Source organism: Chromobacterium vaccinii (assembly GCF_000971335.1).
GTDB lineage: Bacteria > Pseudomonadota > Gammaproteobacteria > Burkholderiales > Chromobacteriaceae > Chromobacterium > Chromobacterium vaccinii.
The window spans coordinates 1-44,213 of the sequence record NZ_JZJL01000043.1 but is presented as its reverse complement, the minus strand read 5'-3'; the positions used below and the strand labels follow the sequence as shown (position 1 = coordinate 44,213).

35 protein-coding genes and 4 tRNA genes are annotated in these 44,213 nt (G+C 65.0%); 21 read left to right on the top strand and 18 right to left on the bottom strand.

From position 1 onward, the window contains the following. Window positions 1-146: 146 nt before the first annotated feature. From VL52_RS18215 to VL52_RS18190, 6 genes are read right to left on the bottom strand one after another with little or no spacing between them, the layout of a single operon-like run. Window positions 147-1,547 (bottom strand): amidase, encoded by a 1,401-nt coding sequence (locus VL52_RS18215; protein WP_046158361.1) that lies wholly within the window; start codon window positions 1,545-1,547, stop codon window positions 147-149. Window positions 1,548-1,555: 8 nt separating this feature from the next. Further along, on the bottom strand, window positions 1,556-2,884 hold the full coding sequence (locus tag VL52_RS18210; protein WP_046158360.1) for an aspartate aminotransferase family protein: 1,329 nt from the start codon (window positions 2,882-2,884) through the stop codon (window positions 1,556-1,558). Beyond that, window positions 2,865-4,010 carry an aminotransferase class III-fold pyridoxal phosphate-dependent enzyme gene (locus VL52_RS18205; protein ID WP_046158359.1) on the bottom strand — a complete coding sequence of 382 codons (1,146 nt, stop codon included), beginning with the start codon at window positions 4,008-4,010 and terminating at the stop codon, window positions 2,865-2,867. The genes VL52_RS18210 and VL52_RS18205 overlap by 20 nt, the downstream gene beginning before the upstream one ends. Window positions 4,011-4,020: 10 nt before the next feature. Beyond that, complete coding sequence (locus VL52_RS18200) at window positions 4,021-4,905, bottom strand: TauD/TfdA family dioxygenase (RefSeq protein WP_046158358.1); 885 nt, start codon at window positions 4,903-4,905, stop codon at window positions 4,021-4,023. Beyond that, window positions 4,877-6,463: an AMP-binding protein gene (locus VL52_RS18195; RefSeq protein WP_052729392.1), complete on the bottom strand. Its 1,587-nt coding sequence runs from the start codon at window positions 6,461-6,463 to the stop codon at window positions 4,877-4,879. The genes VL52_RS18200 and VL52_RS18195 overlap by 29 nt, the downstream gene beginning before the upstream one ends. Next, entirely contained in the window at window positions 6,460-7,074 is a 615-nt protein-coding gene (locus VL52_RS18190; RefSeq protein ID WP_046158357.1) for a thermostable hemolysin, read from the bottom strand. The genes VL52_RS18195 and VL52_RS18190 overlap by 4 nt, the downstream gene beginning before the upstream one ends. A 519-nt stretch (window positions 7,075-7,593) precedes the next feature. On the opposite strand from VL52_RS18190, the gene VL52_RS18185 reads away from it, so the two are divergent. Next, window positions 7,594-8,793, top strand: coding sequence for a cyanate transporter (locus tag VL52_RS18185; protein ID WP_046158356.1), 1,200 nt, complete (start codon window positions 7,594-7,596; stop codon window positions 8,791-8,793). Between the two features lie 12 nt (window positions 8,794-8,805). Here the strand turns inward: VL52_RS18185 and VL52_RS18180 are convergent, their stop codons facing one another. Next, window positions 8,806-9,729, bottom strand: a complete 924-nt coding sequence (locus VL52_RS18180) for a LysR family transcriptional regulator (protein WP_046158364.1) — start codon at window positions 9,727-9,729, stop codon at window positions 8,806-8,808. A gap of 851 nt (window positions 9,730-10,580) precedes the next feature. Then, entirely contained in the window at window positions 10,581-11,414 is an 834-nt protein-coding gene (locus VL52_RS24755) for an SPOR domain-containing protein (RefSeq protein WP_046158355.1), read from the bottom strand. A gap of 132 nt (window positions 11,415-11,546) precedes the next feature. Between VL52_RS24755 and ndk the strand changes: the two genes are divergently transcribed. From ndk to VL52_RS18095, 15 genes are all read left to right on the top strand, one after another. Further along, window positions 11,547-11,972 (top strand): nucleoside-diphosphate kinase, encoded by a 426-nt coding sequence (ndk, locus tag VL52_RS18165; protein WP_011137089.1) that lies wholly within the window; start codon window positions 11,547-11,549, stop codon window positions 11,970-11,972. A 66-nt stretch (window positions 11,973-12,038) separates the two neighbouring features. Beyond that, window positions 12,039-13,133 carry a dual-specificity RNA methyltransferase RlmN gene (rlmN, locus tag VL52_RS18160; RefSeq protein WP_021475000.1) on the top strand — a complete coding sequence of 365 codons (1,095 nt, stop codon included), beginning with the start codon at window positions 12,039-12,041 and terminating at the stop codon, window positions 13,131-13,133. Window positions 13,134-13,165: 32 nt separating this feature from the next. Beyond that, window positions 13,166-13,879: a type IV pilus biogenesis/stability protein PilW gene (pilW, locus tag VL52_RS18155; protein ID WP_235429327.1), complete on the top strand. Its 714-nt coding sequence runs from the start codon at window positions 13,166-13,168 to the stop codon at window positions 13,877-13,879. Window positions 13,880-13,881: 2 nt separating this feature from the next. Further along, complete coding sequence (locus VL52_RS18150; protein ID WP_046158353.1) at window positions 13,882-14,820, top strand: RodZ domain-containing protein; 939 nt, start codon at window positions 13,882-13,884, stop codon at window positions 14,818-14,820. Window positions 14,821-14,833: 13 nt separating this feature from the next. Then, the gene (gene ispG, locus VL52_RS18145; RefSeq protein WP_046158352.1) at window positions 14,834-16,117 is read left to right on the top strand and encodes a flavodoxin-dependent (E)-4-hydroxy-3-methylbut-2-enyl-diphosphate synthase; all 1,284 of its coding nucleotides are present in this window, start codon (window positions 14,834-14,836) and stop codon (window positions 16,115-16,117) included. A gap of 35 nt (window positions 16,118-16,152) precedes the next feature. Next, window positions 16,153-17,424 (top strand): histidine--tRNA ligase, encoded by a 1,272-nt coding sequence (gene hisS / locus VL52_RS18140; protein ID WP_046158351.1) that lies wholly within the window; start codon window positions 16,153-16,155, stop codon window positions 17,422-17,424. A gap of 17 nt (window positions 17,425-17,441) precedes the next feature. Beyond that, window positions 17,442-18,071 carry a YfgM family protein gene (locus tag VL52_RS18135; protein ID WP_046158350.1) on the top strand — a complete coding sequence of 210 codons (630 nt, stop codon included), beginning with the start codon at window positions 17,442-17,444 and terminating at the stop codon, window positions 18,069-18,071. Between the two features lie 4 nt (window positions 18,072-18,075). After that, window positions 18,076-19,215: an outer membrane protein assembly factor BamB gene (bamB, locus tag VL52_RS18130; RefSeq protein WP_046158349.1), complete on the top strand. Its 1,140-nt coding sequence runs from the start codon at window positions 18,076-18,078 to the stop codon at window positions 19,213-19,215. 10 nt (window positions 19,216-19,225) lie between these two features. Beyond that, entirely contained in the window at window positions 19,226-20,635 is a 1,410-nt protein-coding gene (der, locus tag VL52_RS18125) for a ribosome biogenesis GTPase Der (protein ID WP_046158348.1), read from the top strand. A 91-nt stretch (window positions 20,636-20,726) separates the two neighbouring features. Beyond that, window positions 20,727-20,987: an RNA chaperone Hfq gene (gene hfq, locus VL52_RS18120; RefSeq protein WP_011137080.1), complete on the top strand. Its 261-nt coding sequence runs from the start codon at window positions 20,727-20,729 to the stop codon at window positions 20,985-20,987. Between the two features lie 99 nt (window positions 20,988-21,086). Beyond that, window positions 21,087-22,217 (top strand): ribosome rescue GTPase HflX, encoded by a 1,131-nt coding sequence (hflX, locus tag VL52_RS18115; protein WP_046158347.1) that lies wholly within the window; start codon window positions 21,087-21,089, stop codon window positions 22,215-22,217. Then, a complete protein-coding gene (gene hflK, locus VL52_RS18110) occupies window positions 22,204-23,430 on the top strand; it encodes an FtsH protease activity modulator HflK (protein WP_046158346.1) in 1,227 nt (408 codons plus the stop codon). Before hflX ends, hflK begins: the two co-directional genes overlap by 14 nt. Next, the gene (gene hflC, locus VL52_RS18105; RefSeq protein ID WP_046158345.1) at window positions 23,427-24,311 is read left to right on the top strand and encodes a protease modulator HflC; all 885 of its coding nucleotides are present in this window, start codon (window positions 23,427-23,429) and stop codon (window positions 24,309-24,311) included. The genes hflK and hflC overlap by 4 nt, the downstream gene beginning before the upstream one ends. A gap of 97 nt (window positions 24,312-24,408) precedes the next feature. Continuing rightward, entirely contained in the window at window positions 24,409-25,560 is a 1,152-nt protein-coding gene (locus VL52_RS18100) for an ATP phosphoribosyltransferase regulatory subunit (RefSeq protein ID WP_046158344.1), read from the top strand. A gap of 39 nt (window positions 25,561-25,599) precedes the next feature. Further along, window positions 25,600-26,895, top strand: coding sequence for an adenylosuccinate synthase (locus tag VL52_RS18095; protein ID WP_046158343.1), 1,296 nt, complete (start codon window positions 25,600-25,602; stop codon window positions 26,893-26,895). A gap of 72 nt (window positions 26,896-26,967) precedes the next feature. On the opposite strand, the gene VL52_RS18090 is transcribed toward VL52_RS18095, so the two are convergent. The 3 genes from VL52_RS18090 to VL52_RS18080 form a co-directional block, all read right to left on the bottom strand. After that, the gene (locus tag VL52_RS18090; RefSeq protein WP_046158342.1) at window positions 26,968-28,665 is read right to left on the bottom strand and encodes an alkaline phosphatase D family protein; all 1,698 of its coding nucleotides are present in this window, start codon (window positions 28,663-28,665) and stop codon (window positions 26,968-26,970) included. A 188-nt stretch (window positions 28,666-28,853) separates the two neighbouring features. After that, window positions 28,854-29,207 carry a VOC family protein gene (locus VL52_RS18085; protein WP_046158341.1) on the bottom strand — a complete coding sequence of 118 codons (354 nt, stop codon included), beginning with the start codon at window positions 29,205-29,207 and terminating at the stop codon, window positions 28,854-28,856. 60 nt (window positions 29,208-29,267) lie between these two features. Further along, window positions 29,268-30,509, bottom strand: a complete 1,242-nt coding sequence (locus VL52_RS18080; protein WP_046158363.1) for a cytochrome-c peroxidase — start codon at window positions 30,507-30,509, stop codon at window positions 29,268-29,270. Window positions 30,510-30,678: 169 nt separating this feature from the next. Between VL52_RS18080 and VL52_RS18075 the strand changes: the two genes are divergently transcribed. Together VL52_RS18075 and VL52_RS18070 are read left to right on the top strand one after the other, a co-directional pair. Next, on the top strand, window positions 30,679-32,781 hold the full coding sequence (locus tag VL52_RS18075; RefSeq protein ID WP_046158340.1) for an acid phosphatase: 2,103 nt from the start codon (window positions 30,679-30,681) through the stop codon (window positions 32,779-32,781). A 130-nt stretch (window positions 32,782-32,911) separates the two neighbouring features. Further along, window positions 32,912-34,309, top strand: a complete 1,398-nt coding sequence (locus tag VL52_RS18070; protein ID WP_046158339.1) for a DHA2 family efflux MFS transporter permease subunit — start codon at window positions 32,912-32,914, stop codon at window positions 34,307-34,309. Between the two features lie 43 nt (window positions 34,310-34,352). On the opposite strand, the gene VL52_RS18065 is transcribed toward VL52_RS18070, so the two are convergent. The 3 genes from VL52_RS18065 to VL52_RS18055 form a co-directional block, all read right to left on the bottom strand. Continuing rightward, window positions 34,353-35,432 carry an ABC transporter ATP-binding protein gene (locus tag VL52_RS18065; RefSeq protein ID WP_046158338.1) on the bottom strand — a complete coding sequence of 360 codons (1,080 nt, stop codon included), beginning with the start codon at window positions 35,430-35,432 and terminating at the stop codon, window positions 34,353-34,355. Then, a complete protein-coding gene (locus VL52_RS18060; RefSeq protein ID WP_046158337.1) occupies window positions 35,425-37,167 on the bottom strand; it encodes an ABC transporter permease in 1,743 nt (580 codons plus the stop codon). The genes VL52_RS18065 and VL52_RS18060 overlap by 8 nt, the downstream gene beginning before the upstream one ends. 67 nt (window positions 37,168-37,234) lie before the next feature. Then, window positions 37,235-38,320 carry an ABC transporter substrate-binding protein gene (locus tag VL52_RS18055; protein ID WP_046158336.1) on the bottom strand — a complete coding sequence of 362 codons (1,086 nt, stop codon included), beginning with the start codon at window positions 38,318-38,320 and terminating at the stop codon, window positions 37,235-37,237. 120 nt (window positions 38,321-38,440) lie between these two features. On the opposite strand from VL52_RS18055, the gene VL52_RS18050 reads away from it, so the two are divergent. After that, window positions 38,441-39,121 (top strand): response regulator, encoded by a 681-nt coding sequence (locus tag VL52_RS18050; protein WP_046158335.1) that lies wholly within the window; start codon window positions 38,441-38,443, stop codon window positions 39,119-39,121. Then, the gene (locus tag VL52_RS18045) at window positions 39,114-40,514 is read left to right on the top strand and encodes a sensor histidine kinase (RefSeq protein WP_046158362.1); all 1,401 of its coding nucleotides are present in this window, start codon (window positions 39,114-39,116) and stop codon (window positions 40,512-40,514) included. Before VL52_RS18050 ends, VL52_RS18045 begins: the two co-directional genes overlap by 8 nt. Window positions 40,515-40,559: 45 nt before the next feature. Here VL52_RS18045 and VL52_RS18040 read toward each other — a convergent pair. The 4 genes from VL52_RS18040 to VL52_RS18025 all read right to left on the bottom strand — a co-directional run bounded on the left by VL52_RS18040 (window position 40,560) and on the right by VL52_RS18025 (window position 41,055). Further along, window positions 40,560-40,646, bottom strand: a tRNA-Leu gene (locus tag VL52_RS18040). Between the two features lie 62 nt (window positions 40,647-40,708). Continuing rightward, window positions 40,709-40,795: transfer RNA gene (locus VL52_RS18035), tRNA-Leu, on the bottom strand. Window positions 40,796-40,830: 35 nt separating this feature from the next. Continuing rightward, window positions 40,831-40,917: transfer RNA gene (locus tag VL52_RS18030), tRNA-Leu, on the bottom strand. A 51-nt stretch (window positions 40,918-40,968) separates the two neighbouring features. Further along, window positions 40,969-41,055, bottom strand: a tRNA-Leu gene (locus VL52_RS18025). A 73-nt stretch (window positions 41,056-41,128) separates the two neighbouring features. Between VL52_RS18025 and rnr the strand changes: the two genes are divergently transcribed. Beyond that, window positions 41,129-44,026 (top strand): ribonuclease R, encoded by a 2,898-nt coding sequence (gene rnr / locus VL52_RS18020; RefSeq protein WP_046158334.1) that lies wholly within the window; start codon window positions 41,129-41,131, stop codon window positions 44,024-44,026. Window positions 44,027-44,213: the final 187 nt, after the last annotated feature.

The following is a 44,213-nucleotide window of genomic DNA, read 5'->3' as shown; positions in this document are numbered from 1 at the left end:
AAGATCAAGGGCTTAGTCGCGAGACTAAGCCCTTTCTTTATTGCCCGCTTTTTTGCCCAAATATAAACAGGGCCCATTTTGAATCGCCGGATATTGGATCTGGAATTCAAAATGGGCCCGTTGTTTTATTGTCGGGAATGATTTGCCTAAACCGGATGCCAGGCCGGCAGCAATCGCTCCAGGTGCGCGGCCGCGGCCAGCAGCTGGTGTTCGTCCCAATGGCGGCCCACCAGTTGCAGCCCGATCGGCATGCCGCTATCCGGGCAGCGGCCGGCCGGAATCACCGCGGCCGGCGAGCCTGTGAGGCTGAACGGGAACACGTAGCGGTAGGCGCCCGGTTCGCGCAGCGATTCGCCGTGACGGAAGGCGACGTCCGGATAGACCGGGCAGATCAGCACGTCGATGTCGCGGAACATCATGGCCAGCCGGTGGCGGACCGTGTCCCGCGTCACCAGCGCCGCGCGCAGCTCGTCCACGCTCATTTCCAGTTCGGCGCTCCACTCCAGCAACTGGGCGATGGGCGCCGAGAAGGTTTCCTTCCCCATCCGGCTGAACAACTGCGTCCAGCCGCGGCCGCCGTCGCCGCCCAGCACCAGCACTTTCCATAAAACATCGAAAGCCTCGTCCACCATCGGCGGGACGACTTCCGTCACCGACGCGGCGGCGCCGTCCAGCAGCGCCGCCGCATGCCGCAGCAGCGCGCCGGTGGCCGGGGAGGGGCGGGCGGGCCCCATGTTTTCCTGCCAGATACCGATGCGCAGCGAGGACAGCGGCTGCTCGCGGTAGTCGCGGAACGGCGCGGGCACGGTGTCCGGGTCCTGCCCGTCCGGGCCGCTGATCAGCTCCCCCAGCAGCGCGATGTCGTCGACGCCGCGCCCCATCACCGCGAACGAGGAGCTGAGGTGGAACAGGCCGGAGCGGTCGTGCGGGAACTGGCCGGTCAGCGGCGCGCGCCATTGCGTCAGCTTCAGCCCGCACACGCCGTTGAAGTGGGCGGGCACGCGCACGCTGCCGCAGGCGTCGGACGCCAGCCCGCCGGGGCTCATGCCGGCGGCGATGGCCGAGGCCTCGCCGCCGCTGCTGCCGCCGGCGGAGCGCTCGGGATCGTGCGGATTGAGCGTGCGGCCGTAGAGCAGGTTGTCGGTGTCGAAGGCCATGCACATTTCCGGCACATTGCTGAGGCCGAGCGCGACGGCGCCGGCGTCGAACAATCGCTGGACCACGGTGGCGTTGGCTCCGCTGGCCGCGCCGTGGAGCTCGCGCACGCCGCGGCTGGGGTGGAAGCCGCGGACGTGGCAGGCGTCCTTCAGGCTCAGCGGCACGCCGTGCAGCGGCCCCAGGAGGCGGCCGCGCCGCAGCGCGGCGTCGGCGGCCTCGGCCTCGGCCAGCAGGCGCTCGGGCGGCGTCTGCTCGACGATGGCGTTCAGCCGCGGGTTGCGCTCGGCGATGCGCGCCAGGTAGTGCTCGGCCAGGTCGCGGCTGGCCAGGCGGCCGCGCCGCTGCAGGTCCGCCATCTCCCGCAGGCTCAGGGCGTCGATATCGTGCATGGGCATCCTCACATCTTGCGCAGCAGCGCGTTGGGCAGGCGGTACATGGAGCGGGTGACGCGGCGCATCACCGAGATTTTCCACGCCGGCAGCGCGGCCACGGCCTCCAGCGCCTCGCGGGTGCGCTTCAGCGCCTCGTCTATGGTGTCGGCTCTGACGCTCAGCGGCGGGTAGTAGCGCAGCACCGGGCGCTCGGCGCGCTCGTTCATCGAATGGCCGGTGTGCACGTTGCGCTTGCCCAGCTCCATCGACAGCAGCGATTCGTACACCGCGCCCTTCAGCCGCAGGCCGGTCATCAGTCCGATGCCGGGCACGTCTTCTATGATGTCCGGAAAGCGGCGGGCCAGCTGCATCAGGCCCTGGCGCAGCTGCTGGCCGCGCTCCACCGACGCCTGCAGCAGGTTTTCCTCCTCGATCACGTCCAGCGCGGCCAGCGCGGCGGCGCAGGCGAAGGGGTGGCCGCCGCAGCTGTCGTGGTCGTCCGCCGGGGCGGGCAGCCGCTCCAGCGTTTGCTTGCGGTACATCGCGCAGGCGATGGACGCGTAGCCGCCGGTCAGTCCCTTGGACAGGATCAGGATGTCGGGCTCGATGTTGGCGTATTCCACCGCGAACATCTTGCCGCAGCGGCCGAAGGCGGTCTGGATCTCGTCGGCCACCAGCAGGGTGCCGGTGCGGTCGCACAGCGCGCGGATGTCCTCCATATAGCCCAGCGGCGGCATGCGCAGGTGGGCGCCGCCCAGTATCGGCTCCAGGTAGACGGCGCAGGCGCCGTCGCCGACGGCCTCGCGCATCGCGGCCATGTCGCCGTAGGGCACGATGACCACGTCGGCCGACAGCTTGCCGAAGCTGGCCTCGTGCTGGCGCTGGCCGAGTATGCTCATCGCCGCCAGCGTCTTGCCGTGATAGGCGCCGGCGGTGATGACGATGCGCCGGCGCGGCGCGTTGGCGGCCAGCGCGTAGCGCAGCGAATGCTCCACCGCCTCGGCGCCGGACAGCATGTAGCGGACGTCGCCCCAGTCGCCGGGCGCCAGCGCTTTCAGGCGCTCGGTCAGCTCCTGCTGGACCGGGTGGGCCGCGCCGCGCGGCGTCCAGGCCAGCTGCGCCAGTTGCGCGTCGACGCGGCGCTGCACGGCCGGGTGGCGGTGGCCGACGATGAAGACGCCGTAGCTGCAGGCGAAGTCCAGGTAGCGGCGGCCGGTATGGTCGCGCACTTCGCAGCCGGAGGCTTCCGCCTCCACCTGGCTGCCGGCGATCCGGTACAGCTTGGCGGCGGACGCGCCCCAGTGTTTTTCGCAGTCGTCCAGCAATTGCCGGCGGTCAATGGCGGCGGTGGTCATCGAATGTCCTCCTGATGATGTCGAGAGCGGCGTCCAGCGCCTGGGGGCGGGTGGCGGCCGAGGGGTGCAGGGTGAGCGTGCGGCCGCGGGGTGGGCGGGTCAGCACGCCGGCGGCCAGCAGCCGGCCGGGCAGTCCGGCGGCGTCCAGTCCGTCCGGCAGGCGCAGGTTGGCGATGCCGCCTACCACGCCGGACACGTACTCCGGCAGCGCGCCGGCGATCTGTTTGCCCAGCGCCTGGAAGCGCTCCGGCGCCTTCTGCCGCGCGGCGTGCTCCAGCGCCGCCAGCGCGGCGGTGCAGGACAGCGGATTGCCGCCGGTGGTGCTGCCGTGCTTGGCGGGGGAGCTGCAGCCGTACACTTGGTAGGCGCGCTCGGCCGAGGTGAAATAGCAGCCTATCGGCACCGCGCCGCCGCCCAATGCGCCGCCCAGCACCAGGATGTCGGGCACCACGCCGGAGAGTTCGTGGCCGAACATCGTTCCGGCGGCGCCCAGGCATGTTTCGCTGGCCTGGCAGACCAGGGGCACGCCGGCGGAGCGGGCCAGCGCCGCGATGGCGAGCAGGCGCTCCGGCGGCAGGGCGGCCAGCGAGCCGTCGCTCTGGCGGACCAGCGGCGAGTAGCACAGCGCATAGCACTGGGACAGCTCGGCGATGGAGGGCAGCGCGCCGTCGCGCTCCACCGTCAGCGTCTCCAGCCCGAGGAAGCGGCGCAGCTGGCCGTAGCCTTCCGGCTCCTCCAGGCAGCGGCCGTAACTGAGCGAGCCGAATTCGCTGCCGCGGATGTGGGCCAGCCGCCGCAGCTGCGGCCGCAGGCCCTTGCACAGCTTCAGCGCGCCTTCGAAGGCTTCGTCGCCGGAGCTGCAGACATAGGCGTTGGACAATGCGGGCGGCAGCATGCCGGCCAGTTCGCGGCATAGCGTGAGCAGCGGCGCGGACATCATCACCCGGTTGGACAGGCCCATCACGGCGGCCTGTTCGCGGACCTTGCCGATGATGTCCGGCAGGCCGAAGCCCAGGCCGCCGCTGGCCAGGTCGGTGATGCGGCGGCCGCCGGCGTCGGTCAGGATCGCTCCCTCCGCGCTCAGTATCTGCCCAAGTACGGCGGGCAGGGCGTCGCGTGCTGTCATGGCGTTCTCCTTACAGATAGCTGAGGGCGTTGAAGATCTTGCGCCGGGTGTCGATGATGGCGCGCCGGCCATGCATCACGCGGCGGTTGTCTATCATCACGAAGTCGTTGTCGTCCCAGTTGACCGGGATGGTGGCGGCGTCGCTGACGCGGATGATCTCGTCCATCATCGAGGCCGGAATCGGCAGGCCGCTGGCCGCCACGGTGATGCGCGGCTTCTCGTAGTTGTACGAGGGGCCGAGGATGCTGTTGGCGAAGGCCGGCTGGCGGCTGATGGCCGAGACCAGGACCGCCGACACGGTGAAGTCGTAGCCTATGGATTCGTCCGCCGGGTTGTAGGTGATCTGGGTGTTCGGATCGTCGCCGATGATGCGCTGCAAGTGCTCGAAGCTCACCTCGTCCGGGTGGCTGACGCCCGAGGTGTAGTGCATCGCCAGCCGCTTCCATTTGTCGGCCTGAACGTTGCGCGAATAGCGGATCTCGTTCTGCAGGAAGAAGTCGCGGGCGCGGGGCGACAGTTGTTCCAGCACCACCGCGCCGTCGCACACCGTGGTCTGCGAGCCCTTGCGCGGCGCTTCCTTGCAGTAGAACCAGGTCAGGTCCGGCCAGAACGGCGAGTTGCCGTTCTCGCAGTGCAGGCCGACGGCGTCGGTGCCGGCGTCCACCAGCTGGGCGGCGCCGCCCTCCATGGCCCGGGCCGGGTCCAGGCTCAGCCGCGAGCTGTGGCGTTTGACGAAATCGCAGAACTCGTCGACGGTTTCCGCGCCGTGGCGGAACAGCAGCACGCCGGTTTCGGCCAGCTCGGACAGCAGCTCTTCGGTGTCCAGGCCGCGCATGTCGGCGGCGGCCAGGCGTTTGACGGTGGTTTCAGACTGCGACAAGACGGCCATGTTCATTGTGGTTTTCCTCGTTGGATGAAGGGGCGCCGCGGCGGGCGGCGTAAGCCTGGGCGATGTCTCCGCGCTGGGGGCGGCCGGTGACGGTGTAAAGCCGGCTTAGCAGCTCGCTGCCGCGGGGCAGCAGCCACAGCCGGGCGGGGCGCTCGATGTCGGACAGGTTGTCCGCCATCCAGCTCAGCCAGGGCGCGGCTTCGCGCGCCTCGGCGGTGTGCAGCAGGGCGACCAGCCCGTCCTCCTCGTCAAGGAAGACGACGGCGTCGTGGATGCCCTCCAGCTGGCGCAACTCCAGCTCCACCTGCTCCGGGCTGACGTTGCGGCCGTTGGGCAGGCAGATCACGTTCTTCTTGCGGCCGCTGATGAACAGGTAGCCGTCGGCGTCCAGTTCGCCCAGATCGCCGGTGTCCAGCCAGCCGTCGGCGGTTTTCGCGCAGGCGCTCGGGTCTTCGCCGGAGTAGTGGCTGAACAGCGAGGCGCTGCGGATCTGGATGCCGCCGTCCGCGGCGATGCGCGCCTGGACGTGGGGCAGCGGACGGCCGACGCTGCCGGCGCGGTTGGCCGTGCGGGTGTTGACGCTGACCACCGAGGCGTTTTCGCTGAGGCCATAGCCCTGGAACACCTCCACGCCGAAGGCGGACAGCTTGGCCAGCACGTCGACGCTGACCGCCGCGCCGCCGCAGGTGATGTGCGGCGCGTCGCCGGCGGCCAGGTAGCCGGCCAGTGCGGCGTCTCCCTGCTCCAGCCGCGCCAGCAGGCGGTTGACCACCACCGGCGGCACGGTGCAGGCGCTGGGGCGGGCCTGGAGCAGCCAGTCGATCATCTTGTCGGCGTTGCCGCCGGGCTCGCCCAGCAATGGCACGCTCTGCGGCAGGAAGTGGACCGCGCCGCCGGACAGCAGCGGCAGATAGGCGGCGGTGATCTGCTCCAGCAACAGGCTCAGCGGCACCAGCGACAGATAGCGCCGATGGCACTCGGCCGGCAGCGCTTCGCCGAGGCTGGCCAGCGTGGCGGCGATGGCGTTTTCGGACAGGCAGACGCCCTTGGGGCGGCTGGTGGTGCCGGAGGTGTGGATGATCTTGCAGATCCAGCCGCCGTCCGGCGGAGAGGGCTGCGTTTCGACGGCGGCGCCGGGCGTCGGCGCCGACAGGTCCGCGCGCAGCTTGCGTCCGGCGGCGGGGCGCAGCCCCCAGCGCTGTTCCAGGATGGCTTCGCCGGTTTCGTCCACCAGGAAGAAGTCGCACTTGGCGGCCAGATGCTCGGCCTGGGCGCGGGTGAAGGCCTGGGGCAGGGGCAGGCTGGTGAGATTGGCGAACAGGCAGGCCAGGTCGGCGATCAGCCAGTCGATGCTGTTGCGGATGACGATGCCGACGACTGGGCGCGATTCCGCGCGGCCGGCCGGCAATTCCGCCTGCAGGCGCGCGGCCAGGGAGTGGGCGGCATCGGCCAGCTCGCGGCGGCTGAGGCTGCGGCGGACGCCGCCGTCGGCGTCGTGATCGACGCAGGCGGTCTGTTCCGGCTGGCGCAGCAATTGTTGGTGCAGCTGACGGCTCAGGCTCACGACATGGTCTCCAGTTGGCTTGTGTGGTTGCTGCGGATGAAATCCATCGATGTGGTCAGGCTGTGGAACAGCGCGCGATGGTTGGCGACGTGGATCAGGCCGGTGATCGGGCGGCTTTCGTAGTAGCTGCCCCAGGCCCGCGCGCCGCCGGCCACTTTGGATGGATCGGCTTCGCAGAGTGGTTCGAATTCGATGTCGCAGGCTTTCAGCAGGCCCGCCACCTTGGGCGTGATGGTGCAGAGCAGCGCCTTGGCGCCCATGCACCATGCCAATAGCGGCACCAGTTTGATGATGCTGACCGAGGCGTTTTTATCGTTTGAAATCAGATTGCCTATTTCAGCAATGTCGCTACGATAATATTCGCGCTGCCATGTTTCCCGGGTCAGCAGTTCAATTGGTTTTTCCAGATACTGTTCTGAAAATAATGGCGCGCGTTCGGCGAATGTAATTCCCGCGCAAGCCAGGATATTCTGGTCATTGTCTATTGCGACAACGAAATTTTCAGGATTCGGCTCAACTTGCGCTTCATAGGCGCACTGATACTTTTTCTGCACGGCGCTTGCGGCAAGATTCCATAAAGCAGTTCCGTGCTTTGCAACTCGGATCTTCATCACATCTCCCGTAGGTTTGCCGAAAATCGACAGGGCTATGATGGCTGGCTTGTGACATTGTCATGTTGTATTAATTCGATTCGCACATTTAAATTCTCGAATCTTTTAAATAGTCAGGTAATGCGTGCAATATTCCTCAATGTGAATTTCTTATAAAAATACCGGTTGGGACGGTGTTCGGTTATGTATGGATATTCCAAATTGAATATGTTCTCGCTGGCACGCCTTTTAGTGGATTGTCGATGCGGGGGAAGCTTGCCGCTCTTTGTCGGTCGGGGAGGCGTGTCGGAGGCGAGGGCGGCAATGGCCGCTGAGCGCCTGTTTCGATGAAAGCGGCCCGGCGTCCATATCGATGGCGGTCATGGTTTCGGGTTGATCGGCGGGGATGGCGGCAGTGTATTCAGCAGCTTGGCGAGGGGTTTGCGAAAAAACCGATAGTCGATTCGAAACTTTGAATTGCATTTAATTGTTTACAGCTATTCAATGCTCAAGTCATCTCGAAATGCATGGAGTTAGAACATGAACCAACCTTCCCGCGCGCCGCTGATCCTGGCGCTGGTGCTGGTCGGCCTGAATCTCAGGCCGTCGATGGCCGCCATCGGGCCGTTGCTGACCTCGATCCGCAACAGCATTCCCCTGAGCTACACATTGATTTCCTTGCTGACCATGCTGCCGGTGCTGGCGATGGGTTTCGCGATGTTCCGCGGCGCGCGGCTGGCGGCGCGCTGGGGCGAGCACCGCGCCATCGCGGTTTCCTTGCTGGTGATCGGCCTGGCCAGCCTGGCCAGGCTGTACGCGTCGACGGCGCTCGACCTGATTCTGAGCGCGGTGGTGGCCGGGGCGGGCATCGCCGTGATCCAGTCGGTGATGCCGGGCATCATCAAGAGCCGCTTTCCGGACGCGGTGGCGCTGCTGATGGGGGTGTATGTCACCGCCATCATGGGCGGCGCCGCGCTGTCGGCCTCGGCGTCGCCTTTCATCGGCGGCTGGCTGGGCGATTGGCAGCATGCGCTGGCCGCCTGGTCGGCGCTGGCGGCGGTGGCGTTGGCCGCGTGGTACGCGATCCGGGGCGAGATCGTGTCGTTTTCCGCCGCCGAGCAGGGCGCGGCGGCGCCGGCGGAGTCGTTCTCCAGCCGGCCGCGGGCCTGGTTGCTGGGCATCTTCTTCGGCCTAGGCACCGCATCCTATACCTGCGTGCTGGCCTGGTTGCCGCCGTTCTATGTGGAGCAGGGTTGGCAGGACACGCATGCCGGCTTGTTGCTGGCCTATCTGACCAGCATGGAAGTGGTGTCAGGCCTGGTGACGCCGGCGCTGGCCAGCCGCAGCCTGGATCGCCGCCCGGTGCTGCTGCTGGTGCTGGCTTCGGTGATCGCCGGCTTCTCCGGTCTGATTCTGGCGCCGACCGCTTATCCCATCGTCTGGGCCGGCCTGTTGGGTTTCGGCATCGGCGGACTATTCCCGATGAGTCTGATCGTGGCGATGGACCACATGGACGCGCCGCGCCGCGCCGGGCAGCTGACGGCCTTCGTGCAAGGGGTGGGCTATCTGATCGCCGCGCTGTCGCCGCTGATCGCCGGCTACATCAAGGATGTGTCGTCCAGCTTCACCCAGGCCTGGCTGCTGCTGGCGCTGGTGTCGGCAGGCATGGTGGCGATGGTGGCGAGGTTCCGTCCGGCCGAATATCCGCGGCACTTCGCGGTCCAGGCGGGGCGGCGCTGAGCTGAGCCCGGGCTAAATGTTGGCGCAGGCGCGGATCAGTTGCTGGCGCAGCCAGATATTGGCCTGGCTGTTGGCCAGCGCCGCGCTCCACACCATGTCCAGAGTGAAGTCGGGCATGCCGTCGGGCACCGGGCGCGCGCCGATATTGGGCTGCTGGCGCTTCACCCGCTCGTGTATCCGCCGCGGCAGCATCAGCAGCAGATCCGTGCCGGGCAGCAGCTCGATGGCCGAATAGTAGCTGTTGGCCCGCGCCGCGATGGTGCGATGGCGGCCTTGGGAGAGCAGCCAGCCGTCCACCATATTGCTGTCGGAGATCCAGGGAGTGGGGAACACGTGCCGCCTCTCCAGCATGTCGTCCAGCGGCAGGGGGCGCGGGTCGTCCTCTCCGTCCTGTACTGCCAGCAGATGGTCGCGGAACAATGTCTGGGTGGTAAGGCCGGGGTAGGTGCGATAGAAGCCGGGGCCGAAGAAGATGGCCAGATCGATCTGGCCGCCGACGATATCCGCGTAGGGCAAGTCTTTTTCCGGTTTCTTGATATTGATCGAAACCCTGTAGCCGGCCTCCAGGATGTTCTTCATCAGTTCCGGCATCACCAGAATCTCGAAGTATTCCGGCGCGTAGATGGTGAAGGAGGATGTGTCCGCGTTGGGATTGAAGGCGGCGTCTTCCTGAACGCATTCCGCCATCTGGTTCAGAATGCTCTGGATGCGGGGCGACAGCGCTTCGGTCCTTTGGGTGGGACTCATGCCGAGCCGAGAGTTGATGAACAGCTCGTCATCGAAGCAATCGCGCAGCCGCTTCAGGCAGTAGCTGATGGTGGATTGACTGACGCTGAGTTGTTCGGCTACTTCGGTAACGCTTCTGTGCTTGTAGATCAGCTGGAAGATCACCAGATCCTGAAAGTCGAGCTTGCGGACTCGGTTATTGAGCAACATGGCTTGTCGATCCCGGATGGATTCCATAAGCAAGTTTGCGAACGGAAATCATTTGTTTTTTTTGGCGGCGCTGGCCGGCGCGGCAACGGCCGGCAGCGGCGTCGGTGCATTGGGTGATGGCCGAGTGATGTCGAGGATCGCTCGATTGCGAAATAATATGATATCGACATTGCATTTCGTCAATTTATTATGACAAAAATCATGGTGACTTTGCCATCATTTTGTTTCAATTCTGAAATATTCAGCCATAAGTAATATCTCTGTGCGAATGATGTCTAGGGACGGCATGACGTTGAGGTGCGGATCGGCTGAAAATTATTTTCGAAAAAGACTTGCAAGCGTATAGGGTAAGAGGTATATTTCTCCTCTCGAAACGCAGCGCGTATCGAGAAGTGTTGGCGGTTAGCTCAGTTGGTAGAGCATCGGATTTTGATTCCGAGGGTCACAGGTTCGAGCCCTGTATCGCCTGCCAGAATTAAAAGCAAAAGGCCAGTTCGAAAGAGCTGGCCTTTTGCTATTGCGCGTCAAATCCATTTTTCGGGCGGCATCGGCTGCTTGAAAGGCTCCTCGGGGGCTGCGCCTCTTTCCTCTCCTTGTTCTTGTTCTCGGTTGCTTGGCTGGTTGAAGCGGCGCGAGCCTGCGAATCCATTTTCTGTCGTGATTGCCCCGGGTTGTGGTGGGCTGGCGTCCGCGTGCTCGGTCGCGCCTGTTTGCTTGCCGCGTTGTTCGGTATTGCTGGTTTCGGGGTGGGCGTGGCGGGGTTTGCCGTGGCAGTGGGGCCTGGCGATAAGAAAGCCCCGGGCGTTTGCCAGGGGCTTTGGTTTTGGGCCGGCTTCGAGCGGCGTGTCGGCTTACTGTCCGCTGGCTGCGAGCAGCGGGGAATAGCCGAGCTCGCGCAGTTTCTTCATCGCTTCGTCCGCCTCGGCGCGGTTTTTGAACGGCCCCAGCTGCACGCGGGTGACGGTGTGCGCGGCGATGCCGTGTTTTTGCAGGTCTCTGACCAGTTTTTGCGCGTTTCCCATGCTGGAGAATAGGCCTAGTTGGACCTGGTAGCCGACCGAGCTGCCCGCCGGCTCCGCCTTGGCCGGGCTGGGGGCGGCCGCTGTCGGGGTGGGGTTGGTCTCTGCCGGCGCGGCGCTTTGCGGTGTTGCGGCCGCGGTTTCGGCGCGCGGCGCGGCGGCGCGTTGCGCCGGAGGCTTGGCCTGCGCTTCCCGGAATGGGGGTGTGGCGGGTTTTGCCGCCGGGGCTTGGGGCGCAGCCTGTTGCTGGGCGTGAGCGGCTGGCGGCGCGGCGCGATGCGGGGGCTGTTGATTGGCGACGGCCGGCGTTTTGCTCAGGTCCGGCGTCGCCGGAATGGTTTCGGCCGGCGAGGCGGGCGCGTGGTTGACGGCTTCGGCCGCCGGGGCGCTGCTTTGCGCGGCCGGCGCGCTGGCGGACTTGATCTGGACGCTGATGGCGCCGGCGTCGGCCGATGAGGCCGGTTTGATGATCTTGCCGGAGCTGGGGCTTTGCGCGTCGCTGCTCATTTCCACCTTGGGCTTGGTCAGCGCGTCCATCAGTGGAATGGCCGCCAGCGCGACGGCGACCAGGCCGCCGGCGATCCAGAGCCGCTTTTTCAGCTTGCCGTTGAGATTGGATTCGTCTTCGCCGTCGTACGGCTGCTGCTGTTGGTTTTGTTCGCGCATGGTGCCTGATCGGAATATGCAGCACGTGATTGAAAACGCTGCTAAAATAGCGGGTTCGTCAGAATTGGGTAACCCGAGTGGCGTAATAATACTCAAGTTTAGCCACTTGTCTTGTCGTTAGGGAGAATTTATATGGCAATCGAACGCACCTTGTCCATCGTTAAGCCGGACGCAGTAGCCAAAAACGTTATCGGCAAAATCTACGACCGCTTCGAGTCCGCGGGCCTGAAGATCGTCGCCGCCAAGATGAAGCAACTGTCCCGCGCCGAAGCCGAAGGCTTCTACGCCGTGCACAAAGAGCGTCCTTTCTTCAAGGACCTGGTTGACTTCATGGTTTCCGGCCCGGTGATGATCCAGGCGCTGGAAGGCGAGAACGCCGTGCTGAAGAACCGCGAACTGATGGGCGCCACCGATCCGAAGAAAGCGGAAGCCGGCACCATCCGCGCCGACTTCGCCGAATCGATCGACGCCAACGCCGTTCACGGTTCCGACAGCGTGGAAAACGCTGCCATCGAAGTGGCTTACTTCTTCGCCGCTTCCGAAATCAGCTCCCGCTGATTCAAAAGTAGTTGAATGACCGGAGGTCGCCGCTGCCGGCGGCCTCTTTTGCCTGCTGAGGATTGCATGAAAACCAACCTGCTCGACTTCAATCTGGACCAGCTCACCCGGCATTTCGCCGAGATGGGCGAGAAGCCGTTCCGCGCCAAGCAAGTGATGCGCTGGATGCACCAGATGGCCGAAGACGATTTCGACGCGATGACCGACCTCGCCAAGAGTCTGCGCGCCAAGCTGCACGAGCGCGCCGAGGTGGGCGTGCCGTCGCTGATGACCGGGCAGGAGTCCAGTGATGGCACCCGCAAGTGGCTGCTCGACGTCGGCACCGGCAACGGTGTGGAAACCGTGTTCATTCCGGAAGACGACCGCGGCACCTTGTGCGTGTCATCCCAGGTGGGTTGCGCGCTGGAGTGCACGTTCTGCTCCACTGGCCGCCAGGGATTCAACCGCAACCTGTCCACCGCCGAGATCATCGGCCAGCTGTGGTGGGCCAACAAGGCGATGGGCGTGACGCCCAAGAACGAGCGCGTGGTGTCCAATGTGGTGATGATGGGCATGGGCGAGCCGCTGGCCAACTTCGACAATGTGGTCAGCGCGATGCAGATCATGCTGGATGACCATGGCTACGGCCTGTCCCGCCGCCGCGTGACGCTGTCAACCTCCGGCCTGGTGCCGCAGATGGACCGGTTGCGCGAGGAGTGCCCGGTGGCGCTGGCGGTGTCGTTGCACGCGCCCAACGACGCGATCCGCGACGTGATCGTGCCGATCAACAAGAAATACCCGCTTGCCGAACTGATGGCCGCCTGTAGCCGCTATCTGGAAAAGGCGCCGCGCGATTTCATCACCTTTGAATATGTGATGCTTGACGGGGTCAACGATAGGCCGGAACATGCTCGCCAGCTGCTGGAGCTGGTGCGGGACGTGCCTTGCAAGTTCAATCTGATCCCGTTCAACCCGTTCCCGAACTCGGGTTATGATCGCTCCAGCAACAACGCGATTCGCATTTTCCGTGAAATTCTGCAAGAACAAGGATACGTGGTGACCGTGCGCAAGACCCGCGGCGACGACATCGACGCGGCTTGCGGCCAGCTGGCCGGCCAAGTGCAGGACAAGACGCGGCGCCAGGCCAAGTGGACGCAGATCATAGAGGACAGGAAATCATGACGTCATGGCGGGGGAGATTGGCTGGATGGCTGTTGGCATTTGGCGTAGTCGCTCCCGCCGCGGCGGATGGCAATCCGCCGGAAGTGGCGAAGATCCGCAGCCAGCTGGCGGTGGAGTACGCCAGGATAGGCAACCTCAAGTCCGCGCTGGACAACGCCAACCAGGCGGTGGCGGCGGACGCGGCCTATGTCACCGGCTATCTGAGCCGGGCTTACGTGCTGGGCCTGCTGCAGATGGACGGCAGGGCGGAGCAGGATTACCAGCAGGCGCTGCGGCTGGAGCCCGGCAATCCGCAGGCCAACAATAATTACGGCTTGTTCCTGTGCGAGCACGGGAGGGAGCAGGATTCGCTGGCCCTGTTCCAGAAGGCGCTGGCCAATCCGTTGTATGATTCGCCACAGTCGGCTTATTTGAATCTGGGCCGCTGCAGCGCCAAGCTGGGGCGGACGGATCAGGCCAACGATTATTTGCTGAGCGCCTTGCGCGTCGCGCCCAACTACGGGCCGGCGTTGAGCGAACTGGCCGAAATGCATCTGGGCCTGGGCAACGCCAAGCTGGCGGCGTTCTATTTCGAACGGCTGCGCGGCGGCGGCGGGATGGACGGCCTGGGCGCCGCCGAGCTGTGGCTGGGCGCCAGGATCGCCCGCAAAACCGGTAACGCGGCGCTGGAGCGCGCATGCGAGAATGAACTAAAGAACCGGTTTCCGGACTCTAGGGAAACACAACTGCTGTTGAGTGGAAGCTGAGGATGGAAGAAAAAATCGAACATCATGACACGCCGAGGCCCAGCGGCATCGGCGCAACCTTGAAGGCCGCCCGGGAAGCGGCCGGCCTTGGCCTGGGAGAAGTGGCGGACAGGCTGAAACTGTCGCTCAGGCAGCTGGAAGCGATAGAGCGCGACGATTTCGACTCGCTGCCCGGCGCCACCTTCGTCCGCGGCTTCGTCCGTAATTACGCCCGCTTCCTGGAAGTGGATTCCGAACCGTTGATGAAGGCGCTGGAGCAGCATTTTCCGTCGGCGGTGAACGACGTGGCCAATCTGGTCAAGGGCACCACCGCGCGCGAACAGGCGCCCGAGCCGGTGGAAGCGGTGGAGGAAGCCACGGAAGCAGGCGCCGGCAAGTGGGTGGTCCTGCTGTTGCTGGGCGTGGCCGTGGCGGGCGGCGCTTACTGGTACGCCAACCGCGACGGCTCGCCGGAGAAACCGGCGGAGCGCTCCGCCAACGAGCTGGCGCCGATGCTGACCGAGCAGTCGTCGGCCCCGGCCGCCAAGGCGGCGGCTTCCGAATCGGCGAAAGCCGCCGTTCAGGCCGCGAAGCCGGCCTCGGCGCCGGCAGCCGTGGCGGCGAAGCCGGTGGCCTCGGCTGTCCAGGCCGCCGCGAAACCGGCGGCGAGCGCGCCGGCCAAGGTGGCCAAGACGCAAGCGGCCAGCGCGCCGCAGTCCCAAGGCACCGACAAGGTCAGCGTCAACGTCAAGGATGCCGCCTGGGTGTCGGTGCAGGACGCCGACGGCCGCAGGCTGATTTACAAGGTGATGCAGCCGGGCGATCCGGCCGAAGTGGTCGGCACCGCGCCGTTCAAGGTGGTGATAGGCAACGCCAGCCAGGTGGAACTGAGCTACAACGGCAAGCCGGTGGATCTGGCCGACAAGATCAAGGGCACCACCGCCAAGATTCAACTCAAGTGATGCAGGGTAGCGAATGGATAGCGTGAACATCGCGCGCCGTCCCACCCGCCTGGTGCGGGTGGGACATGTTTTGGTGGGTTCGGGCGCGCCGGTGATGGTGCAGTCGATGACCAACACCGACACCGCCGACGCGGCGGGCACGGCCGAGCAGGTATACCAGCTGGCGCAGGCCGGCTCCGAAGTGGTGCGCATCACCGTCAACTCGCCGGAAGCGGCGGGCCGCGTGGCGGAAATCCGCCAGCGGCTTGACGACCTGGGTTGCGACGTGCCGCTGGTCGGCGATTTCCACTTCAACGGCGACCGCTTGCTGAAGGAGTTTCCCGATTGCGCGAAGGCGCTGGCCAAGTACCGGATCAATCCGGGCAATGTCGGCAAGGGCGCCAAGGGCGACGACAAGTTCGCCTTCATGATCCGCACCGCGATGGAGCATGACAAGGCCGTCCGCATCGGCGTCAACTGGGGCAGCCTGGACCAGGCGCTGCTGGCGCGGATGATGGACGCCAACAACCGCGCCGCGAATCCCTTACCGCTGCCCAAGCTGATGCAGGAGGCGCTGATCGTGTCGGCGCTGGAGTCGGCCGACAAGGCGGTGGAGATCGGCCTGTCACCGGACAACATCATCCTGTCGTGCAAGGTCAGCAATGTGCAGGACCTGATCAGCGTCTATCGCGAATTGGGTGGCCGCTGCGACTACCCCTTGCACCTGGGTCTGACCGAGGCCGGAATGGGCAGCAAGGGCATCGTCGCCTCCAGCGCCGCGCTGGCGGTCTTGCTGCAGGAAGGCATAGGCGACACCATCCGAATCTCGCTGACGCCGCAACCGGGCGAGGCGCGCACCAAGGAAGTGGTGGTGGCGCAGGAACTGCTGCAGACCATGGGCCTGCGCAGCTTCACGCCGCTGGTCACCGCCTGTCCGGGCTGCGGCCGCACCACCAGCACCTTCTTCCAGGAACTGGCCGACCACATCCAGAACTATCTGCGCGAGCAGATGCCCATCTGGCGGCTGCAGTATCCGGGCGTCGAAGACATGAAGGTGGCGGTGATGGGCTGCGTGGTCAACGGGCCGGGCGAATCCAAGCTGGCCGACATCGGCATCTCGCTGCCCGGCACCGGCGAAGTGCCGGTGGCGCCGGTTTACGTTGACGGCCAGAAGGATGTGACGCTGAAAGGCGACAACATTCCCGCGGAGTTCACCGCCATCGTCGACGAATACGTGAAGACCCGTTACGGGGAGGGCGGCGCCAAGCGCCGCGAGGATGGCAATCGCATCATTCCGATCCGTTCGGTGAGCGTCTGACGAAACCAGAATCCAGCTGATACAAGAAGATAGCAATGGCTCAGAAATACCAAGCGGTCAAGGGCATGAACGATGTGCTGCCGGCCGAATCCTACCAGTGGGAATACTTTGAAGAGGCGCTGCGCAAGCTGCTGGCCGACTACGGCTACCAGAACATCCGCACCCCCATCGTCGAAGGCACGCCGCTGTTTGTGCGCTCCATCGGCGAAGTGACCGACATCGTCGAGAAGGAAATGTACACCTTCGTCGACAGCCTGAATGGCGACAGCCTGACGCTGCGCCCGGAAGGCACCGCCGGCACGCTGCGCGCGGTGGTGGAGCACAACCTGCTGTACAACGCCACGCCCAAGCTGTGGTACATGGGGCCGATGTATCGCCACGAGCGCCCGCAGAAGGGGCGCTACCGCCAGTTCCACCAGGTGGGCGTGGAGGCGCTGGCCCTGGCCGGTCCGGACATCGACGCCGAGATCATCGCGATGACCGCCGATCTGTGGCGCCGCCTGGGCATCAGCCAGTACGTGCGGCTGGAGATCAACTCGCTGGGCAACGCCGAAGAGCGCGCCGCCCACCGCGAGGCGCTGATCGCCTACCTGGAGCGCCACGTCGACATCCTGGACGAGGACGGCAAGCGCCGGATGCACACCAACCCGCTGCGCGTGCTGGACACCAAGAACCCGGCGCTGCAGGAAATGGCCAACGCCGCGCCCAAGCTGTCCGACTATCTGGGCGAGGAGTCTCGCGCCCATTACGAGGGCTGGAAGGCGATGATCGCCGCGCTGGGCATCGAGTACATCGAGAACCCGCGCCTGGTGCGCGGCCTCGACTACTACAACCGCTCGGTGTTCGAGTGGGTGACCTCCGAGCTGGGCGCCCAGGGTACTATCTGCGCCGGCGGCCGCTACGACGGCCTGATCGAGCAGCTGGGCGGCAAGGCCGCCTCCGGCATCGGCTTCGGCATGGGCATGGAGCGCGTGCTGCTGTTGCTGCAGGACAAGGGCCTGCTGCCGGCGCAGCGCAGCGTCGACGTCTTCCTGGTCAACCAGGGCGAGGGCGCGGGCCTGTATTCGATGAAGCTCGCGCAGAGCCTGCGCGCCGCCGGCTACTCGGTGGTGCAGCATCTGGGCGACGCCAGCTTCAAGTCGCAAATGAAAAAGGCCGACGCCAGCGGCGCGCAGTTCGCGCTGATCGTCGGTGAAAACGAAATCCAGGCCGGTCAGGTGGTGGTGAAGGCGCTGCGCGCCGAAGCCGCCCAGCAGACCGTGGCGGCCGATGCGGTTCTGGCCACCCTCGCCACTCTGAAAGCTTGATAGGAAGGGGGAACGCGATGGCGTTCGACTTGCAGGAACAGGAACAGATCGATTCTCTGAAGGCATTCTGGCAGCAGTGGGGCAAGCTGATCGGCGGCGCGGTGCTGGCCGTCAGCCTGGGCTACCTGGGCTACAAGGCTTACGGCATGTACGAACGCGGCCAGTCCGAGAAGGCCGCGACCGCCTACGAGGCCGTCGACAACGCGGTGGCCGCCAAGGACATCGCCAAGCTGAAATCGGCCGCCCAGCAACTGCAGGGCGAATACGCCGGCACCCTCTACGCCAGCCGCGCCGCGCTGGTGCTGGCCAAGGCCGCGTTCGACAAGAACGACCCGGCGCTGGCCGCCAGCCAGCTGGAGTGGGTATTGAAGAACGGCAAGGACGAGGAGCTGCAGGCGATCGCCCGTCTGCGCCTGGCTTCGCTGCTGCTGGACCAGAAAAAGTTCGACGGCGCGATCGGCGAGCTGAACCAGGCCCATCCGGCCGCTTTCGACGCCGAGTTCCTGGAGCTGAAGGGCGATGTGTTCGTCGCCAAGGGCGACAGCAGCGGCGCTCGCGACGCCTACAAGGCCGCGCTGGCGAAGATGCTGGGCGACAGCCCGAGCCGCCAGCTGGCGCAAACCAAGCTCGACGCGTTGGGAGGCTGACCGCATGCGCCGCCAACTGTTGCTTACCGCTCTGACGTCCTCGCTGCTGCTGGCCGGCTGCGCCAGCTGGTTCGAGGGCTCCACCCAGTTCCAGCCGACGCCGCTGGCGGCGATCAAGCCGCTGCAGACGCTGGACGTCAAATGGACGCTGCAGCAGGCCGCGCCGGCCGCCAGCTTCCTGCCGGTGTACGCCAACGGCAATGTGGTGACCGCCGACGTGGAAGGCCGCATCCGCAGCGTGGACGCGCTGTCCGGCCGCGCGCAGTCCGATGTGTCGCTCAAGCGCGCGTTGGCCAGCGGCGTGGCCGTCGCCGGCGACACCGTGCTGGTCGGCACCCAGGATGCCAAGCTGCTGGCCGTCAACCGCACCAGCGGCAAGATCCTGTGGGAACAGCCGCTGACCAGCCTGATGCTGGAGGCGCCGCAGATCGCCGGCGATATCGCCGTGGTCCGCACCAACGATGCCCGCCTGACCGGCTTCAGCCTGGCCGACGGCAAGCAGCAATGGTCGGTTGTGAACGTGCTGCCGCAACTGACCGTGCGCAACAACGGCTCGATGCAGTCGGTGGGCAAGGAAGCGGTGATGGTGGGGCAGGCCGGCGGCCGCGTCGACATTGTCAATCCGCTCACCGGCAACACCATCTGGCAGGGCGCGGTGGCGACGCCGCGCGGCGCCACCGAGCTGGAGCGGGTCACCGACGTCACCAGCCGCCCGGTCTTCGACGGCGGCCAGGTGTGCGCCGTGGCCTACCAGGGCCGCGTGGCGTGCTTCGACGCCCGCTCGGGCAGCCTGCAGTGGGCGCGCGAGGTGTCGTCCAGCCGCGGTGTGGCTGTGGATGCCCGCAATGTCTACGTGACTGCGGAAGACGGCTCGATCTGGGCGTATGATCGCCAGAGCGGCCGCAATGTATGGAAAAACGACGACCTCAAATACCGCGGCGTTTCCGGTCCCGCGATGATCGGACGCTTCGTGCTGGTGGTGGACGGCGAGGGTTATGCCCATCTGCTGTCCAACGAGAGCGGAGGCATCGTCGGACGCAACAAGATCGGCACCACCGGGCCGGTCAATCAACCGGTGTCGCTCGGCTCCTCCGCCCTGATCCAGGGGCAGGACGGCCGCTTGGCGATGCTGAATCTGGGATAAGCAGTTTTAGATGAAACCTACCGTAGCGCTGGTCGGCCGCCCCAATGTGGGCAAGTCGACCCTTTTCAACCGGCTGACTCGCAGCCGCGACGCGCTGGTCGCCGACCAGCCGGGCCTGACGCGTGACCGACACTACGGCCAAGGCCGGGTCGGCGAGAAGCCGTATCTGGTGGTCGACACCGGCGGTTTCGAGCCGGTGGTGGACGAAGGCATCCTGTTCGAGATGGCCAAGCAAACGCTGCAGGCCGTCGACGAGGCGGACGCCGTGGTCTTTCTGGTGGACGGCCGCTCCGGCCTGACGCCGCAGGACAAGATCATCGCCAACCGCCTGCGCCAGCTTGACCGCCCGGTATTCCTGGCCGTCAACAAGGCGGAAGGCATGAAGCACGCGATCGCCGGGGCCGAGTTCCACGAACTGGCGCTGGGCGAACCGCTGGTGATCTCCGCCGCCCACGGCGACGGCGTGCGCGAACTGATGGAACTGGTGCTGGAAGGCTTTCCCGACGAGGTGGAGGAAGAAGACAGCCGCCATCCGAAGTTCGCCGTGATCGGCCGCCCCAACGTCGGCAAGTCCACGCTGGTGAACGCCATCCTCGGCGAAGAGCGGGTGATCGCCTTCGACCAGGCCGGGACCACGCGCGACAGCATCTATATTGATTTTGAGCGCGAAGGCCATACCTATACCATCATCGACACTGCGGGCGTGCGCCGCCGCGCCAAGGTCAACGAGATGCTGGAGAAGTTTTCCGTCATCAAGACCATGAAGGCGATCGAGGACGCCAACGTCGCGGTGCTGGTGCTGGACGCGCAGCTGGACATCTCCGAACAGGACGCCACCATCGCCGGCTTCGCGCTGGAAGCGGGCCGGGCTTTGGTGGTGGCGGTCAACAAGTGGGACAATCTGGACGGCGAGCAGAAGGAAAACGTGCGCCGCGAGATCGCCCGCAAGCTGAACTTCCTGGATTTCGCAAAGTTTCATTACATCTCGGCCATCGAGGGCCGCGGTGTGGCAGACTTGTTCAAGTCCATCGACGAAGCCTACCGCGCGGCCATGGCCAAGCTGGCGACCCCCAAGCTCACCCGCGTGCTGCAGGTGGCGCTGGAGCGTCAGCAGCCGCCGCGGTCCGGCCTGATCCGCCCCAAGATGCGCTATGCGCACCAGGGCGGCCAGAACCCGCCGATAATCGTGGTGCACGGCAACGCGCTGGACAGCATTCCGGCCAGTTATACCCGCTATCTGGAACACACTTTCCGTAAAGTGTTCAAGCTGCAGGGTACGCCGCTGAGAGTGCAGTACAAGTCGTCGGACAATCCGTTCGACAACGATGAAAAGGACAAGCCGCGGGCCAAGGCCAAGCCAATGTCCAAGATGCGGGGCAGGGAAAAGGAAGTTCGCTACGGCAAAAACAGCAAGAAATAGTACGACGGAATGTTTTCTGCTAAAAATAAGCAGGCCGCCGCGCTGTTCGCTGGACAGTTAATACAACAATCAACGATTCGGAGAAAAACGAATGAGCTCTAAAGGGCAAATGTTACAAGACCCCTTCCTGAATATCCTGCGCAAGGAACACGTGCCGGTTTCCATTTATCTGGTTAACGGCATCAAGCTGCAAGGTCAGGTTGAATCTTTCGACCAATACGTCGTTCTGTTGAAGAACACGGTGACGCAGATGGTTTACAAGCACGCCATCTCCACCGTGGTTCCGGCCCGCCCGGTCAACATCCCGCACGAGCACCCGGCGCAAAAGCAGGAACAGGCGCAGGACGCTTAAGCCGTCTTAGCTTCGCCGATCGGGCCGATTGGCCGCATCCCAGGATGCGGCCATTCGGCCTTTGTCATTTACCGCCGTACTCAATATGGTTAGCAAACAGTGTTTGATCGTCCCGACTTAGGCGACCAGGCCATCCTGGTCAGCCTGGATTTTGGTGATGCCGACTACCAGGAGAGCGTCGCGGAGTGCGCCGAGCTGGTGCGCGGCAGCAAGGTGGAAATCCTGGGCATGGTGCAGGGCAAGCGGCAGCGTCCCGACGCGGCGCTGTTCGCCGGCAAGGGCAAGGTGGAGGAGATCGCCTCCATGGTGCGGGCCTCCGGCGCCAACGTGGTGATCTTCAACCACGCGCTGTCGCCGGGCCAGGAGCGCAACCTGGAGCGCGCGCTGCAGTGCCGCGTGATCGACCGCAACAGCCTGATCCTGGACATCTTCGCCCAGCGCGCGCGCAGCCACGAAGGCAAGCTGCAGGTGGAGCTGGCCCAGCTGTCGCATCTGTCCACCCGCCTGGTGCGCGGCTGGACCCACTTGGAGCGGCAGAAGGGCGGCGTCGGCTTGCGCGGCCCGGGCGAAACCCAGCTGGAAACCGACCGCCGGCTGCTGGGCATCCGGGTCAAGGCGTTGAAGGACAGGCTGGCTCAGGTGCAGAAACAGCGCAATACCCAGCGCAAGAGTCGCAACCGCGCGGGCGTTGCCTCGGTGTCCATCGTCGGCTACACCAACGCCGGCAAATCCACGCTGTTCAACGCGCTGACCAAGGCCAACATCTACGCCGCCGACCAATTGTTCGCCACGCTGGACACCACCAGCCGCAAGCTGTTCCTCCACCACCAGGCCTCGGTGGTGGTGTCGGACACCGTCGGTTTCATCCGCGATCTGCCGCATACCCTGGTAGCGGCGTTCCGCGCGACGCTGGAGGAAACGGTGCAGGCCAATCTGTTGCTGCACGTTGTGGACTGCGCCAACGATACGCGCGACGCGCAGATAGACGAAGTGAACAAGGTGCTGGCCGAAATCGAAGCCGACGGCATCCCGCAGCTGATCGTGTGGAACAAGAGCGATCTGCGCGAGCTGCCGCCGGAGATCGAACGGGACGAGGAGGGCGTGATCGTCTCGGTGCGCGTGTCGGCGTTGAAGGGCGAAGGCCTGGAACTCTTGCGCGAGGCGATTGCCGAACGGGTGCAACCTTTCGCAAACAACCATAAAGAACCATACGAGCATGTCGCAGAATGACCCGAACCGTGGCCGCAACGGCCAGAATGGGCCACCGGACCTCGATGAAGTGTTCCGTGATCTGAACCGAAAACTGTCCCGCCTCTTGGGCGGCAAGCCCGATAAGGGCGGCCAGGGCGGCAATCAGGGCGGCCGCCCCGGCGCGTCGTTCACTCCGCCGTCGTACAAGGGCGGCGCCGCCGTCGTGGTCGGCGTGCTGGCCGCCTTGTGGCTGGCCAGCGGCTTCTACATCGTCGACGCCCGCGAAGAGGGCGTGGTGCTGAGGCTGGGCAGCTACAACCGCCTGACCGAGCCCGGCCTGCAATGGCATGCGCCGTATCCGTTCGAGAAGGCCGAGATCGTCAACTTGACCGAGTTGCGCAGCATCGAAGTGGGCTACCGCGGCAGCGCGCAGAACCGCGTGCCGGAAGAGTCGCTGATGCTGACCTCGGACCAGAACATCATCGACGTGCAGCTGTCGGTGCAGTACGACATCAAGGACGCGCGCGCCTTCCTGTTCAACAACGCCGCGCGCGAGCGCGACGGCAAGGATCTGGTCAAGCAGGCCGCCGAAACCGCGATCCGCGAGGTGGTGGGTCGCAACAAGGTGGACTTCGTGCTGAACGAAGGCCGCGCCCAGATCGCCGCCGACGCCCGCAAGCTGATCCAGGATGTGCTGGACCGCTACCGCGCCGGCATCCGCGTCGCCAAGGTCAACATCAACGACGTGCAGCCGCCGCAGGCCGTGCTGGCGGCGTTCGACGACGCCGTGAAGGCCGGCCAGGACAAGGACAAGCTGCGCAACGAGGGCATGGCCTACGCCAACGAAGTGGTGCCCAAGGCCAAGGGCATGGCCTCGCGCCTGGTGCAGGAGGCCGAAGGCTACCAGCAGCAGGTGGTGGAGCGTGCCCAGGGCGATGCCGAGCGTTTCAAACAAGTGTTGCCTGAATACAACAAGGCGCCCAAGGTCATGCGCGACCGGCTGTACCTGGACATGATGCAGCAGATCATGACCAACAGCAGCAAGGTGCTGGTGGACCAGAAGGGCGGCAACAGTCTGCTCTACCTGCCGCTGGACAAGCTCACGCAGATGGCCTCTCCGGGCGCCGCCGCTCCGGCGCAACCCTCCGCAACCCCGGCCCCCGAGGCCCCGGCCCAGCCGGCTTCGCCGCCTGCGGCGAAGAACGGGCGCGACGCGTCGCGCGGTCGTGATTTCTTTGGAGCGGAGCGATGACTGAAAGACTGATTCCCACCCTGGCGGCGGTGGTCGGCGTGCTGTTCGTCGCCAGCCTGTCGCTGTTTACCGTCGATCAGCGCCAGTACGCGCTGGTTTTCCAGTTCGGCGAAGTCGTGAAGGTGATCTCCGAGCCGGGCATCCAGTTCAAGATCCCGCTGCTGCAGAACGTCCGCTACTTCGACCGTCGCGTGCAGACCATTGACGCCGAGGCGCCGGAGCTGTTCAACACCCGCGAGAAGAAAAACGTGCTGGTCGACAGCTTCGTCAAATGGCGGGTTGTGGATGTGTCGCAGTTCTACAAGAGCGTCGGCTCCGAGGCTGGCGCGGTGGCCCGACTGAAGCAGACCATCAACGACGGCCTGCGCGCCGAGTTCGGCCAGAAGACCGTCGCCGACGTCATTTCCGGCCAGCGCGACCAGGTGATGGAGACGGTTCGCAAGCGCGCGGACGCGGATGCGCGTAAAATAGGTGTGGAAATTCTCGACGTGCGCTTAAAACGAGTCGATTTTCCGGATAAAATAAGCAGTTCCGTCTACGACCGGATGCAGTCCGAACGCCGCACCGTGGCCAGCCAGCTGCGCAGCGAAGGCTCCGCCGACGCCGAGCGCGTGCGGGCTGAGGCCGACAAGCAGCGCGACGTGATCCTGGCCGAAGCCTACCGCAAGGCGCAGGAGCTGAAGGGCGCGGGCGACGCCAAGGCGGCGGCGATCTACGCCGACGCCTATGGCAAGAACCCCGAGTTCTACGCGTTCTGGCGCAGCATGGAAGCGTACAAGGAGTCGTTCAAGAACAAGAGCGACGTGATGGTGCTCGATCCGAGCAGCGATTTCTTCAAATATTTGAAGAATCCGCAGGCGGGGCAAGGCAAGAGCAAGTAGGCGACAATTGATTTTTAAGAACACTGGCCGGGGCGACCTGGCCAGTTTGCTGATGACAAGGCGGGTCCCCTCCCGCCTTTTATTCTGTTGAAACGAAATGCGTAATTGGCTGTTACCCGAATACATCGCTGACATCCTACCGGCCACCGCGCGCCAGGTGGAGTCGGCCAAGGCTGCGATGCTGGAAGGCTTTCGCGTGGCCGGCTACGAGCTGGTGCTGCCGCCGTTGATCGAATACATCGACTCCCTGGTGAGCGAAGGCGACGACACGCTGGACCTGAAAACCTTCAAGCTGGACGACCAGCTGTCCGGACGCCAGCTCGGCCTGCGCGCCGACATCACGCCGCAGGTGGCGCGCATCGACGCCCACCTGCTGGGCGAGCGCACCGGCGTGACGCGCCTGTGCTACGCCGGCAGCGTGGTGCACAGCCGCCCGTCCGGCCTGACCAGCTCGCGCGAGCCGCTGCAGGTGGGGGCCGAGCTGTACGGCTACGCCGGCATCGAGGCCGACCTCGAGATCATCGAGCTGATGCTGTCCACGCTGGAGAAAACCGGCGTGAAGAAGCTGCGGCTGGACGTCGGCCATATCGCCATCTACCGCGGCCTGGCCGCGGCGGCCGGCCTGTCGCCCGAGGTCAGCCGCGAGCTGTTCGGCCTGCTGCAGAACAAGGACGCCGCCGGCATCGCCGCGCGGGTGGCCGGCGTGGCCGAGCCCTACAAGAGCGCCTTCCTGGCGCTGCCGGAGCTGTACGGCCCGGTGGCGGTGCTGGAGAAGGCGCGCACCCGGCTGCCGTCGCTGCCGGAGGTGGAGCTGGGTCTGATGCAGTTGTCGGCGATCGCCCGCGCGATGGAGGGCAGGGTGGAGCTGAGCTTCGATCTGGCCGAGCTGCGCGGCGACTTCTACCACACCGGCCTGATGTTCGCGGCCTACGCGCCGGGCTGGTCCGACGCGATCGCCCGCGGCGGCCGCTACGACAATGTCGGCCGCCGTTTCGGCCGCGCCCGTCCGGCCACCGGCTTTAGCCTGGATCTGCGCGATCTGCTGCGCATCCTGCCGGAGCGCGATCCCAGCCGCGGCATCCGCGTCTCCGCCCGCCATCTGCCGGCGGCAGCGGCCGAAGTGGCGCGCCTGCGCGCCGGCGGCGAGATGGTGGTGGTGGATTACCTGGGAGAATCCGCGGCCGCATTGAATTGCGACCGAGAGCTGGTTCCCGCTGCCGATGGCTGGCAGCTGGCGCCGTTTCATTGAATTTTTGTTTGAATCTGACTGACGAAGAGGTTTTTTCCAATGTCCAAGAACGTTGTCGTGATTGGCACCCAGTGGGGTGACGAAGGCAAGGGCAAAATCGTTGACTGGCTGACCGACCACGCGCGTGCCGTTGTGCGCTTCCAAGGCGGCCACAACGCCGGCCACACCCTGTGGGTGAATGGCAAGAAAACCGTCGTGCGCCTGGTGCCGTCCGGCATTCTGCGTCCGGATGTCGAGTGCTTCATCGGCAACGGCGTGGTGCTGTCGCCCGAAGCGCTGCTGAAGGAGATCGACGAGCTGGAAGCCGCCGGCGTCAACGCTTCGGCCCGCCTGAAGATCGCCGAAGGCTGCCCGCTGATCCTGCCGTACCACATCGCGCTGGACCAGGCCCGCGAAGCCGCCAAGGGCGACGCCAAGATCGGCACCACCGGCCGCGGCATCGGCCCCTGCTACGAAGACAAGGTCGCCCGCCGCGCGCTGAAGGTGATCGACCTGTTCGATCCGGCCCGCTTCGAGACCAAACTGAAGGAAAACGTAGACTACTACAATTTCCTGCTGACCAATCTGTTCAAGGCCGAGCCGGTAAGCTACGAAGCGATCCTGGCCGACACCATGAAGATGGCCGAGCGCATCAAGCCGATGGTGGCCGACGTGTCCCGCATCCTGTACGACCTGGACCAGGCTGGCACGCCCATCCTGTTCGAAGGCGCCCAGGGCACCCTGCTGGACATCGACCACGGCACCTATCCGTACGTGACCTCGTCCAACTGCGTGGCCGGGGCCGCCGCGCCAGGCGCCGGCGTGGCGCCGCAAATGCTCAACTACGTGCTGGGCATCGTCAAGGGCTATGCCACCCGCGTGGGCTCCGGTCCGTTCCCGACCGAGCAGGAAAACGAAATCGGCGCCTTCCTGGCCGAGCGCGGCAACGAGTTCGGTTCCGTTACCGGCCGTCCGCGCCGCTGCGGCTGGTTCGATGCCGCCGCGCTGAAGCGCTCGATCCAGATCAACGGCGTGTCCGGCCTGTGCGTGATGAAGCTGGACGTGATGGACGGTCTGAAAGAGATCAAGCTGTGCACCGGCTACATGCTGGATGGCCAGAAGGTCGACATCCTGCCGTTCGGCTCTGACGCCGTCACCAAGTGCGTGCCGGTGTACGAAACCCTGCCGGGCTGGACCGGCACCACCGTCGGCGTCAAGCGCTGGGAAGACCTGCCGGCAAACGCCCAGGCTTATCTGAAGCGCATCGAAGAGGTGTGCGGCGCCCCGGTCGACATCGTGTCCACCGGTCCGGACCGCGAAGAAACCATCGTGCTGCGCCACCCGTTCGGTCTGTAATCGAACCTAGGTTCAGCCAGAGAAAAGCCCACCGTTCGCGGTGGGCTTTTTGTTTGCCTGGATGCGCTCGACTCAAGTCTCAGTCCACGGCGCCAGCGCCAGCTCCGCGCGCAGCGGTTTGCCGCTTTGGCCGAACCAGCCGCCGCTCTCCAGCACTTGTCCCTGGTTGCCGAAAGCCGTCACGGTCAGTTTCGCCGTCGCGGGATCAAGGTCCACGCGGCAGAAATTGTCTTCCTGGGTGAAGTTCCAGGCGCGGTAGTCCATCCGGTGCGGCTTGCCGCCGGCGCAGAAGTCGAAGCCGTCTTCCTGTCCCTGCGCGCGCGAGTCGTGGACGAAGCCGGACGGGTCGCCGTCGGCGAAGGGGAAGGGCCAGTAGAAGGCCGAGGAGGTGATCGACAACACGCGCAGCCGCTCGGCCTCGGCGGAGCCGCTCAGGCTCAGCTCGGCGATATTGCTGCAGTGGATGTCGCCGGACAGGAAGACCACGTTCTGCACCCGTTTCTCCACGATGAGCCGCAGCAGCGCGGCGCGGGTGGCGGGGAAGGCGGGCCAGGAGTCGGTGGCCTCGCACCAGCGGGCGCGGTCCGCGCCGCAGCCGGCGCGTCCGCTGCGGGCGTCCATCGGATTGGGCGCGAACACGCTGGGGCTGACGATGAACTTGGGCGTGTCGCCCAGCTTGTCCTGGCAATCGGCCAGCCAGGCCAGCAGCAGGTCGAGCTGGCTGGGCTCCTCGTCGGCCAGGCTGGGGCGGCCCAGCAGGTGGTTGTCGTCCAGATTGTCCGGCACGTCGTCCATATAGCGCTGGGTGCGCGAATCCATCGCGAAAAACGGGTAGCGGCCGCACTGGAACTGGTAGAACAGCCGCTGGCCGTAGCAACTGGGGCCGTGCACCCACTGGTAGCTGCGGTAGGCGGCGATGGCCAGGTTGAACACGCGCCGGCTCTCGGCGCGGCGGACGCGGTCCTGGCTCCAGTTGTCCTCTATTTCGTGGTCGTCCAGGATCATGTAGGCCGGCAATTGGCGCAGCAGCCGGCGCATGTGGCGGGAGCCGAAGGCGCTGTGGTAGCGCTGCTGGAACTCTTCGAAGGTGTCGGCCAGCCCCAGCGGCACGTGGCGGTTGAGCATGTCGGCGTAGATCTGGTCGCCCACCATCAACAGCAGCCGCGCGGCGTCGCGCCCATCCTGCCCCTTGGCTTCCTGCAGCAGCGGCTCGAAGATGGCGTCGGATTGCTTGGTCTTCCACAGCAGGCCGGGATAGCGGCAGGAGCCGACGATGAAGCTCAGTCGGCCGGCGGGCGCGTCCGCCGCCGGGAAAGTGCGGAAGCGGGCTTCGGATTCTTCCGCCGGCAGCGCCTCCAGATCGTCGAGCCAGACTTCGGCGGCGGGCAGGCGCTTGGCCAGCTCGTCGTGGGACAGGCTGTCGTCTTCCGGAGCGGGATCGTCCAGCAGCAGGGTGCCGACGCGGACGATGTAATCGGTGTCAGGGAGCAGCGGGGCGGGCGCGCTGTCCGCCGGCTTCAGGCCCAGCTCCTCGCCCAGGGTGAAGGTGCCGGTGCGGTCGTACTCTCGCCGCAGCCGGAAATAATGGACGCGGCGCCGGCGCGGGCGGCGGCCGTTTTCCCAAGCGATGGCGATCACGCCTATGGTGCGGCACTCGCCGTCGATGTCTGCGCCCTCGTCGCCGGCGGAGCCGCGTATCCAGACGCGCGCGCTGCTGGCGGTGGTATGGCCGACGATGGGCCCGAGCTGGGCCGGTCTGAGTTTGCTCATGGGGGCTCCCGGGGCCGGACGCGGCGCGTCGGTCCCTTTCCTGATGCGGGTGCGTGGATGCGGCTGTTTTTATGATCTGCCCGGCGGCGTTGAGGCCGTCCGTGTTTGAAACATATGCCGGGAGCGGGTGCTGCGGGGGAGCGTTTGGCGGGATTAAGTGGATGTACGGAGCCCGTGGCGGGAAAGGCTCAGCCCAAGTGCTGGAGGATGTTGACCAGTTTGCCCAGCGGGTCGCGGACGAAGAAGCGGCGCACGCCCCAGGGCTCGACCGCCGGCCCGTATTCGATGGCGATGCCGGCGCTCTGCGCGCGCGCCAGCGCCTGCTCCAGATCGTCCACTTCGATGGACAGTTCCGGCACCGGGGTGCCGGAGCCGCCTTCGCTGGCGAAGCTGATTTGCGGCTGCATGGCGGCGTCGGATGCGTAAATGCGGATCCAGCCGTGGTCCATCACCATGTCCAGGCCCAGCACATCGCGGTAGAAGCGTTCCGCCGCGGCCGGCGAGGCGGTGGCGATATTGGCGACGATGCGCTGAACTTTCATCGAGCTCTCCGGCGGTATGGAATCGACCCTTCAGCATAGCCGCTGTCCCGCCGCCGCGGCTCAGCTTTTGCCGCGGCCCGCCGGCTTGTAGCCGTCGTTCAGCGTTTTCAGGAAGGCCAGCATGTCGTCGATGTCGCGCTCGCTGAACATGGCTTTGCCGCCCGCCTTGCCGCCGAACGGCGCTTCCATGTTGACGTTGGCCTGATAGCGCGCCGGCAGGTCGTTGAACTTGGCTACCTTGCCGTCTTTGCCCTTCGGATACCACTTGCCGGGGCGGGTGTCGCGTTCGGCGTAGAAGCGCAGCACCTGGCGCAGGTCATGGAAGGCGCCGTTGTGGAAGAAGGTCGTGCGGCTGGCCACGTTGCGCAGCGAAGGAGTGCGGAACAGGCCGCAGTAGTCGCCGCGGTTCTTGAAGTCGGTGCGCGCCGGGCCGCACAGGCCCAGATCGAAGTAATGGCCGTCGCGGTTGGCGGCCAGCTCCGGATTGCGCGGCGCGCCGACGGCGATGTGGCCGTAGTCGGTGAAGGCGGGGAAGGCGCCGCTCTCGCTGCGCTGGCTGATGTGGCAGGACGCGCAGTTGCCCTTGTCCGGATCGTTGAACGCCTTCAGTCCGCGCGCTTCCTTCGCGCTCAGCTTGGCCTGGCCGCGCAGGTAGGCGTCGTACTTGCTGTTGTAGGGATAAAACTCGCGCGGATTCTGCTGGAACACTTCCAGCGCCAGCGCGGCCTTGTCGAAAGCCTGGGCGGGGTGGCTGAAGATGTCGGTGCCGAACAGCTTCTGGAAGCGCGCGGCGGCGGCGGAGCGCCGCAGCTTGTCGACCACCGCGGCCGGCGTGCCGTTGGCCATTTCGTTGGCGGCCAGCAGCGGCAGCGAGGCCTGGGCATGGGCGGAGTCGGCGCGGCCGTCCCAGGTATAGCCGCCGGTGGGCCCGGCGTCTTCGCTGTCGTTGCCGTCGTTGTCGTGGAAGTGCTCGCTGAATGGCGGCACGCTTTGCAGATAGCGCAGGGAAGGCGCGGCGCGGGTGCCGGGCTGTTTGCCATCCTTGCCGCCCAGTTGAGCGGCCAATCCGTTCGGCGGGCCGTAGGCATGGGACGGGCTGTGGCAGGTGGCGCAGGACATCCGGCCGGAGGCGGACAACGAGCGGTCGAAGAACAGCTGGCGGCCTAGCTCTTCCAGCTGTTTGGCGCTGACCGGGTGCGGGCCGGGCGCATAGCTGGCGCTCTGATAGGCGGGTTTGGCCGGAGCGGCAGCCTGGACGAGGCCGGCGCAGGCGAAGGCGATGGAGAGCAGAAGGCGTTGCATGATGGCGGTGTCGATTGCGGTGGCGGGACTGTACTTGGGGTTAATGACAAAAAGATGAAAATGGAAATGCGGCATCTGTTCATACGGGAAATACTGACAGAATGTAAATGTAATGTAACATGCCGTCGCGATACTTCGCATTTTCCGTTAAACAGCAAGGAAATCCGTGATGCAACGTTTAGCCTGTGGCCTGGCGCTGACCCTGGTCGGCGCCGCTGTATTGAGCGCCTGCGGCAGCGGCGGCGGCTCTGCCTCCACCAGCGGGGTGGTGACCGGCAGTTACTTCCGCCACGCCAAAGTCTGTCTGGACCGCAACGGCAACGGCCGCTGCGATGCCGCCGAGCTCTCGACCTATACCGACGACAATGGCGCGTTTCGTCTGAGCGGCCAGGGCGACGTGGTGGTGGAAGTGGGCACCGATGCCGTTCGGTACGACCCCGATACCCAGACCGCCGCGCCGGTGACCGACCCCTTGGTATTCCGCGCGCCGGCGGCGGCCAACGGCGTGGTCAGCTCGCTGTCTTCCGAGGTGGCCGATCTGATGGATGGCGGCATGGACTTGAACAGCGCGCGCAAGGCGGTGGCCGCGCGGGTGGGCGTGCCGGCGGACAAGCTGCTGGGCGACCACAACAAGGAAAGCGATCCCGACGTCAAAGCCGCGCTGAAGGCGGCGATCAACCAGAACATCGACGCCATCGCCGGCGCGGTGAAGGAGGCGGGCGCCGGCGGCGACGTCAAGAGCAGCCTGCACAGGCGGATGGCGCTGTCTGACATCAAGAACGTGGTGGTGATTTACGCCGAGAACCGGGGCTTCGACAATCTGTACGGCCTGTTTCCTGGCGCCAACGGCATTCCCGGCGTCAATCCGTCATCCAGGGGCGGCTACGTCGCGCAGAAGGATTTCGACAACTCGACTCTGCCGGCGCTGCCGCCGACCTGGGGCGGCCTGACCGCCGCCGGCCAGGCGGTGACCTTGAGCCAGGCGCAGACCATGGGCTTCGCCAATACGCCGTTCCAGATCGACAATCCAAACGGGCTGAACGGCACCGGCGTGGCGGTGCCGCAATCGGTGGTGACTCGCGACCTGGTCCACCGCTTCTACAATAACCAGATGCAGATCAATGGCGGCGCCAACGACAAGTTCGCCGCTTATTCCGACGCCGGCGGCCTGTCGATGGGCTATTACGACGGCAGCAAGATGGCGATGTGGAAGCTGGCCCAGCAATACACGCTGGCGGACAACTTCTTCATGGGCGCTTTCGGCGGCTCCTTCCTCAATCACCAGTATCTGGTCTGCGCCTGCGCGCCGCAGTATCCGAATGCCGATGCTTCGCCGGCCAAGGGCAGCATCTCTGCGATCGATACCGACGACAAGGGCAATTTCGTGCGGCTGACGCCGGCGGCGAATACGCCGGCATCCGTGCTCTCCGGCGCGGCCAAGTATCTGAACGACAATAATTTGACGCCCAAGGACGCGACCGGCATGTACTATGCGGTCAACACCATGCAGCCGGCGTTCCAGCCCAGCGGCAACGCGCCGGCTTCCGGCGACGCCAGCGGTCTTTACGCCGATCCGGCCAAGGCCAACACCTTGCCGGCGCAGACCCAGGCGACCATCGCCGACCGATTGGACGCGAAGCAGATCAGCTGGGCCTGGTATGCCGGCGGCTGGGCGCAGTCCACCGCCGACCGCAGCAAGATCTACAACGGCGGCGTGCCCAATTTCCAGGCTCACCATCAACCGTTCAACTACTATGCCAGTTTTGATTCGTTCAAACAGGCGGCCTATCGCAGCCAGCATCTGAAGGATTTCGATCAGGATTTCCTGAGCGCCGCAGCCGCGGGCGCGCTGCCGCAAGTGGCTTTCTACAAGCCGCAGGGCAACCTGAACCAGCATGCAGGCTACGCCAGCGTGGCGGACGGCGACGCCCACATCGCCTCGGTGATTTCCAAGCTGCAGCAAAGCCCGCAGTGGAAGAACATGCTGGTGGTCGTCACCTATGACGAAAACGGCGGCTTCTACGACCACGCGGCGGTGCCCAAGGGCGACCGCTGGGGGCCGGGCACCCGCATTCCGGCCATTCTGATCTCGCCGTTCGCCAAGAAGGGCTATGTCGATCACACCCAGTACGACACCGCATCCATCCTGCGATTCCTGACGCGGCGCTTCGGCCTGCAGCCGTTGCCGGGCGTGATCGCGCGGGATGTCGCGCTGGTGAGGAACGGCGGCAAGCCGATGGGTGACTTTGCCTCGGCGCTGACCTTCAACTAAGCCGCTCCACTCTGAAGGTTGCCGGGCCGTCCGCTTTGTCGGGCGGCTTTTTGTTAGCGTTCATGACATTCGGCACGCTGGCGGTCGCAGAGTGATAAACTGAAACGCTTCTCGCTCATATCCTTTTGTCATGCAGTTGAAAATCGCTCCCGGCATGCTGACGCCGCTCATCGTCGCCACGGCGCTGTTCATGGAAAACATGGACGCCACCGTGATTTCAACCTCGCTGCCAGTGATCGCGCAGGATCTGGGGGTGGACCCGATCTCGCTGAAGCTGGCGTTGACGTCCTATCTGGTCAGTCTGGCGGTGTTCATTCCCATCAGCGGCTGGATGGCCGACCGTTTCGGCGCTCGCCGCATTTTCCGTTCCGCCATTCTGGTATTCATGCTGGGCTCGCTGCTGTGCGCGATGACCGGCAGCCTGCACGGCTTTGTGCTGGCGCGCTTCCTGCAGGGCATCGGCGGGGCGATGATGGTGCCGGTGGGGCGGCTGGTCATCTTGCGCACCATAGACAAGGCGGATCTGGTGCGGGCGCTCAGCTACCTGACCGTGCCGGCGCTGCTGGGACCGGTGATAGGGCCGCCGCTGGGCGGCTTCATCAGCACTTATTTCCACTGGCGATGGATCTTTCTGATCAATATTCCTATCGGCCTGCTCGGATTGGCGCTGGCGGGCCGTTTTATCGCCAATCTGAAAGAGGATGAAGTGCCCAGGCTGGACTGGTGGGGTTTTCTTTTGACCGGAACCGGACTGTCGATACTGATGCTGGGGCTGGCCACCGAGGGCAAGCACATGTTGTCAGCCACCGCTTCGATCTGGCTATCCATGCTGGGCGCGTCGCTGCTGCTGGCCTATCTGTGGCATTACCGCAGGCAGTCGCATCCACTGCTGGATCTGTCGTTGCTCAGGCTGCCCACTTTTTATGCCGGCGTGGTCGGAGGCTTCATATTCCGGGTCGGCATCGGCACCATTCCTTTCCTGCTGCCCTTGATGCTGCAGTTGGGTTTCGGCTTTTCGCCGTTCGAGTCCGGCCTATTGACCTGTTCCACCGCGATGGGCGCGATAGGGATGAAGACCGTTGTCTCCAAGGTGTTGCAGCGGTTCGGTTTTCGGCGGGTGCTGGTCGTGAACAGCATTCTGGCGGGGTGTTCGGTGGCCGTGTACTCGCTGTTTCAGGCAGACACGCCGCATTGGCTGCTGCTGCTGGTGTTCGTGGTGGGCGGTTGCCTGCGTTCGCTGCAGTTCACCAGCCTGAATGCGATCACTTTCGCCGATGTCGACAAGGAGAGGCTTAGCCACGCCACCAGCTTGTCCAGCGTCGCGCAGCAACTGGCTGCCGGCTTCGGCGTGACCGTGGGCGCGTTCGCGTTGCAGGGCGCTGCCTGGTTGCAGGGCCATCAACAGCTGACCGCCGGCGATTTTGGCCACGCTTTCCTGTTCATGGGCGGTCTGACCGTATTGTCCAGCCTGCAGTTTTGGAAGCTGGAGCAGGATGCCGGACGGCAGGTATCGGGCGGGCATGAGTGACAGCCGTTCCGGGTTTGTGCCCGGAGCGGCCGCTTGCCTGAGGTTAGCTTGGATTGGATGCTTCCCGGCCGAACGCCCAGGTGTCGCGCTCGCCGAACTCCAGCCAGCATTCGCCAGCCGCCCTGGCTTCCTGGCCGTAGGCGCGCAGCCGGTTTTCTCCTTGTTGCAGCAGGTATTCCCAGCGGTCGCCCAGATACATCGAGGTGAGCAGCTTGGCTGGCAGGCGGTTGTGGCCGGGCTCGTCGCGCACTCGCAGCCGCTCCAGCCGGATCACCGCCTGCGCTTGGCTTCCCGCCGGCAAGGGCTGGCGGGCGGTGGCCTTCAGCTGCCAGCCGTCGCCGTGCAGGATGACGCTGTCGCCTTCGCTGGCGGCGACGGTGGCGCTCAGCGTGTTGTTGGCGCCCATGAACTGCGCGCTGTACAGGCTGGCGGGCTGGGAGTAGAGCTCGGTCGGCGTGCCGGCCTGTTCGATGCGGCCATGCTTGAGCAGCAGGATGCGGTCGGACATCGCCATCGCTTCGCCCTGGTCGTGGGTGACGCACAACGCGGACAGTTTCAGCTCTATGATCAGTTCGCGCAGCCAGGCGCGGGCTTCTTCGCGCAGCTTGGCGTCCAGATTGGACAGCGGCTCGTCCAGCAGGATGACCGGCGGGTTGTACACCAGGGCGCGGGCGATGGCCACCCGCTGCTGCTGGCCGCCTGATAGCTGATGAGGGTAGCGCTGGCCCAGCGCGCCCAGACCCAATTGCTCCAGCACCTGTCCCACGCGGTCGGCTATCTCTTTTTGCCCGGTCTTGCGCAGTTTGAGGCCGTAGCCGACGTTTTCCGCTACCGTGCGGTGGGGCCACAGCGCGTAAGACTGGAACACCAGGCCCAGCGAGCGGTTCTCCACCGGCAGGTTGTGGCCGGCATCGCCGTCGTACAGGGTTTGCTCGTTCAGGCGGATGGAGCCGGCGGAGGGCTGCTCCAGCCCGGCGATGGCCCGCAGCAGCGTGGTCTTGCCGCTGCCGGAAGCGCCCAGCAGCGAGACGACTTCTCCGGCATTGAGGATGAAGGACACGCCTTTGAGGATGGGCGTGGCGTCATAGCTGAGAAACAGATTGTCGACGACGAGCTTAGTCATGCAGTTTCACTCCCAGGCGCAGCGCCACGGCCAAGCCGGCGCCCACCATCAGAATATTGATCACGGACAGCGCGGCCACCTGGTCCACCGCGCCTGTGGCCCACAGCGATACCAGCAGCGAGCCGATGACTTCGGTGCCGGGGGACAGCAGGTAGACGGCGGTGGAGTATTCGCGCTCGAAAATCATGAAGATCAGCAGCCAGCTGGAAATCAGGCCGAAGCGGATCAGCGGCAGGGTGACGTCCAGGCTGGCGCGGCGCGGGCTGGCGCCGACGCTGCGGGCGGCTTCTTCCAGTTCCGGCCCCACCTGCAGCAGCGCGCTTTGCACCAGCCGCATGCCATAGGCCAGCCAGACCACGGTGTAGGCCAGCCAGATCGAGAACATGCTGTTCTTCGCGCCCTGCAGGCCGGGGACAAACAAGAACACCCACAGGAAGGCGAGGCCGGCCAGGATGCCGGGCACCGCGCGCGGCAGCAGCACCAGATAGTCCAGCAGGCGGCTGCCCCAATCATGGCGGCGATGGCCGGCGAAGCCCACCAGCGTGTAGAAGCCCACCGCCAGCGCGCCGCCTATCACCCCCACGCCCAGGGTGTTGACGATGGCGCGCACGATGCTGTCTTCCTCGAACAGCAGGGAGAAGTGTTCCAGCGTCAGCGCCTCGGCCAGGGATACGCCTTCACCCCAGTGGCTGACCACCGAGCGCAGCGCGATGCCGGAAATAGGCACCGCCACCGTCAGCAGCAGCCACAGCAGCACGATGGCGATGGCGGGATAGCGCCAGGCGCCCAGCGACAGCGCGTGCTGGCGGCCGGCCTTGCCCTTCACCGTGACGAAACGGTTGGCGCTGCGCAGCAGGCGCCGCTGCAGCAGGACCAGCGGAAAGGTGATGGCGATCAGGCATACCGCCACCGCGGCCATCAGGTGATAGGAAGGAATGCCCAGCTTGTTGGTGAGCTTGTAGAGATAAGTGGCCAGCACCAGATGGCCTTCCGGATCGCCCAGCACCAGCGGCAGGCCGAAGATCTCAAAGCCTAGAAACAGCACCAGCACGCCGGAAAACAGCAGCGAGGGCATGATCATCGGCAGGCTGACATCACGCGCCACCCGGAACGGGCTGGCCCCGGCCACGCGCGCCGCTTCCTCCACGTCCGATCCCAGGTTGCGCAGGGCGGCGGAAGCGTAGAGATAGATGTGCGGCACATGGGTGAGGCCGGCGATGACGGCGATGCTGGTCAGCGAATAGATGCTCCACGGCAACTCGTCCCAGCCGAACAGTTGCTTGAGCCACAGCGAGTAGAAACCCACCGGGCCAGCGGCCACCACGTAGCCGAAGGCCAGCACCATGGGCGAGACGAATACCGGCGTCAGCAGGAGCGGCTCGAGCCAGCGGCGGCCGGGCAGGTCGGTGCGGACCATCAGGAAGGCGAGCACGCCGCCCAGCGGTATGGCGATCAGCGCCATGCCGACGGCGATGGCCACCGAGTTCTTCAGCGCGGACCAGAAGTCCGGGTCGGCGAAAATGAAGAGGTAGGCGCCCAGCCCCAGGCTTTTGTCCGTCATGAAAAAGGGCTGGTTGAGCAGGCTCTGGTACAGCACCAGCGACAGCGGCGCCATCACGGCCAGCGCGACACAGGCGATGGTCAGATTGCGCCAGCATAGGTGGCGCGTCAGTCGGCGGCCGGGCGCGGTTGGCGGCACCGGCGGCGATGCCGCGGCGGTGGAGGAAGTGTGCATTGCGTGGACTCCGGAGTATGGGCGTCCGGCGCGGAGACGATGCGGCGCGCCGGGCGAGGGGCGGCGCTCAGTTTTTCAGCGATTGCTGCCAGTTGCGCATGAAGTCCAGCCGCTTGGCCTGGTCGAGGTAAACCAGCAGGCCGGGGCCGATCTGGATTGGCTTGATGCTGCTGCCCAATTGCTGGTTCAGCGCGGACAGGGAGGCTGCGCCGCCGACGTCGGATCGCAGCGAGAACAGGTCGGCTTGATTGGCGAGGATGTCCTGGCCGCGCTTGGACAGCAGGTAGTCCAGCCACAGGCGGGCGGCGTTGGGATGCTTGGCTTTCTTGGACACGATGGCCAGCCGGCTGGCGACCTGGGTGTAGTCCTTGGGGTAGACATAGCCGATGGACGGGTCCTTCTTGGCCTTGGCGAAGGCGTAGGAGCCGAGGATGTTGTAGCCGATCAGATTCTCGCCGGAGGAGATGCGCTCCATCATCGCTCCGGTGGACGTCTGCAGCTTGACGCCGGATCGGCCCAGCGCGCGCACCAGGTCCCATACGCCTTGCTGGCTGTAGCGGTAGTCCTGGGTCAGGAAGTTGAAGCCGACGCCGGAGCGCTCGATGTCATAGGTGGTGACCTTGCCTTTGAAGCGCGAGGGATTGGCCTTCAGGATGCGGATCAGGTCGGCGCGGGTCTGCGGAATTTCTTCAGGCTTGAGCAGGCGCTTGTTATAGACGATGGCCACCGGTTCGTAAGTGGTGGCGTAGGCTTGTTGCTGGTAGTGGGCCCACTTGGGCAGGTTGGGCGTCTCGGGCGAGGCGTAGCTGGCGGCGTAGCCGTCGTTGACCAGCTTGACCTGCAGGTCCATCGCCGAGCTCCACACGAGATCGGCGCTGGCGCTGTTGGCCGCGTTTTCACTGATGAAGCGGTTGTAGATCTCGGTGGTGTTCATATCGTGGTATTCCACCTTCACCGCCGGATACAGCGACTGGAAGTCTTTGAGCAGCGGCCGCGCGACGGCGCTGTCGGTGGCGGAATAGATGATCAGCTTGCCTTCCTTGGCCGCGGCGGCTTCCAGATTCTGATAGCTGGACGGGTAGTGCGCCGGCGCCGCCCAGGCGGAGCCGCTTAACGCCGCGACGCAGAGTGATAGTTTCAGCTTGCCTTGCATGATGCCTTCTCCTGTTGGGGCCCTGTCCGGGCCCGTCTTGATTCCACGGCTCTATTGGCTGCGGTCTGGCAAGCATGGTATTAGAGTAAACCTTTCAATCCGCTTTCAGCTTGGCAAGTCATGCGCATTCTCCTGGTGGAAGACAATCTGGATCTGGCCGAGTCCCTGCTCAAAGCCCTGACGCAGGCGGGTTTCGCCGTCGACGCGATGCATGACGGCCAGGACGCCGATCATGTGCTGCATACCCAGGACTATGCGCTGGTGATCCTGGACCTGGCCCTGCCCAGGCTGGATGGCTGGGAAGTGCTCAGACGTTTGCGGGCCCGCCGAAAGTCGGTGCCGGTGCTGATCCTGACCGCGCACGGATCAGTGGAGGACCGGGTGCGGGGGCTGGACATGGGGGCGGACGACTACTTGTCCAAACCGTTCGACCTGGTGGAGCTGGAGGCCAGGGTGAGGGCGCTGATACGCCGCAGCCACGGCCATGACCACAATCTGCTGGCGGTGGGCGGGCTGAGCTATGACGGCGGCAGCCGGGTGTTCACGCTGGCGGGCCAGGCCTTGAAGCTGACCCCGCGCGAGCACGCGGTGCTGGAGCTGTTGATGCTGCAGGGCGGCAAGGCCATCAGCAAGGACGCGCTGTCCGAGCGCATCTTCGGCCTGGACGAATCCGGCAGCGCCGAAGCCATGGAGATCTACGTGCATCGGCTGCGCAAGAAGCTGGCGCACGGCGACGTCGGCATCGTCACCTTGCGCGGCCTGGGCTATCTGCTGGCGCGGACGGATGGCGGCCATGGCTAGCGGTCAGGCTTGGCGGCGTCCGGACAGCCTGCGGCTGCGCTTGTTGTGGGGGCTGTTGCTGCCCTTGCTGCTATTGCTGTCGCTGGACGCCTATCTGACTTATCAACGCAGCCTGGCCGGCGCCAACGCGGCATTCGACCGCATGCTGCACACCTCGGCCCGAGCCATCGCCAACGGCATCAGCAGCCACAGCGGAGAAATCCGGGTGGACATCCCGTACTTCGCCTTGCAGATGTTCGAGAGCAATGCCGCCGGCAAGGTGTTTTATCGGGTCAGCGACGAGAAGGGCAGGGTGCTGACCGGCTACGAGGATTTGCCGGCGCCGGCGAGAAAGGGCGCGGGCGCGCCGGCGCTGCAGTTTTCCGACGCCGACTATCTGGGCGAGGAGGTGCGCCTGGTCAGCCTGCGGCAAACGGTGCGGGACATGCTCACGTTGCGGGACCAGGATGTCTGGGTGCAGGTGGCGGAAACGCCGGAATCGCGGCAGGAGCTGGCGCGCAGCCTGTTGTTGGGCTCTTTGCTGCAGGAAATCCTGCTGGTGTTGACGCTGCTGCTGATTGTCTCGCTGGCGGTAAGCAGGGGACTGCGGCCCTTGCGGCGTTTGTCGGCCGAGGTAGCGTCGAGAAACGAAGACGATCTGGAGCCTCTGCCCAAGGCGGGGCTGCCCAGCGAGCTGGCGCCGCTGGTGGACGCGCTCAATCTGCACGGCGAGCGGCTGCAGCGTTTGTTCGCCGCCCGCCGCCGCTTCATCGACGATGCAGCCCATCAGCTGAAGACGCCGCTGGCCGTGATGCAGACCCAGGCGGAACTGGCTTTGCGCGAGGAGGAGCCAGCCGAACAGCGGCGGCAACTTCGTCGATTGCTGGCTGGCCTGCGGCAGGCGGGGCACATGGTCGCGCAGTTGCTGCAGATGTCGCGGCTGGAGCCGGACAACGGCCAGCCCATCGCGCTGGAAATGGTGGACGCGGCGGCGCTGGCGCGCGAGGTGGCGCTGGAGTGGGCCGCCGCCGCTCATGAGCGCGGCGCGGATCTGGGATATGAGGGCGAGGACAGCGTTTCGGTTCGCGGCAATCGCGCCCTGCTGCGCGAGTTGCTGAATAATCTGCTGGACAACGCCTTGCGCTACGCAGGAGAGGGGGCGGTAGTGACGGTGGCGGTGCGGGATGGGCAGCGCGCTTGCCTGGAGGTGAGAGACAGCGGGCCAGGCATTCCGCAAGCGGAGCGGGAAAAGGTGTTGCTGCGATTTTATCGGTTAGCGGGAGAGAGGCGCGAAGGCAGCGGATTGGGGCTGGCCATCGTCAGGGAGATCGCGGGCCGGCATGGCGCGCGCTTGTCGCTGGATCAGGCGATGGAGGGCGGATTGCGGGTGAGCGTGTATTTTCCGGGGCGCTGAAAAACGAAAACCCCATTGCCGAAGCAATGGGGTTTTCGTTGAATTTGGTGCCCAAGAGAAGACTCGAACTTCCACACCCTTGCGGGCGCTAGGACCTGAACCTAGTGCGTCTACCAATTCCGCCACCTGGGCTAAAACTTTAAATTGTATTGCTGCTGAAATCTGGAACTGAAAGCGTCAGATTTTAAAATATCTGGTGCCCAGGAGAAGACTCGAACTTCCACACCCTTGCGGGCGCTAGGACCTGAACCTAGTGCGTCTACCAATTCCGCCACCTGGGCATATTGCTTCGGTACTGCCGATTTTTAATCTGTATTGGTGCCCAAGAGAAGACTCGAACTTCCACACCCTTGCGGGCGCTAGGACCTGAACCTAGTGCGTCTACCAATTCCGCCACCTGGGCCAACCAGATTTTCATGATGCCAGCTTGGCGACGGGCTTACAATAGTAAGATTGGTGCCCAAGAGAAGACTCGAACTTCCACACCCTTGCGGGCGCTAGGACCTGAACCTAGTGCGTCTACCAATTCCGCCACCTGGGCGTCGCTTTGCTGTATCATTCTGTTGCATCGCTGCAACGAGAAGCGAATTATAGACATAATTCTGAGGGTGTCAATGGCTCAAACCTCAAAAAAGCAAAAAAGTCCTTCCCTCCGCGAACAGGATCCATTCCTCGAGAGGGAAAAACTCAAATATTCCAATCCCTTGCCCAGCCGCGAGTTCATCATGCAGATTCTCGCCGAGCAGGGGGTGCCGTTATTCCCGGGTGAATTGGCTAGCATGTTGTCGATTCACGGCGACGAATCATCCTTCTTTGAACGCCGTCTGCGCGCGATGGAGCGCGATGGCGAAATCATCATCAATCGTAAGGGCGCGGTCTGCGTCGCCCAGAAACTCGATCTGATCCGCTGCAAGGTTTCCGGCCACCGCGATGGCTTCGGCTTTGCCATGCCCGATGAAGGCGAAGGCACGGGTAGCGACATCTTCCTGCCCGAGCGTGAAATGAGGAAGGTGATGCACGGCGACCGCGTGATGGTGCGGCCGTCCGGCGTCGACCGCCGCGGCCGGCAGGAGGGCCGGATCGTCGAGGTGCTGGAGCACGCGGTGACCAAGCTGGTCGGCCGCATCCAGCATGAGCGCGGCGTGTGGGTGGTGCGCCCGGAAGACCGCCGCATCAATCACGACATCCTGATCGAGCCGGGCGGCGACGCCGGCGCCAAGGATGGCCAGGTGGTGATGGTGGATATTCTGCAGCAGCCGGACGCCCGCCATCAGCCGGTCGGCAAAGTGGCCGAGGTGCTGGGGAACTACGCCGACCCGGGAATGGAGATCGAGATCGCGCTGCGCAAGCACGCGCTGCCGCACCGCTTCCCGGACGACGCGCTGGCTCAGGCCAAGGAAACGCCGAAGAAGGTGCGCAAGAAAGACTGGACCAAGGACCGCGTCGATCTGCGCGAACTGCCGCTGGTGACGATAGACGGCGAAACCGCGCGCGATTTCGACGACGCGGTATATGCCGAGCAGCAGGGCAAGGGCTACCGCCTGGTGGTGGCGATCGCCGATGTCAGCTTCTACGTGCAGCCGGGCGACGCGCTGGACAAGGAGGCGCTGGATCGCGGCACTTCGGTCTATTTTCCGCGCCGGGTGATCCCGATGCTGCCGGAGGCGCTGTCCAATGGCATCTGCTCGCTGAATCCCGACGTCGAGCGCATGTGCATGGTCTGCGACATGCAGATCAACGCCAAGGGCGAGGTCAAGAAGTACAAGTTCTATCCTGCGGTGATGCAGTCCAAGGCCCGCCTCACCTACAACCAAGTGTGGGATTGGCTGCAGAACGGCACCGACCATCCGATGCTGCCGCAGGTGAAGGACCTGTACGCGCTGTTCAAGATCCTGCTGGCCGCGCGCTCCAAGCGCGGCGCCATCGAGTTCGACTCGGTGGAAACGCAGATGATCTTCAATGAGCAGGGCAAGATCGAGCGCATCGTGCCCATCGTGCGCAACGACGCGCATCGCTTGATCGAAGAGTGCATGCTGGCGGCCAACGTCTGTTCCGCCGATTTCCTGCAGAAAAACGGCCACAAGGCGCTGTACCGCGTCCATGAGGGGCCGACTGAAGAGAAGCTGGAAAACCTGCGCACCTATCTGCGGCTGGTCGGCCTGGTTCTGGGCGGCGGCGACAAGCCTAGCGCCAAGGATTACGGCAAGCTGGCCGAGCAGATCCACGGGCGCCCGGATGCTCCGGTGCTGCAGACCATGTTGTTGCGCTCGATGCAGCAGGCGGTCTACACCCCGGACAACCACGGCCACTTCGGCTTGGCTTACGAAGCCTATACCCATTTCACCTCGCCTATCCGCCGCTATCCGGATCTGCTGGTCCATCGGGCGATCAAGGCGGTGTTGAAGGGCGGCAAATACAAGCCGGGCAAGTGGGCGCAGCTCGGCGTGCACTGCTCGATGACCGAGCGGCGCGCCGACGACGCCAGCCGGGACGTCGAGTCCTGGCTCAAGACCTACTATATGCGCGACAAGGTTGGCGAGATCTTCCAAGGCAAGATCAGCGCGGTCACCAGCTTCGGCGTATTCGTGCTGTTGGACGATGTATATGTCGAAGGGCTGGTGCACATTTCCGAGCTGGGCAAGGACTACTTCCATTTCAAGAAGGATGTGCAAGCCATCGTCGGCGAGAAGAGCGGCGTTCAGTACCGGCTTGGCGATGTGCTGACTGTCAAGGTGATGGGCGCCAATCTGGAAAGCTCCCAGGTGGATTTCGCGCTGTTCAAGGACTCTCCCGCGGCGCAAGAGGCGGCCGAGGGCGCTGCCGAGAAGCGGGGCTCAGCCCGTTCCAGCCGCCGCCGTCGCGGTGGAAAAGCCGAAGGAAGCGCAGGGTCGCATGTTGCTGCAGCGGCGCCGGCGAGTGGCGAGCCGCCTGAGTCGAAGCCGGCCGGTTTGCCGCCGGCGCCGGCGGGACGCAGGCGTCCCGCCCAGCCAGCCGGAGAGAGGAGGGCTGCTTCTGTGCCGGCGGCAGACCAGGCAGCCAAGCCTGCGGAAGGCAAGATGTCAGCTGCAAAAGCCGAGAGCGCGGCGCCTGAGACGGGCACCCCGGCAACCAAGCCTGCAGGCCTGCCGGCCGCGCCGAAGGGGCGAACCCGCTTGGCCAAGCCGGCTGTCGGCGAGACGGGGAAGGCACCCGCTCCCGCGGCCCGGCAGACCTCCAAGCCGGTGGAGGGCCAAAAAGCCGAAGGAGCGGTGTCCAAGCCCGCAAGCGCGCCGGCCGCGCCTAAGGGGCGAGTCCGTTCAGCGAAGCCGGCCGAAGAAAAGCCGGCTGGCGCTTCGGCTCCAAAGGCTTCTCCGGCTGCAGCCAAGCCGCCGGTCCGTCGTCAGACTGCGAAGGGTGGCCAGGATGCTCCGCCGGCGGTCGCTCCGACTCAAGAGCCATCTCAAACGCAGTCGGCGGCGCGCAAGCGCGGCAGCGGCAGGAGCATTGTCAAAAAGCGTGCTGGCGAGGAGTGATCAGCTGTTATCTATATTAATAGGTATAAGCAAACCGGCTCGAATCATGGATTCGAGCCGGTTTTGTTTGGCGGCGACAGCTCTGGAGTGTGGCTCATGGGGAGGCGTTTTGCTTTTTCATGAAAATCCCTTCCGGCTCCTTTTATTATAAATCAACGCTTTGCGCGTATCGGTCGAAGAAAGTTCA

What these genes read in the sequence shown, in the direction of transcription:
- VL52_RS18215 (WP_046158361.1), bottom strand. Translation starts at nt 1,547, where the DNA reads ATGCACGATATCGACGCCCTGAGCCTGCGGGAGATGGCGGACCTGCAG.
- VL52_RS18210 (WP_046158360.1), bottom strand. Translation starts at nt 2,884, where the DNA reads ATGACCACCGCCGCCATTGACCGCCGGCAATTGCTGGACGACTGCGAA.
- VL52_RS18205 (WP_046158359.1), bottom strand. Translation starts at nt 4,010, where the DNA reads ATGACAGCACGCGACGCCCTGCCCGCCGTACTTGGGCAGATACTGAGC.
- VL52_RS18200 (WP_046158358.1), bottom strand. Translation starts at nt 4,905, where the DNA reads ATGAACATGGCCGTCTTGTCGCAGTCTGAAACCACCGTCAAACGCCTG.
- VL52_RS18190 (WP_046158357.1), bottom strand. Translation starts at nt 7,074, where the DNA reads ATGAAGATCCGAGTTGCAAAGCACGGAACTGCTTTATGGAATCTTGCC.
- VL52_RS18185 (WP_046158356.1), top strand. Translation starts at nt 7,594, where the DNA reads ATGAACCAACCTTCCCGCGCGCCGCTGATCCTGGCGCTGGTGCTGGTC.
- VL52_RS18180 (WP_046158364.1), bottom strand. Translation starts at nt 9,729, where the DNA reads ATGTTGCTCAATAACCGAGTCCGCAAGCTCGACTTTCAGGATCTGGTG.
- VL52_RS24755 (WP_046158355.1), bottom strand. Translation starts at nt 11,414, where the DNA reads ATGCGCGAACAAAACCAACAGCAGCAGCCGTACGACGGCGAAGACGAA.
- ndk (WP_011137089.1), top strand. Translation starts at nt 11,547, where the DNA reads ATGGCAATCGAACGCACCTTGTCCATCGTTAAGCCGGACGCAGTAGCC.
- rlmN (WP_021475000.1), top strand. Translation starts at nt 12,039, where the DNA reads ATGAAAACCAACCTGCTCGACTTCAATCTGGACCAGCTCACCCGGCAT.
- VL52_RS18150 (WP_046158353.1), top strand. Translation starts at nt 13,882, where the DNA reads ATGGAAGAAAAAATCGAACATCATGACACGCCGAGGCCCAGCGGCATC.
- ispG (WP_046158352.1), top strand. Translation starts at nt 14,834, where the DNA reads ATGGATAGCGTGAACATCGCGCGCCGTCCCACCCGCCTGGTGCGGGTG.
- hisS (WP_046158351.1), top strand. Translation starts at nt 16,153, where the DNA reads ATGGCTCAGAAATACCAAGCGGTCAAGGGCATGAACGATGTGCTGCCG.
- VL52_RS18135 (WP_046158350.1), top strand. Translation starts at nt 17,442, where the DNA reads ATGGCGTTCGACTTGCAGGAACAGGAACAGATCGATTCTCTGAAGGCA.
- bamB (WP_046158349.1), top strand. Translation starts at nt 18,076, where the DNA reads ATGCGCCGCCAACTGTTGCTTACCGCTCTGACGTCCTCGCTGCTGCTG.
- der (WP_046158348.1), top strand. Translation starts at nt 19,226, where the DNA reads ATGAAACCTACCGTAGCGCTGGTCGGCCGCCCCAATGTGGGCAAGTCG.
- hfq (WP_011137080.1), top strand. Translation starts at nt 20,727, where the DNA reads ATGAGCTCTAAAGGGCAAATGTTACAAGACCCCTTCCTGAATATCCTG.
- hflK (WP_046158346.1), top strand. Translation starts at nt 22,204, where the DNA reads ATGTCGCAGAATGACCCGAACCGTGGCCGCAACGGCCAGAATGGGCCA.
- hflC (WP_046158345.1), top strand. Translation starts at nt 23,427, where the DNA reads ATGACTGAAAGACTGATTCCCACCCTGGCGGCGGTGGTCGGCGTGCTG.
- VL52_RS18100 (WP_046158344.1), top strand. Translation starts at nt 24,409, where the DNA reads ATGCGTAATTGGCTGTTACCCGAATACATCGCTGACATCCTACCGGCC.
- VL52_RS18095 (WP_046158343.1), top strand. Translation starts at nt 25,600, where the DNA reads ATGTCCAAGAACGTTGTCGTGATTGGCACCCAGTGGGGTGACGAAGGC.
- VL52_RS18090 (WP_046158342.1), bottom strand. Translation starts at nt 28,665, where the DNA reads ATGAGCAAACTCAGACCGGCCCAGCTCGGGCCCATCGTCGGCCATACC.
- VL52_RS18085 (WP_046158341.1), bottom strand. Translation starts at nt 29,207, where the DNA reads ATGAAAGTTCAGCGCATCGTCGCCAATATCGCCACCGCCTCGCCGGCC.
- VL52_RS18080 (WP_046158363.1), bottom strand. Translation starts at nt 30,509, where the DNA reads ATGCAACGCCTTCTGCTCTCCATCGCCTTCGCCTGCGCCGGCCTCGTC.
- VL52_RS18075 (WP_046158340.1), top strand. Translation starts at nt 30,679, where the DNA reads ATGCAACGTTTAGCCTGTGGCCTGGCGCTGACCCTGGTCGGCGCCGCT.
- VL52_RS18070 (WP_046158339.1), top strand. Translation starts at nt 32,912, where the DNA reads ATGCAGTTGAAAATCGCTCCCGGCATGCTGACGCCGCTCATCGTCGCC.
- VL52_RS18065 (WP_046158338.1), bottom strand. Translation starts at nt 35,432, where the DNA reads ATGACTAAGCTCGTCGTCGACAATCTGTTTCTCAGCTATGACGCCACG.
- VL52_RS18060 (WP_046158337.1), bottom strand. Translation starts at nt 37,167, where the DNA reads ATGCACACTTCCTCCACCGCCGCGGCATCGCCGCCGGTGCCGCCAACC.
- VL52_RS18055 (WP_046158336.1), bottom strand. Translation starts at nt 38,320, where the DNA reads ATGCAAGGCAAGCTGAAACTATCACTCTGCGTCGCGGCGTTAAGCGGC.
- VL52_RS18050 (WP_046158335.1), top strand. Translation starts at nt 38,441, where the DNA reads ATGCGCATTCTCCTGGTGGAAGACAATCTGGATCTGGCCGAGTCCCTG.
- VL52_RS18045 (WP_046158362.1), top strand. Translation starts at nt 39,114, where the DNA reads ATGGCTAGCGGTCAGGCTTGGCGGCGTCCGGACAGCCTGCGGCTGCGC.
- rnr (WP_046158334.1), top strand. Translation starts at nt 41,129, where the DNA reads ATGGCTCAAACCTCAAAAAAGCAAAAAAGTCCTTCCCTCCGCGAACAG.